Below are 52501 nucleotides of genomic sequence, written 5' to 3' on the forward strand. Positions count from 1 at the left end.
TTCCCCGGTTGAATCCGCAATGGCCACCGAAATTTTTTCTTTGGATACATCTAAACCGACGAATTTTGTGATAGACTGCATAGTATCAGCTCTCCTTTGCTATGTAGCTCTGAAATGGTTGATCTTTCCACTTTCCATTTTAACCTACGAGATGTAGCAATGTGGAGGGCTGTCTGTTTATCGTTCATCATAGCTAGAATTAAACAACAGTCGGTAATATCTAAATCCAATCTTTGCAAGGAATTACATCCTCCAAAACCGAAGTTAACGACGTGGTTACCCAGCGTGACTGCGTGGCCATTCGTAAATACGTAGTATAGGATTCAGAAGTATAGGATGCAGAAATCTGTAAATATTCTGCAGGGTGAAGGACAATATAGACATTATTTTCAGGCCTAGGGCTTTCACTGTAATTTTCGGGCAATTAAATCCCTCCACCCGCATATAGCGGGTCGTTTTTTGTTTCGCGCGTTTCACGCACTCAACTGGCTAAAGCCTAAATAAAAAGCTCGAAGCCCCGATCAAGACTGGGGCTTCGAGTTTACAAACCGATATGGATGATCCGAAGAAGCTGCTACCCGCCGTTTCGTTTGAGCAGCTCAATGAGCTTATAGAGATCATGCGCGCCGCGAAGCTGTTGTTCGATTTGCACATTCATATAGGCCAATGAATCCATGGTGATTCTTCGAACCTCCGACAGGCTTTGCTGATTGATCTTCTCCATGATCCCGCGGACCGTCTCCAGCAAGTAAACCGAGGACTGTACGGTTCTAATAATTAATAACCGGCGGATATCGTCGCGATGATATCGCCGATAACCGCTCTCGGGATCGCGGTCAGGGGCAATCAAGCCCTCCTTCTCCCAGTGCCGTAGCGTTGTAGCAGGCACACCGATTTCCTTCGCGACTTCCCCGATGGTATACCACGGCTTTTTCCGGCTGGCAAGGAAGCTCGCCATTTGATCCGGCTTTAAGATCTCCAATGCCTGCAGGGCTTGCTGTTTCTTCTGATACAGCTCGGCCTGCACCCGGTTGATCTCCCACAACGCTTCCGTATATTTTTTCTGCTGAAGCATCGGCATCACCTTCCGCACCAAGGCCATGCCAAATCCCGGATACATCGCCCGGATACACTTAAAATACGCCTCATGTTCTTCCGTATAAATGCGATAGCCATTGGTCCCCCGCTGAGGAGGCGGAACAATCCCCCAAGCTTCGTAATGCCGCAATGCACTCGTACCGACATCTAATTTCCTGGCAATTTCAATGGGTTTAAGTTTCATACAGTCATCTCCCCATACGGCGAAAGGTTAAATTAAAACATTAGAGTAATGTGACGGCCTATAATCTTGTTGCGACCTTGACTGGTTATTCTACAAAGCATCATAAACCAAAACCTTCACACTTGCACGAATGTTGTAATATCGAGTTAGATTCAACGATTTCACTAGGAGGTTGTTTGAAATGACGGAGCAAATGTCTGGAAAGATCATCCCGATCCTGCCCTGCAGGTCCGTAAATGAACAGCTTGATTTCTACCAATCGTTAGGCTTTGAAATGACGTATAAGCAGGCCAGGCCGAACCAATATGCTTGCGTGCGCCATCCAATAGCAGAATTGCACTTTTTTGTGCTTAAACAATTGGACCCCGCGAAGAATTACAGCATGTGTTACATACATGTGGCTGATGTGGATGCTGTCTACGAAACTTTCTGCGAATCGTTAAAAAGGAACACGAACCGCATTCCGGCTAGAGGTTATCCAAAAATAACGAAGCCGAATAACCTTGCGGAGGATCGCAGGTTTATTCTCGTCGATCCATCGGGAAATCGCTTGCTCATTGGCACAAAGCATGCTGCGCCCCAATCCGTGGCCGGGCCTGACGACACAGTGCAAGCTTCAAAATTTAGAAATGCATTTGAAACGGCGTACAAATTGGCCTATGCCAAGGATGATCCTGCGCATGCTGCCAAGGTTTTGGATTCGGTGCTGCCAGGAATGGAAGAGGTGCCGCTTCCCCTTAGGTACAGAGCCGGAATATTGCGGGCGGATATTGCGCATTTACTGGATGAGAATGAAGCCGCACTGTCACTCATGGATGAAGTTAGCCAAATCAGCCTGTCCCAGTTGAGTCTGTCTGCAGAGGAACATTTTCTGGTGCAGGAGGCGGACAAGCGCTTGGAGGAGCTGAAAGCAGCACTGCTGGCAGATCAAAGGCTGCAGCGACCGGAATAGCTTAAGCGCCATCCCTTCCCAACTGGGGACAGCCTAGCTTCACTTAAAACCTTAAAGTAGCGTGGACAGCTTTTGTTCCTGATTACACCGCTGCATACAGCAGCCGCTTCTTAAACCTTCACACTTGCACGAATGTTGTAGTATCGAAGTAAGTTGAGAAATTTTTCGAGGAGGAGATCGTTTGCGTAACGAGATACTTATTAAGGGTGCGAGGGAGCATAATTTGCGCAATATTTCCTTGTCCATCCCTAAGAGCAAGCTGGTTGTACTGACAGGTCCATCCGGATCGGGCAAATCCACCTTAGCGATCGACACTTTATTCCGGGAATGCCAACGGCAGTATCTGGAATCGATGGGCATGCAGGGGATCAATAAACCGAAGATGGACTCCATCGTCGGCCTATCTCCGGCCATCAGCGTCAGCCAGCATGTGACCAATCGCAATCCGCGTTCCACCGTAGGCACAGTCACCGATATGTACACGAGCTTGCGCATGATTTTTGAGAAGCTGGGGAAGCGGCCTTGTCCGAATTGCCATCAGGAGATTCTGCCAACGCTGAACCAGGAGGACATTGAGAAAGAAGCGGGCAGCTTCAAGGAGTTTATTAAGTGCCCCCATTGTCAGCATCGGATGGAGAAGCTGACGCGCACCCATTTTTCCTACAATACGATAGAAGGCGCATGTCCGACCTGCAAGGGGCTAGGCGAGGTGGTGCAAATTCATGAGGCGTCCGTCTTTCATCCAGAGAATTCGATTGAAGATGGCGCTGTTGATCTCTGGAAGGGGCGGTATGCGGATTATCAGGTGTCGATTGTCAAGACGGCCATGAAGCACTACGGCGTACCGATCGAGGACGGTCTCCTCTTGAAGGACTACAGCCTGGCGCAACAAGCGATCCTGTACTATGGCGTGGAAAGTCAGGAAGTGAAGCAATGGTTTCCTCATATCGCTCCTCCGAAGACGGTAGGCGATGGAAAGTTTGAAGGCGTACTGACGGGCATGTGGCGGCGCTTCTCTGAGAAGTCAGGCGCATCGGCAGAGGCAGAATCGTACTTTTATTCGCAGCAATGCCATGACTGTCAGGGCAGCCGGTTAAATGAAATCAGCAGAACCGTTACGGTTGCGGGTACGACGATCCCCCAGCTTGTCCATCATTCCCTGGAGGAAATGCTGGATTGGGTGAAGCGGGTCGAGTTATCGCTGGATCACGATTCCCTGCTGCAGGTAGAGACGTTCACTCTGGATATGGCCACCAAGCTCAATCGATTGATCCGCACCGGGCTGGGGTATCTGACCTTAGACCGCCAGACGGTCAGCCTCTCCGGCGGCGAAGCCCAGCGCATCCGGCTAGCCTCCATCCTGGATTCGGCCTTGACCGGCGTGCTGTATATTTTGGATGAGCCTACGGCAGGCCTCCATCCGCGAGATACTTTGGGCTTAGTTAGCGTAATGAAGGATTTACGGGATCTGGGGAATACCGTCCTTGTCATCGAGCATGATGTCGATGTGATGAGAGAGGCGGATTATATTATCGATATGGGGCCGGGAGCGGGAACTTATGGCGGAATGGTCATCGGCGAGGGAACGCTGTCCGAGCTCGTCCACCAAGAACAATCCATCACCGGCCAATACTTGCGCTATGAACCTGCAGCAAGAAGAAATGTGCGCCAAGGTACGGGACAAGCGATTGTCGTGCATCGGGCTAGCCTTCATAATTTGCAGGATGTGACGGTGTCCTTTCCGGTCGGCTGTTTAATTGCGGTGACGGGAGTTTCAGGCTCTGGAAAATCCACGCTCGTGTTCGATGTGCTGGCGAAGGGAAATGACAAGATCCATGAAGGCTTTGAGCGGGTGGACGGCTTGGAGTACTTCGGCCAAATGGTGACCGTCGGACAATCGCCACTCAGCAGGATGAAGCGTTCGAATGTCGCAACGTATACAGAGGTATTCACCGAAATCCGCAATGCCTTCGCGCAACGGAAGGAAGCCAAGCAGCGGAAGCTGACGGCCAAGCATTTCTCCTTCAATACGGAGGGCGGACGCTGCGAGAATTGTCAGGGGCTCGGGTATGTCCCGATGAACATGCTGTTTTTCCCGGAATTGGAGGTGACATGTCCGGTCTGCCATGGACAGCGCTTCAAGCAGGAGGTACTGGCCGTTCAATATAACGGGTATTCCATCAATCAAATTCTGGAGAGCTCGGTACAGGATAGCTTGGATATTTTTAAGGAGGAAGGGAAAATCCGTTCAATCCTTGCATTGCTGGTGGAGATTGGCTTGGGCTATTTGAAATTGGGGCAGTCGCTGACCACGCTCTCCGGCGGGGAAGGACAGCGGTTGAAGCTGGCGAAGGAGCTGATGAGGACAACGCAGACCAGCACCCTTTACTTATTAGACGAGCCGACGACAGGGCTGCATCCGAGTGATGTGAAGCAATTATCCAAGCTGCTGGATCGCCTCGTCGATGCAGGAAATACCGTAATTATTGTCGAGCATAACAGCGAGCTGATCAGAACTGCGGACTGGATCGTTGATCTAGGCCCGGAAGGGGGACGGCAGGGCGGTCATGTCATCGCAGAAGGGACACCAGAAGCGGTCATGAAGCATGCGAGCTCGCATACCGGACGGTATTTATGATCATCTAAGGCAAGTTCTCTGCACTGGCAGTTATGAGAAGACGCGGTAGGCCAGCGGATCGGATCGCCCTATGCGCTCGAAGGTTCGCTCCGGCGAGGGGCATCTGGTGCATAGCGGACCGATGTTCGCAAGGATAGAGCATAGCGGGACGCGCTAATCCTCCATTTAGGCCAGGTCGGCACCGGGTGACCGTGCGTGTATGCGGCGAGCAGACTGTGCGGGCCAGAGCTTAAGTGACAAGGGGGTTGAGGTATGCGGCTGGACGGCCGCTTCCTTGCCGTGCAGGCGGTCATTTCTGGCGATGCTGTGATCGTCTGGTATAAGGAGATCTATGAACTGAAAATTTTAGGGTTTAACCTATAAAATGAGCTGTTTCCACAAGGCTATGAATGAAGTAAGATCAAATCAAGCGTTCCTATAGAAGTTTGTTTATGGAAAAATACCTATGAAAAGGTGCTAGTGGAAGGAGAGCGGTCAACGATGAAGCTGCATAGCATGCTCAGCGACGGGATGGTGCTGCAAAGAAACATTCATGCGCCGATCTGGGGAAGGGCTGAGAGCGGCGAGGAGATCAAGATTTCGTTTCTTGGTAAAAAATACAGCACATCGGCGGATGCCGCCGGGCAATGGCGGATCGTGCTGGAGAAGCTGAAACCGGGCGGCCCGCATGAAATGAGGATATCGTCAGGTCAAGAGGAACTGATCATTCGCGACATTCTGATTGGCGATGTTTGGGTGCTTGGCGGACAATCCAATATGGAGCTGCCGGTCCGGCGAACGTTGGATCTGCTCGCGGAGGAAGTGGCAAGCATTAACCTGCCGCTAATCCGCCAGTTTGCGGTGCCGCAAACGTACAATTTCCACGCGCCGCAGCAGGAGCTATCGGGAGGGCGGTGGATCGCGGCAACCCCGGAGGAGGTGCTGAATTTTAGCGCGGCGGGATTTTTTTGTGCCCAGGAATTGTTTGATCAATACCAAGTGCCCATTGGACTCGTGCAAACTGCGGTGGGCGGGACGCCAATCGAGGCCTGGATGAGTGAGGCGACGCTTAGAGATGTCGGCGGGTATGAGGCCGATCTGGAGCAGTGCAAGGATGAGGGCTATATCCAGGAAACGATGCGCAGGGACGAAGAGCGCAACAGTCAATGGTACAGCCAACTGAACGATACGGACCTGGGGCTGCAGGAAGGCTGGTTCCATAACTCATACGACAGTAGCACAGCGGATTGGGGAGAGATCGAGGTTCCGGGCTCCTGGGCGGGGAGCAGGCTGGCGCCTGTGCGCGGCACGGTTTGGCTCCGGAAGGAAATCGATGTACCCGCCTCCATGCTGGAGGGCGAGGTCATGCTGAAGCTGGGGACGATTATTGATGCGGACGATACGTATATTAACGGCATATGCATCGGCAATACCGGTTATATGTATCCGCCGAGACGCTATTCGGTCCCTAAGGGGTTATTGAAGCCAGGCCGCAATACGATTGTCGTTCGCGTGATCAGCAGCCACAATACCGGGAGCTTCGTGCCGGACATGCCGTATAAGCTAATCGGCAGCGGAGAAGAGCTCGATTTGCGCGGTGTTTGGCAGTATCGGATTGGTACGAGCACCGAGGAACTGGCGCCGAGTACTTTTTTTCAGTATAAACCTTCCGGCGTCTTTAACAGCATGATTGCTCCTTTGCGGGAATTTCCTGTTAAGGGCATCCTTTGGTATCAAGGTGAATCCAACAGTGGACGGCCGGCGGGATATCGCGGCTTATTCGCGGCTTTGGTGCGGGATTGGCGGCGGAATTGGGGGGACGGCGACCTTCCGTTTATTTATGTACAGCTTGCCAACTTTGGCGAAGCGGACGACACTCAAGTGAATTGGGCGGAGCTGCGGGAGGAGCAGCGCAGAAGCTTGGAGGTACCCCGTACCGCAATGGCGGTCACCATCGATGTCGGGGAATATAACGATCTGCACCCGCAGGATAAAAAGACGGTGGGTCAGCGGCTGGCGTTATGCGCCAGAAAGCTCGCCTACGGCGAGGAGCAGCTGGTACATAGCGGACCGATGTTCAAAGGGGTGGAGCACCGGGGAAATACGCTGGTTCTCCATTTCGATCATATCGGCAGTGGGCTGGTCGTGCGCGGGGGCGGCGGCAAACTTCACGGATTTGCCGTGTGCGGGCCGGACGGCCGTTTCTGCCCGGCGCAGGCGGTCATTTCCGGTGACACCGTGATCGTCCGGCATGAGGAGATTTCGCAGCCTGTCCATGCGAGGTATGCATGGGCGAACAATCCCGCCGGGGTTAATTTGTACAACCGGGAGGGGCTTCCGGCGTCACCGTTTAGTACGAGCGGGTTGGACCCGAGATAGGCAGCTGGGGAATAGCATGTTGCTGCAGAAATTGCTTTGTTTCTTGCTTGGAAGGCCGAGTGCCCGGTGACTATGTACCCACTGTTACCAGGTACTCGCTCAGCAACATATCAGCAGCATTGGGATGATCCCAGTGACTTATTGATCCTAACGGACATACGGTCCGCTATTTCGCCGAATTCGTGCGGTTTCACAGCCTAACGGACACAGAGGGCGCTATTTGGCCCTAAATGCCCTGATTCAGCCAAATTTCAGTTCCATAGCGGAACCAGGGTCCGTTAGCGCAACAAAATTCGCGTAATTGGGCAAATAGCGGAACGACGGTCCGTTAGCCCTACCAACAGCTGTCGGGCAGAAATCCATCCGCTCTCATGCAGAAGCTCAACAGCTGTCAGGCAGAAATCCATCCGTACTCACCAAGAACTCAGCAGCCTTTCAGAAACTCAACCACATCTCAACAATCATCTCAATAACATCTCAACCACATCACAACCACATCTCAGCCACATCACAACCACATCACAACCACATCCCAACAATCATCCCAACCACATCACGACCGCCTTTCAACATCCTTTCAGCAGCCTCATCCCCGTATGCCAAATTAAGCTTCGCTCATTACATCGTAATAGATTAAAATAGGGACAGGAAACTCTGATACAGTATTTTACGTAGAATGAATATATCGGCATTTAGAAGGAGGACGCTCCATGACGGAAGAGCTGCGCTTGAATGAATATAAAGAGCGGATCAAGGCTGCCATTCGATCCAATTCGGACCGGGGGTTTGTGAATTATAGCGGCTGTATTCGCCTGAGTATGGAAATGATGTCAATAGTTGAACAGGCCGAAGCCGGAGCACAGAGAGACCCTGTACTTGCTTTCGATATTGTGATCATGGTAATCAACGAAGTAATGAAGCTGATTTCCCATACCGACGATTCATCAGGATCGTTGGGGGAGGCGATCAGGGACAGCATGAGGGTCATTGACGAGTTCTGTCAATCGATTGATGAGTCGAATCGCAAATATTTCTTTGACACAATCATCAAGACGGCGAAGCGAAAAGCAATGAAGGAGTGGCCGGATTTTGGCTATGGCCTGCTGCAATCTGTGGTCCATTTAATTCATGAGAAGAAGCAGGTAAGAAAGGTGAGTGAAGTGTTTGAAGCACTCGGCACGCTATACAGCGGTTCAAAATATCCGGAGGAGTATGTGATTACCTATAAAATCACAAATCGGCTGGAAGGTCCTGAAGCGGCTGACCAGTATCTTATGACGCACATCAAAGTGCCCGAACTTAGATGCATTGCCGTAGAGAAGGCACTGGAGGAGAAAAACTATGCCTCGGCGGAGGAACTCTGTATTACAGCGAAGAGTATAGAAGAGCAAGGGTTTAACCGTAATCTGAAGTGGGATCATTACCTGGAGAGAATATACTCGGAAACCTCCAACCAGACGAAGCTGATTGAGGTTGTATACGGCATTTTAGCTCAGGGGGACACGTCTTATTATCCGAAGCTTCAGCAGTTGTATGACGCCGAGGGAACTTGGGAGCAGCAAAAGGAGCCGCTGCTGCAGAAGCTGTCTGTCACGCTGTCTGACCATTACTATGCTTCTGTACTTCATCAGGCAGATGAATTTGAAAAATTGCTTGAACTCCTGAGCCGGGACAACAGTTTAATTATGAGTTATGGCCAGCAGGTGGCGAAGAGGTATCCCGACGAAATGTATCCTATCTACGAAGCCTATATTTTAGATCAGGCGCAGCATGCGACGGATCGAAGAAAGTACAGGGAAACCTGCAGGTTCCTCAAAAAATATTATGATGCGGGCGCGAAACAAGAAAGTGTACAGCTTATCGATCGTTTGAGTGCGATGTATCCACGTCGTTCAGCCATGTTGGACGAGCTAAGCAAGCTTAAAGGGAAGCTGGAGAAGTGAAGATCGGGGGCAACCCCTTCCTCGCCCCTTCCTGTTTACGACCGTCCTTTTTATGACATTTCCCCCAGTTCATTTCTTATTTAAATTATATAATGATTAGTAATGGTTGAGGAAAAAAAGGTATGGGGTTGGGAGGATGGAACGATGACTAAAAAAGTGTTCAGGTACTTTATAAGTTTAGACAAACTGGAAAAATGGCTTAACTCGATGTCCGCGAACGGCTGGAGGCTCATGAAGACGGATTTATTTACCTACACCTTCGAACAAAGCAAGCCTTCAAACTACATATACCGTACCGAGTTTGTCGGGGACAAAACTAAGAAAGAACTGGACGACTACAAACAATTTCTCAGGCAAAATCAAACGGCTTTTTTTACAAAAGGCAGGAATTTAGGCAAGCTGTCTTTCGGGAGCATAAGGTGGCGCCCTTATGGCAGAAAATGGGGAGTTATCGCCACTTCCCCCGGTACGATGAATTCGGAAATTCTGATCATAGAGCAGGAAAATCACGAATCGTAGCGGTGAATCGCCTATTTTCCGCGGCAAGGATCGAGGGCAGGGGGGCACTGGAAAAGTCTATGACGAGAAAAGGCATAATTATATTTTTGTTGGTAATTTTTCTTGTTTGGGGTGCTGGATTTGGGGCTTGCAGCTGGAAAAAAGGTTCATTAGAAAGTGAAGTTAGAAATTATTTATTCAAGCAGGGTTACAAGAATGAGGAAATTCAGAGTATACATACTAGAGTTGGGAAAGCTCCTGTTTTTTCGATAGAAGTTATTTTTGTTGATGAACCTCAGACAGTTTATTACTACAGAAAAAGTGACGGTAAAATAATACAATATGGGGCTCCAACGGATATGGAAGGCAGGAATACTGCCGAAGATGAAATTTTTATACATCGAGAGGATAATTAACTTTTTCTCTCCAATCCATTCAGCTCTTCCAACTCTATTTTTTGTGGGCCAAATTACCATTTCTAACGATATATCGAAACATTTGGTGGAAATTATGCGTTTAACTGGATATGGCTTTCGTGAACCTTTAACTTTCGTGAGCCTTTAAGATGGATGGGGTGGAGCGAGGATGAGGAAGTCGATTTTCATAGCAGCTCTGGCTGCGGTATGCTTATTGTCGGCCTGCCAGAAGGAGAGTAAGGAAGCGGGGGGCTTGAATTCAGCTTCCGGTAATGCCAATAACAGCTCTGCGGTAGATATACAGCAGCAAAATGCGGCGGGGCAGCACAATTCGGAGGAACAGCAAGATTCTGGACAAGAAAATCCAGCAGGGCAGCAAAACTCGGAGCAGCCGAGTCCAAGTGAAAACAGTCCCGCAGCGCAGGCAGAAAGTCTCTTTGAGCTGCAGTCATACGACGGTACAGCCGAGATCACTTTGGAATGGGGAGACCAGCAGTCGCTTGCCCGCTTTAACAAAGACCCGTTAATGCCTTTCGGGCTGTATGTTCCTGAGCAAATGGAGGTTTATGAATTTGAGGACGGGAATAGATGGGGGTATGACGGGGATAAGCATCACATTTCGATTAATAAATATGACGAAATTTTTCTCCCAGATTTAACGTTACAGAACGAGCAGCTGCAGAAGTATGAGGAATATGCAGGTTCGAAGCAAGAAGGTACGGTGATTACGGATAGCTTTGTGATGGAAAAGGATAACAAAAAATACTTCGTTGACTTTGTTTACTTCGAAACTGAACAAGATAAAGCCCTTCCCATGTTCGTGGAAGTAGCGAGGAACATCCGGTATGTATCGAAATAAAGCAGTACAGCAGCAGCCACAATCCCTTGCAGCAAATGCAGCCGTTAAGCGGCAGAGGCGGCAGAGATGAAAAGCAGCCCCCATACCGAAAAGTATGGGGGCTGCCCGCTCTTAACATCGTCTCTTAATCGTTATCAAGATTCGCGCCACAGGATGCAATGACTTTTTTATACCAGTAAAAGCTCTTCTTTGGGGTTCGCTTGAGTGAACCTTTACCTTCGTCGTCCTGATCGACATATATGAATCCATATCGTTTTCTCATCTCGGAGGTAGAGGCGGAGATCAGGTCGATGCAGCCCCAACTTGTATAGCCCCAGAGCTCTACGCCATCCTTGATCGCCTCGCCCATCTGTTCGATATGCCGGGCAAAGTATTCGATCCGGTAGTCGTCCTGGATGCTGCCGTCATCTTCAACACGGTCGATTGCCCCCAGCCCGTTCTCCACGACGAACAATGGGATTTGGTAGCGATCATACATTTCCTTTAGTACGATGCGTAATCCTACAGGGTCAATTTGCCAGCCCCATTCCGAGGACTTGAGATGAGGATTCGCAAGCCCGCCGGACAGGTTGCCGGAAGCTTGCGCAGCTTCAGCGGGATTGGCGCTAGCGGTCACAGACATGTAGTAGCTGAACGCCAAGTAATCGACGAGATTCTCTTTTAGAATGGACTCATCTTCCGGATGCATCTCAATCGTCACGCCGTGCTCCTGCCAGTGCCGCCGGATAAAGGAAGGATAGCTGCCCCGCACTTGCACATCCGTGCAGAACTGGGCCATTTGATTCTCTTCCTGAGCCTGCAGCACATCCAATGGATGGCAGGTATAAGGATAGATCAGTTTTCTTGCCAGCATACAGCCGATTTTTGCATTGCTGTCGATTTGCCGTAATTTTTGGACGGCCAAGGCACTGGCTACAAATTGATGATGCAGCGCCTGGAAGGCGGTCTGTTTAGGGTTAGGCTCTTCCTCTATAATGACTCCGGCTCCGAGAAATGGCGCCTTCAGGGTACAATTGATTTCATTGAAGGTAAGCCAGTACTTGACCTTGCCCTTGTAGCGAGTAAACAAGACTTCAGCATACCGGACAAATAGTTCGATCAGTTCTCTTGACGCCCAGCCGTTATAGCGGCGGACCAATTCGACCGGTATTTCGTAATGAGAGATGGTGACCAGCGGCTCCATGCCATGCTTCAGCAGTTCATCAAATACCCGATCGTAAAATTCAAGCCCCGCTTCGTTGGGAGTGCTGTCATCGCCATTTGGAAAAATACGAGGCCAGGAAATGGACAGCCGGAACACTTTGAAGCCCATTTCTGCAAACAGCGCGATATCCTCCTTATACCGGTGATAGAAATCGATTCCCCGCCGTTTGGGATAATTGCCTTTCGTATCCTTGATGGCTTCCTCCAGCCTGGAGCGTGACATGCCGAGCAATTCATCGAGGCTTCCGCGCTCTGCCGGAGGAACATATCGGACAACATCGGCCGTCGATAGGCCTTTGCCATCGATATTATAAGCGCCTTCGATTTGGTTGGCCGCAACGGCGCCACCCCATAAGAAATCCTTCGGAAATACAGTTTCCATATTGTTGTTCACCGCCTTGAAAGTAGAATTCTAGGCCTGCGCTTGCACCGCCTGCTCCTTCGATTCAACTGCTTGCTCCTCCACCAGCGCTTCGGCATCCGCCTTCTTGAAGAACGGATAATACATAGCGATACTGATGGCAATCAGAAGGATTTGGAAAAGTCCGACACGCCAGCCGCCGGTCATCCAGCCATTGAAGATGATTGGAATACCGAGCGGAACCTGTACGCCGTTAAGCACGGGCAGGATGTCTATAGCAGTCAGTAGAATAGCAAGACCGCTCGTGATGATTGGCGTTACGATAAACGGAATCATCAGGCGCAGGTTCAGAACTAGCGGCAGCCCGAAGATGACAGGCTCATTTACGCCGATAAAGCTTGGAATGATGGCCAGACGGCCTAACGTCTTATAACGCTTGGATTTTGCAAACAGCATGGAGATCACAAGTCCCAGCGTTGCTCCCGCACCACCGACAAGCACATATACCGGGAAGAAGGGTGATCCGACGATGTTGGTGCCTTCAAGGCCCTGCTGGTAGGCTTCGAGATTCTCCAGTCCGAGCGTCACCCAAATCGGGCCAACAACCGAATAGACCACCAGTGTTCCATGCACACCAAAGAACCATAGTAAATGAATAACGAACACGCAGATCAGCATCGCCCACCAGCTTCCACCCAGGCTCGTTAAAGGAGTCTGAATGATATTGAAGACGAACTCGTGCATATTTTCGTATGGCGTCGCCCGGAAAATCGCTGCAATAATAAGCAGCAGAATCGCTATCAGGAAGCCTGGCGTAAGGGCGGCAAAAGATTTTTCCACGGTCGGAGGAACGCCCTTGGGCATTTTGATATACAATTTCTTCTCCAGTACGAAATTGTATACTGTACCGACGATCAGAGCGATAATAATAGCGACGAACAGCCCCTTAGCTCCCAGCCAGGAATATCCAAGCGCGGCTGTAGCGCCGTCCTCCAGCACACCTTTAGGAGTAACGAGAAAGAAGCCCATAAGTGCGAGAATCCCTGCCGAGAAGCCTTGCTGCTTCTTCTGCGTTGCAAAATTATATGCAATGGAGAAGGTAGCATAAATGGCTATCAGGTCGGTCGTCACTGTCATCGGCATGGAAGTAAGCGCCTTCAGTCCAGTGTTGGTTAGAAAATTCTGATAAGCTTCAATTCTGAGTGCATTAATTAAGGAGAAAATTGCGCCTAAAATAAGAATAGGCATCAGGGCCATCAGCCCGTTGGAAATCGAGCTGATGTAAATATTCTTCTGAATTTTATTGCTGAATTTCTGAATCTTTCCTCTCCATTCAGACCCCCCTGCCATTTACTTGACCCCCTTCTCCATAAGTTCAAGAGCTGTCGCCAGCACTTTCTCGCCATCCATCATGCCGTAGTCGGACATATCGATAGTCGTAACAGGAATTTGCGGGTAAGCTTCGGCCAGCTCCGCTTCCGCATGACCCATTTGCGGGCCGAGCATAATGATATTGAACGGCGCCTGAGCAGCAATGTCACTCTCGGCGACGGCGTCGATCACCACTTCGATGCTCTGGGCCCGGGCGGCCTCCTTCATTCGTTCTACCAGCATACTTGTCGAGAATCCGCCAGCACAGGCAAGCAATATTTTCTTCATCTAGTTCACCATTCCTTTCAGTTGTTCTTCCAGCGCAAGCCGCGATTTAGTTTCTTCAATTAATTCTACGATTAGCTCCCGAACCGTCAGGGAGTTCATTAAGTGATCCTGCGCGTGAATCATAAGGATGCTGATTTCGTTCTTTTCCCCGCGTCCTTCGGCTTGAATTAGCTTCGTTTGAACTTTATGGGCCTCCTTCAGCTTCTCCTTGGCTTGTTTGAGCAGCTCTTCGGCTTCCTGCAGCTTGCCTTCGCGAGCAATCCGGGCTGCCTTAAGACTCTGACTTCTCGCTTCCCCGCTGCTCGCGATGATTTGCATAATGAATTGTTCGTAGTCCATATGAATCTTCCACTCCTATAATAAATTTTCTATTTGGGTGATGAATTGCTCGTAGCTGGTTACATGAAGCAGCTTATCGCGGATATCTTCCTTCTCCATAATCAGCAGCAGCAGCTTGCTGATTTCCCGGTGGAGGAACAGTTGCCCGGGTCGGAGGTTAATAAGGAAGATGATCTGCACCTGCTTGTCTTCGTAAATAATGGGCTTCTCCAGCAAGGTAACGTTAATGCAGTCCTTCACGGCGCTCATTCGCATTGGATGCGGCCCTGCTACACCGTTTTTATAGATGGTTGTGAATTTATGCTCTCTGGACAGCACCTGCTCGGTGAAATCGGAGGACGCAAACTTCGCGGAGACCACCTCATCGCAGCGCTGAGCAAGCAGCTGTAAATAATCGTCTGGACCGGACAAATGGAACAGCCCTTTGTGAAACAGATCTTTGAAGTCCCTTAGCTTATACGAGGAGTGCACAGGTTGAATTTGCAAGGATATCGTTTCCTTGATCCGCTGTATTTCCTGATCGTCCAGCCACTGCTTGATATGAATGATCGGCTTCTGATAGACCTCCTCATTCTCGAACGGGATCGTGCTCAGGATCAGATCCAGCGGCTGATTCTGAAGCTCGTCCAGCTCTGTGATGGAGGCAGTGATGACGGATGCCTTGGGGAAGATCGACTCCAGCTTTAACCGGATCAGATGGGCGCTTCCTCCGCCCGAAGAGCAAATGACGGCGATCCGTCGGAACTGCTCCAATCTATGCTGCTTCATTCGCTCCAGGTGAGTGGCAAAATGGAGGGCGACGTAGCCCGCCTCGTCCCGGGACATTTTAAAACCATATTGCTCCTCGATGATCTCCGCAAACCGAAAGGAAATGACGAAGACATTGGCATATTCGCTATACACGTCCTCCACCAAAGGATTCTTAAGCTGGAGATTATAGTACAATCGGTTCAGGAGCGGGAACATGTGCATCAACAAGGCTTCGCGAAGCTCATCATCCTGATTGAAACCCGTTAGAAATTCTTTATCCAGTGTTTGGAGAATACGGCTGATGCCGATTCGGAGCTTCGCTTTTTCTTCATCTCCGATATGCTGGGTGATCGTCTTGCCTGACAGGTGAAGAGCTAAATATTCGATCTCATTCTCCGGAAGGCTTATGCCGTATTCTTCATGGATCCAGTCGGCTACGTCCCTGGCGATCGTCTGGTACAGCGGCTCGGGATTTCGCGGCAACAGTTGGTCGGCAATGATCAGGTTATTGCGGGAAACCCGGTATAACAGAATAAATAAGTGGGTCACGATGTTGTTCAGGTAGACATCGGAGATGTCTAGCCCGTTATCCTTTAACAGCTTCAACAGGTGGGCTTTGAGCTTCTTGGCATCGAAGCCCCGGCGAAATTGCTGGAAATCCTCGGACTGCTTCACGGTTTGCCGATTATTTAATATGAAGTGCGAAAAGGCTTTGCGAAAGTTTTGCTCGTCCCCTTCAATTTTCATACCGTAATGGGCTTTGCGGCTTAGCTTCAGGTCAAACGGCTCCAACAGCTGCTCCACTTCCTTCAGATCAGAAATAATGGTGGAACGGCTGATGCCGATTTCATCGGCTAATCGCTCCGTGGATACGAAGGAATCGGTTTGAAACAAATATAAGAGCAGAAAATGCTGCCGCGCCGCTTTATTGTTCAGATCGACCTGATTCCGCTGCTCCTGCAGATCAAGCCTGTAAAATTCAAAACTCGCTTCATCTGTAATTTCTAACTGGTACCCCTGATTGCGGATCATCCGAATGCGAAACCCGTGCTTCTCCCCAAGCTTGTTCAGACTGCGGATCAGCTCTCGGATCGTTCTCTCCGCAAGCGTAAGCTGGCGGGTCAACTCGTTCATCTTAACCGGGAGTGGGCTGCCGGTAAGAAGGTCTATGATCTTTCGCTCCCTCATGGTTAATCCCTCATTTACGATACTAGTATCATGTAAAGCAACTCAGCTGATTTTAGTAGCTCTGTTTATAGGGTAGGTCATATTCATGTATAAGAACAGTTTGGATTATGCAATTTGGATTGGCAGGAATCATCGGATATAATATCTTGCCCAGATTATTCCTACCTATGAAAACTTGCCCAAGGTCAGACGCCACGTTAGCTTTCGTGAGCCTTTAAGATAGATGGGGGAGCGAGGAGGAGGAAGCCGATTTTCATAGCAGCTCTGGCCACGGTATGCTTATTGTCGGCTTGCCAGAAGGAGAGTAAGGAAGCAGAGGGCTAGAATTCAGCTGCCGGTAAAGCCACCATTGATCCACACTATGATCCAACCCGTCATTCGAACCATTGGATGAAAACAGCTCGACATGGTTCTGTCAGGCTGCCCGAATATGAGTTATACTTAAGAAAATAAAATATTTGGAGGTATATTCATGAACCCATTTGATAAGTGGCTAAACGAAGCTCCGCTCAATGAAACGAATAACCTGATTCAAATTACCGCACCAGGCCGTACGGATTATTTCATCAACCCGGAAAGCGGAGATGTAAAGAGCAATGCGCCATTTTTATACGCGGATATCCAAGGTGATTTTGTGCTCCGCGCCAAAGTAAGGCATGATTTCATATCTAAGTTTGATGGGGCAGCGCTTTTTATAATGGATGGGGATGATCGCTGGGCGAAGCTGTGCTATGAGTATACGGATTTAGATACATATGCTGTAGTTAGTGTCGTCACGAACGGCGTTTCGGATGATGCCAACGGCCAGAATTTGACGGATAAGAGCGTTTGGCTGCAGATTGGAAGAAAAGGCGACGCCTTTGCGATGCATTACTCCACAGACGGGTCTTATTATCAGATGGTCCGGGTATTCCAATTAAAGGCTTCCGATACGCTGAAGGTCGGAATCGTTTCTCAATCGCCAACCGGCGAAGGGCTGGTTAGTGATTTCTCGGACATTCAGCTGGAACGTGTCACAATGCACAATATTAGAGCTGGAAAATAGGGAAATAAACGTGGATCACAGCTAAAAGCTTTAATTTTATCATCTAAAAAAAGACATAGGGAGAGAAAAAAAGTGACGACGAGCAAACAGGGAATTCCATTGGAAGGCTTTGCCGAATTTAGCAGGAAAGTAGCTGCAGAAGGTGCTGTGCTGTTGAAAAATGACGGACAAGCTCTTCCGCTGCAAAACAATGAAAAAGTGTCGATTTTCGGCCGGATCCAGGTCGATTACTATCGCAGCGGGACGGGCTCGGGCGGCAGTGTGAATGTCGCTTATACGACGAATCTGCTGGACGGTCTTCGCAGCAAGAAGAACATCGCTGTGAACGAGGATCTGGCGGCCGTCTACGAGGAGTGGATCGCGCAGAACCCGTTCGATAACGGGGGCGGCGGCTGGGCAGCAGAGCCTTGGCACCAGAAGGAGATGCCCCTAACCGATGAACTGGTGCGCAAGGCGAGAGGTGAATCCGATAAAGCCATCGTCGTTATCGGGCGTACGGCGGGTGAAGATAAGGATAATGCCGATGAACCGGGCAGCTATCAATTGACCGCAGAGGAGAAGGTCATGCTGAAGCAGGTCACTGCCCATTTCGAGCGGACGATCGTTGTGCTGAACGTATCCAATATTATCGACATGAGCTGGGTTAATGATGCGGCTTTTTCGAAACCGATTTCGTCGATCATTTACGCCTGGCAGGGCGGCATGGAAGGCGGCAATGCCATCGCTGACGTATTGGCTGGGGACGTGACACCAAGCGGCAAATTAACCGATACCATCGCTTATTCCATCGCCGACTATCCGTCGACCCGAAACTACGGTAACGAATTCAAGAACATATATCAGGAAGACATTTATGTCGGGTATCGTTATTTCGAGACGTTCTGCCCGGATAAAGTGCAGTTCGAATTTGGATACGGCTTGTCTTACACGGAATTCCGTATTGAGCCGGAGGAAGCGAAGATCGCTGTCCGCGAAGGGAAATCTTATGCGGAAATCGGCGTAACCGTAACGAATATGGGGGGCGTCTACGCAGGCAAAGAGGTCGTCCAGGTCTATTATGAAGCTCCGCAAGGCAAGCTGGGCCAGCCGGCCAGAGCGCTGGCTGCATTCGGCAAGACGAAGGAGCTCCAGCCGGGTGAATCGCAGCGTCTGACGCTGAGCTTTCCTATCCATGACATGGCTTCCTATGATGACGGCGGCGTGACCGGCGCTCCTTCCGCTTATGTGCTGGAAGCCGGAGTGTACCGTTTCTATGTAGGAAACAGCGTAAAAAATGCAGCGCTAGTAGCGGTTGAGGGACGGGACGGCTATGAAGTGGAGGCTCTCCAAGTGGTGGAGCAGCTGGAGGAGGCACTCGCCCCGACGGAGGATTTCACCCGTATGAAACCAAGCACCCGGAAGGAAGACGGCACCTACGAGCTTGCCTTCGTAGCTGCGCCGACGCAGAAGGTTTCCCTGGCGGAGCGGATCGAGAACAATTTGCCGCAGCAACTGGAGCAAACAGGGGATCAAGGATATAAGCTGAGAGACGTCCATGACGGCAAAGTGAGCATGGAGGCCTTCATTGCCCAGCTTAGCGACGAGGACTTGGCGACGATTGTCCGTGGCGAGGGCATGGTCAGCCCGCTAGTGACGCCGGGTACGGCTTCGGCCTTCGGCGGCGTCAGCGATCGCCTGCTTAGCTACGGCATCCCGGTCGGCTGTACTGCGGACGGTCCTTCCGGCATCCGGATGGACAGCGGGGATAAAGCGACCCAGGTCTCCATCGGCACGCTGCTGGCCGCGACCTGGAACGTGGAGCTGGTTGAAGAGCTCTATGTCTTGGAAGGGCAGGAGCTGCTAAGAAACAACGTGGATTCGCTGCTAGGGCCGGGGCTTAACATTCGGCGAAGCCCGCTGAACGGGCGCAACTTCGAGTATTTCTCCGAGGACCCGCTCATTTCTGGGGCGTTCGCCGCAGCTTGTACCCGCGGGATTATCCAAGGCGGATCCTACGCGACGCTGAAGCATTTTGCCTGCAACAACCAGGAGAAGCATCGCAGCAAGGTAGATGCGGTCGTATCCGAGCGCGCTCTGCGGGAAATTTACCTGAAGGGCTTTGAAATTGCCGTGAAGGAGGGCGGTGCGAATTCGATCATGACTTCGTACAACCCGGTCAACGGGCATTGGGCCGCCTCCAACTACGATTTGAACACGACGATTCTCCGCGGGGAATGGGGCTTCAAAGGCATCGTCATGACCGACTGGTGGGCGGTTATGAACGACGTTGTCCATGGAGGCTCAGCGGATCGCAAGTATACGAATTGGATGGTTCGCGCGCAGAACGACCTTTATATGGTCGTTACCAACTACGGCGCCGAGGTCAATGCGTATGATGACAATACGCTAGAATCGCTGGACAACGGGACGTTGACCCGCGGAGAGCTGCAGCGCTGCGCGATGAATATTTGCGCCTTCCTTATGCAGGCGCCGGTATTTTCCCGGAAGCAGGAAATCGTCGAAACGGTGCATGCCTTTAAAGCGAATCACGCATTAACGCCAGAGCAGGGACAGGTGCAGGAGCTGTCCAGCGATGCGCAGATTAAGCCTGTCGCGGCAGGATCAACCTATATGAAGGTAGATCAGGCCGGACAATACCGGATCATCGTCAACATCATGTCTCCAGAGCCGGAGCTGGCACAAAGTGTGTGCAACGTTATGCTGAACGGCCAGCCGATGGTTACGATCCAGACGAATGGTACGGAGGGCAAATGGATCCGCCTGAAGCTGGCGAAGGTGGAGCTCGAAGCGGGAATGTACGAATTGACGCTCGACTTTCTTAAGCCGGGCTTGCAGATCGGCTGGATCGAATTTAACCAAGTGTAAGCAACAGCAACACGGTGTAAACGACAGTAATGTGCAAATATTCATAAATCCAGTTAAAGCCAGAAAAGAACAGCAAAGAAAAGCAAAGAAAAGCAAAGAACGGACGCCAAAGGTGTCCGTTCTTTGCTTTAAGCTTATTTCTAATTATTGTTGATTTAGCTACACGATACTTGGGTAATTATCGTAGCGTTATTGAATACGATTCACAGTCAGTTGAATAAATTTGAAGGAATTTCACCATTAGAGTAATAACGAATTACTTTTCCCTTTTCTTTGGCATATTCTATTTCTCTTTTTGTGCTGCTTCCAATGTAACGATTCACATCAATCACGAATATTTCATCTGAAAGATCAATTTTTTTGAAATGAAGATTTCCAAGTAGTTCAGCTTGTTCTTCAGTTATTTCAAACCCTTCACTCTGCTCAAAGAAGGCGAGACTGATTACAATATTTCCTTGAAGTGTAAGAAATGCATTTGCCTGTTCGAATTGATCTTTGAATTTTGTAGAGCCACATAAAGTTATTATTTTCATAAGCATTCCCCTTACATAATTTCCTCATTAATATATTCTTTCCCTAATTTTAATAACCTTCAAAACAGGAATCTTTTAGAAAAGCGTTGCTTTAAAACAATTCGATTGAAGTCATTTACTGTCACACAGCGTGAATCAACAGGTTTTTTTCGTGCTATTAATTGGATGTTTATGCTAAAATGTGTGAGGGGATTGCTAGTCGGGCTAGTAAAGAGAGGATGGTATGATGAAAAACGATTTGCTGAAGCTTGGCCCTGTCACCATTTACGGATATGGATTGATGATTGCTATCGGTATTGTCGTGGCTTATATGGTTGTTAATTATAGAGCGAAAAACAGACAGCTGGCGCAATCGCACGTTTCATCCTTAACGATTTGGGGCTTATTAGGCGGGTTTTTTGGCGCGAAGCTTTTATATTGGATAACCCAGTACAAGAATATATGGGATCATCCCGAAATACTATGGGATTTAACCGCAGGGTATGTCGTTTTTGGGGGCATCATTGGCGGAATATTAGCTGGATATTTGTATTGCAGGAAGAACAAATTAAACTTTTTACAGTGTCTGGATCTGTTTGCGCCTTCTATTGCCTTGGCTCAGGGCTTTGGCAGAATTGGCTGCCTGCTGGCCGGCTGCTGCTATGGAGAAGAGACGGACAGCTGGTTTGGAATTACATTTCATGAATCTCACTTTGCTCCTAACGGGGTTAAACTGATCCCGACACAAATATTCGAAAGTGTGTTTAATTTCGCCGTATTTTTTATTCTGATATGGATAGCTAGAAGGGTGAAGCTGGATGGATTTATAGCCGGTTTATATTTAATCTTTTATAGTCTCGGTAGATTTGTGATTGAATTTTATAGAGGGGATATCATTCGCGGCAGTGTGGGCATGTTTTCTACTTCGCAATGGATATCGATCGGCGTTTTGCTGGTCACCTGCACTATTTATATTTCGATGTTATTCCGATCCAATCAAGTGGCTGCTGATGAATAAACTAAAGCAAGTCAATGCATATACAAATTAGCAGGGCAAGGCCAATACAAATATAATTATGGTGCAAAAAAGCCGGGATGAACTAGTTTTCAATCCGGCTTTTTGCTATTCATGCAAATTTTCTTGATGTTCGGTCTTACATGGATGCGGGGGTGCTCTCCCCAATTTCTTGTGTAGAAGGTTCCCGGTTTGTAAGCATCAATAAGAAGGCCGCGGCGGCCATGACCGCGCAAACGATAAAAACAGCCCGGAATCCAAACCATTCCGCAACACTGCCGGCGATGATTCCTCCCAGCATATTTCCGATCACCGAAGTGTTTGAATATAGCGTCGTAGCGGTGCCGGGCTCATGGGGAAGCAAGTCTTGGAAATAGCTGATTCCCAGCCCCATAACAATGGACACGGTAACTGCGCTTAGAAACTGCATTGGAACGATGGCCCATACGATAGGGGTAAATCCTACCAGAATATAATAGGCAATAGCAAAAAGCGCCCCGACCCGAATCAGATAAGACTTGCGGTATTTAGCTGCCAATATGCCTACCCCGATAAGCAGGGGAATTTCCACAGCAGCAGCCACGCTGAATAGCAGGCCGACATCGGATTGGCTGCCCTGCAGTGTCCTGGTCACATATAGCGGAAGGTTCACCATACACATTGTCGAGGCCACGCTAAGCAGTATAAACGAGCCTAATGCCCCGGCAATACGGGGTTTCATAAGGAATTTTCTAAGCTGAATAGGAGGCTCATTCGTAGGGGCGGTCATCTTGCGGTCAGAGCTCTTCAGGAAGATCAGGACAAAGAAGAGGACGATGCCATAGGTCACGGCTGCAGCTAGAAACAATCCCTTAAAGCCTGCAGAGGCAAGCAGTACGGCAGCAATAGCCGGCCCTATCACCCAGGCTAGGGAGAAGAATATTCTTAAAGTATTTATGGCCATATCGGCTTGTTTCGCACGGACGCGGTTCATTTCTTCACGTGCATAAGCAAACATTTGGGGGAACGCCGAGGATGCGGTGCCTAGACACAGAAAGGCAATGATAAGTAGAGTGTAGTAGTTTCGTACCTGGGTGAATAGAATGTAACCGATAATAGCTGCACTAACCGATACAATAATTACCCACTTTCTTCCCCAGTATTTATCGGATAGTCTGCCGAGTACCGTGCTGATCAGGACGCTGGATGCAGCGGTCACCGTCATGAACAAGCCCAGATAAGAAGGGGACATACCAACTTCATCTACGCCGAATAAGGATAGAAAGGGGTAGGTAAAGGAGATGCAGATGCCAAGCAGCAGGATCGAGATCATAAGAATACCGTAATTAGGGATTGAAAAAAAAGATAACGTTTGTTTTAATCTGTTCAAAAGCGTCCTCCTACTCGCTTTGATGCGATATGTATTTTTTTCATCGGGTTTTATATGTATGCCAAATATATGAAAATAGATTATCACAATTCGGAATAATTGTTAATCAATTATATTTTTTACCTTTATATAGGTGGCGCGTTCTGTAATTATGTATGCTGGATGGTGGTTTTTGAATTTCTAATGCTACTTTCTCTTAGGCTTTCCATTAGCCTATCCCTTGGCCTCCTCTATAAATGAAACCTTTTGGCTGAAATTCATGTATTATAGTTAAATGCAAACTTTCGAGGGGGGAGCTCTATATGGGAATCTTATCGAGGTTTCGGGATATTATGAGAGCCAATGTGAACTCGTTCAAGGATCGGGCAGAAGAGGATCCGGCGAAGGCGATGAATGATTATATGCAGGGCTTGCGCAGCGATCTGGGACAGGTCAAAGCGGAAACGGCTTCGGTACTCGCAGAGGAGCGAAGGGCGAAGGCAGCATTGGATGAGTGCCAGGCGGAGATTCGGAAGCTGCAGCGTTATGCCGAGAAGGCCGTAGAAGTGGGCGATGAGGACAAGGCAATATCATTTCTCGAGCGGAAGGCGCAGCAGGCCGACAGGCTAAGCGGGCTGCAGAAGGTTCACGAGTTGGCTGCCGCGAAGGCATCCAGCCTGAGGCAGCTGCAGGAGAAGCTGTTGTCCGATATTGGACAGATGGAGGCGCGGCATTCTGAGCTGCAGGAGAAGCTCGCGGCCTCTAAGCTGCAGCAAGGCTTCAGCGCAGGCAGTGCAGCATCAGGCTCATTCGATGAGCTGGAGGAGAAAGCGTATCTTGCCGCAGAAGAAGCGATAGCTCTGGCCGAGCTCAGGTCTGGAGAGAAGCCGGACAATGCGGCTGATCCGACCGTATATATGGAGCAGGAAGCGGGCGCAAATTTGAGTGTGAATTCTGGCACGAGTTCGGGCACGGGCTCTGGTGGGAACTCAAGCACGAACGATAGCATGGACTCAAGTACACACTCAAGTACGAACGATAGCACACACATTGCCGCTAGCGCACCTCCAAGCGTGGAAGAGGAGTTAGCTGCAATCAAAGCGAGAATGAACAAGAAGGAATTATGATTCAAGCACTTTTGTTACCTGAGGTGAGTAAATGCCGATAATCGACTACAAATGTCCCAGCTGCGGCAGCGGCATGGTCTTTAACGGAAGGACCGGAGCATTGACCTGCCAAGGCTGCGGGCGGCAAGACAACATTGAAGAGCTTCTTGACCCGCTGAAGGAGCAGGTGTTTTCCGAGGATCGGGGGAGCGTGTATCACTGCAACAGCTGCGGGGCTGATGTTATGGCTGAGGCGGAGACGACCGCGACGGTATGCAGCTTCTGCGGTTCAGCCGCCGTTCTTGGCGACCGCCTGACCGGGAAGCTGGCCCCGGCGAAGGTGCTCCCATTTTTGATCAGCAAGGATGAGGCGATGGCGGCTTTCCGGAAATGGTGCCGGAACGGACTGCTTACCCCCGCTGGCTTCATGACTGCGGATCGCATTAAGGGGATGACCGGAATTTATGTCCCCTTCTGGCTTTATGAGCTGCATAATCAGGTGGAGGTTCAGGGCCACGCTACCAAAGTAAGAACTTATACGCGGGGCGATTATCAGTATACGGAAACCCAGCATTTTGCGGTATACCGCAAGCTCCGCCTGAATTACGTCAATTTGCCGATCGACGCGTCGCATAAGATGGATGACGCGCTGATGGATAAGCTGGAGCCATTCCCCTACGAGCGGCTGAAGGGCTTTAAGAGCCCCTACCTTGCCGGTTATATTGCGGACAAATACAGCTATGACGATCGGGAGCTGCTTCCACGGGCTAAGGAGAAAATCAGCAGCTATATCGAAGCCTCCATTTCAGCCGCAGTGACCGGGTATACGTCGGTCAGCTTCACGAACAAGCAGATTGATACGACCTTAAAGCAGGCGGATTATTGCTTGATTCCCGTATGGATGGTGAAGTACGACTACAATCGAAAAGAGTACATCTTTGCGATGAACGGCCAGACGGGCAAAGTGGTCGGCAAGCCGCCGCTCAGCAAAGGGAAGATTTCCGCCTGGTTTGCAGGCGTAGCGGGCGCCACCTTCCTGTCCTTGAAGCTGATTTCCTGGATGATGGGAGGCGGTTTTCTGTGAGAAGGCATTATTCACTTTTAAGCGTTCTAATCTTCCTTGCTGTGTATCTCGCCGTCCCCGGCGGCATAGCAGCGGCAGCGGAAACGAAAACATTGATCTACGACGAAGCGAACCTGCTCAGCCCGGGGGAATATGATGAGCTGAATGCGATGGCAAACGAGTACGGGGCGAAACGGGAAACGGATATTATAATTATTACTTCAAACAATCCAGAAAATATCGATGTCGTGAAGATGACCGAGGATTTTTACGATGATCGTGCGCCGGGCTATGACAAGCCTCATGGCAATGCGGTCATTCTCACGCTGGATATGAACAACCGGGACGTATATTTGGCCGGATTTTACAAAGCGGAGCAGTACCTGGATGATGGCAGGCTCGCTCAGATCCGCAACAAAATTACGCCGAATGTATCAAGCGGAGACTATAAGCTGGCTTTTGAAAAATATATTAAAACCGCCCACAAATATATGGGCTTCAAGCCGGGGGTGAACCCGGACAACCCGCTGTTCAACATTGGCTTCCAGCTGATTGCGGCTTTAGTCGTCGGAGGAATCGTCGTGGGAATTATGGCTTACCGCTCCGGCGGCCGTATCACGGTCAACCGGCGCACCTATGAGGATGCCAGCACTTCAGGTATAGTGGGCCGCCAGGATCAGTACCTGCGGACGACGACTACGAAGCGGAAGATCGAACGGAACACGGGTGGAGGCTCGGGCGGCAGAGGCGGGGGCGGCATTACGAGCGGCGGCCATTCGCATAGCGGCAGCAGAGGGAAATTCTAATCGAAGGGATGGGAGAGCACGATGAGTTTTTTTAGAAATCAATTCGCAAACGTTGTAGAATGGGAAGAGTTCCGGGATGATATGATTTTCTGGAAATGGAATAACCGGGAGATCAAGAAAGGCAGTAAACTGATTATCCGTGCCGGCCAGGATGCGATTTTCGTAAACAATGGGAAGATCGAGGGGATTTTTGAGGATGAAGGCTCTTATAACATTGAATCGGAGATCATCCCGTTCTTGTCCACGCTAAAAGGTTTTAAATTCGGCTTCAACAGCGGCATGCGTGTAGAGGTCCTATTCGTCAATACGAAGGAGTTTACCGTCAGATGGGGAACGCAAAATCCTATTCTGATTCCGACGCCTCAGCTGCCGGGCGGCATGCCGATTCGGGCAAACGGAACATTCAACTTTAAAGTCAATGACTATATGACACTGATCGATAAAATTGCCGGAATGAAGGACAGTTATCTCGTCGAGGATGTCAAGATCCGCATCACTTCCGTGCTGGATCAGCTGCTTATGAAGTGGATCGCCAAAGAAGGCAAGGACATGTTCAATCTCCAAATCAATGCTGCCGAAATTGCTAAAGGCATTCGGGAGGATCTGGACATGGAGGTGCTGAATAACGGGATAGCGATTACTGGCTTCCAGGTGATGAGCTTTAACTATCCTCAGGAAATCCAGGATATGATCACGAAGACAGCGTCCCATGAAATGATCGGCAACCTGCAGAAATATCAGCAGGTCAGCATGACGGACGGCATCGCTTCCGGCAAAGTGCAGGGCGGTGGTACGGCCTCGGATATGGCAGGCATGATGATGGGCATGACTATGGCGAACGAAATGATGAAGAACATGAACTTGAATCTGGGCCAAAATCAAGGTCAGAACTCGAGTCAGAACCAGAACCAGCATCAGAACCACAGCCCAGGCCAAAACCAGCACAACAATCCGAACCAGCAGCCGCAGGGTGCTCCTGCTGCATCTGACGGCGGCAAGCGGCCGAATTTCTGCCCGAACTGCGGCACCAAAAACGAAGGGGCGAACTTCTGCCCGAATTGCGGCCAGAAGCTGAACTGATTTTTATTCAGATCTTGAAGCACCGTCTCCTGCTCAACCAGGAGACGGTGTTTTTTTCTTAAGATGTCAGGAAAATTCGCAGCTATATAAGATGAACTAAAAATGGGATGCAGGCAAGGAAGAAAAATGATTCCGAAGAAATTGAAAGCTTTCTGGAAGAAAGCTGCTTCGAAAGCATAAGCTTGTGGTCGCCTTTGTGAGCGGATTTCTACCTCTTATGAATCTATATCATCCAAGAAATCTGGGAGCAACAGCGATCGTAGGAACATTTTACGGACTTGCCCCACATCCATTTCCATTGTTCAACTTATATAGAGCTTCCTGATGTTGCAAGAAAACTGCCGCTAACCGAGGTCTGAAATGGAAAACCCCCTATAATCGCATCGGCTTCCCCCGAAGGGCCTTCCAATGTTCATTATAAGGGGGCGTGTAAATCCCTAATTCCCTTTTATTAGCCGTAGCCGTGCGTGAAACCTAAAATTTGCAGAACGTTTTGAATCTGAATAAGAGCGGGAATGGCTACTAGCACGCTAGATGCCAAATAAAGAAGCGGTTTTTTTCTTTTCATCTTCGTACACCCCATTTACCAAGTTTTGATAAGCAGTTTTTGTTTCAGAAGATGCCTGATCTCTATTGTGTTCAAACAAGCCTACAGACTTTATTATACTACTTTTATTATTGATTTTTGAAGATAATTCCAAACAATTCAATAAATATTTAAATCCATCCGAATACATGCGCCGGTGAAAATAATAAAAGGCTAACTCATGCAGAAACTCGGTAAAAGCATTCGCCATCAGCTGATCAGCATATCTGCTGTCGGCTTGCACCTGAATGTACTCCGTAATATGTGATTCAAACCTCTGGAGTATTTCGTCCACATCCATATCCAATCGGTTGGCCGCCTCAATAATATTGAACAGTCCAGGCAGAATTTCCTCTTTGTTACGTTCAATGTGCTGGACATATTCTGGCAGAATACGTGTGTCTCCAGATAACAGCTTATAAGCGTAAGTGTTAGCCTGTGCCCACGCTTTAAATAAACCGATCCAATGACGCGTGTCCGGGTCCGTTTCTTTGACCCAGCTCAAGTCGGCATACGCACAGGTAAACCGCAGAGCTTGCGTATAATTTCTTTGTGCCTCATACACACAGGCGCGAAGCAAATACGCATAGGCTACATAAAAGAAGAGGGGCCGGGTAGGCATCTTTTGCATGTTCATTTCTTTTTTTCTTTCGGAGTGATGCGTCCACTGATAATACGCTTTCCCGCTGGCTTCTAAGCTTTTCGCCAGTGCTTCCACCTTGTCCCACTGATGCAGTGCCCGGCAGGCATTTGCTAAATCCTTCAAGGCGTCCAGTTGGTCAATTTCATCAAGCCGGTCTAAGAAAGGCTCGAATTGGATAACGGCTTGATAATTTTGCACCAGGTCGCTGCCTAACCTCAGTAAGAACAAACGATACTGGCAAAAGGCCAGCCGTTCAGAATGCTGCTGTCTCTCACTTAATGCTACGCTTTCAAATAATAAAGCCGCCGCTCCCCGCTTCCCGTTTTGATAAAAGTCCTCCGCAACCTCAAACAGCAAAGGGGAATACATCAGGTTATCCATCAACAAATTAATAATTTTTGGAATGCAATCGAGCTTGTTCAAGTCTGCACAACGGTATAAAAATGGCCGGATTCTGCGCCAATTCGGTGTTGTATTGTTCAAAAACTCCTCAATGTATTGATCGTAGAAATGGCCTTCAGGCAAATTCATTACTGAAGTTAGACGATCTAAATGATCGACCGTGAGCACTTTTTGTTTGTTCAGAAGTGAACTTAGCGTACCTGCATTCAAATTAGCCAAGCTGGCCAATTTTCTTAATTTTAAATCTTCCTGCTTAAGAAAGTTATCTAGTTGTTGAAGAATCGTGGCTGTATTATTCATACAAATCACCCTATCCAAAACTATTAAATTTGCACCAGCAGCTACTATTTCAAAATATGTTAATATATTGAAAATATATACTACTATTTAATAAGTGGTCAATTCTTTTTTATACTTTCGCAAATATGTCATAAAGAAGGGCTGCAAAAAAATCGTTAAAACCCCAGGCCGTATGCGTTGAGGCCAGGGGTTTTATTTTTGATATTATCAAATTTCGGATGAGGTTCATTCGTAAGTTTCTGTTAGTTCATAACTGGATAGTCCGTTTTACAATTCAGTCCAGGTGACATTTAATTCAATGACTCCTTCGCTTGAGGACAATAGCCCCCCGATCATGGACCAGCTTTCCTTTTTTTCGGGATTATCGCCTCGAATGATAATGTTTTTGTCATCGATGGTCTGAGCGGAATCATCTAAATTTTGCTTATTGAAATAATCCTTGTACAACTTGGTGATCGTCTCCATGTCTTCCTCGGTAGAAAAAATAAGTAATGCCGATTTCTTGCCGTCGGTAATGTCAGATTGGGAGGTGCTGATCTTCGCATCGTCTGGAATAGGAAAATCCGCCGGTAAATATTCGGGTCTTTTCTCATCGGCCTTCTCATTGGAATTTTCTTCGGTCTGCACTTCGGCTGTAGCGTTCTGCCCTGCTTCCGCCGTATTTAATGGTTGTTGCGCTGGCTCGCTTTTCACAGATTGGCAGGCGCTTAAAGCTGCGATGATAAGAATCGATAACCATAAAGATGTCCAGGCTTTCTTTTGCATGATGTTATTTACCCCTTTTTTAGTGTTTTGATTAGGTTCGATTGTGATTGATCACGTTTTATCCTGCTGTATCCCGCTGTATTCCTACGTTATTCTCCAAATGACGGATCAAGTACTAATCATAATACGATTTCCTAATTTTTCCCTCATGCTGCAGTCCCATTTTATGGGTCTGATTGAAATAGCCGGATGTGCCCTGGTCCTAATTGTTTAAGCCTATAGGAGGAGTATGAAAATGAACGAAAAAAGAAGATAGTCAAAGGCTCGTGGCGATGTAAGCGCAGTCTTGAAACGGAAATATGTGTTTTTCGGCTTATTTTCGTATGCACATTTCTTTACAGTCATTTTGTTTAGGAGTATGATTTCATTCATGACGAACTGATTGCTGAAATAAATAATCCTTTATCGCTGAATTCTATAGTCAGAAACGGGGGAACCAATAGGGATGGCCTTATCGTCCCAGGGGTGAATCGCTTGATCTGAGTCCGATGAATGTCAAGTGTAGGGCTACTTTCGGTCCGAATCCGTCAGCTAACCTCGTAAGCGTTACGAAAGAGGAATTTGTCGCGTGCCAGCGCTTTTTTAAAGCAGCCGCGGGAAAGGCCAACTTTCCTGCGGCTTTTTTGTGCGAACGAAGCCATAGGAAAGGCCGATTTGAACGGATAATGGATGAACCAAGAGGGTACGATACAAAATGTCCCATATCTCAAACTGGTGGTGGAAGCTGGATGACAATCAAAAGGCTGTTGATTGGGCGGCCGTTAAAATCGACCGAATTAGGGGAGCAGAAGCTGAATAAGAAGAAGGCACTGGCCATTCTTTCTTCCGATGCTTTATCGTCGGTAGCCTACGGGCCGGAGCAGATTTTGCTCGTGCTGGTGACGGTTAGTACGGCAGCGTTCTGGTATTCGATACCGATCGGAATCGGCGTACTGGTATTATTGACCGCTCTTATTTTATCCTACCGGCAGATTATATTTGCTTACCCGCATGGCGGGGGAGCGTACGTAGTATCCAAGCAAAATTTGGGGATTTTCCCCGGGCTAATTGCCGGCGGCTCTTTGCTGGTCGATTATATATTGACCGTTGCCGTCAGCGTGTCCGCGGGTACGGATGCGATCACATCGGCTTTTCCAGGCTTGCATGAGCATAAAGTTATCATTGCCGTTATATTCGTCATTCTCCTGACCATATTGAATTTGCGGGGGGTTACCGAATCCGCGACGATCTTAGCCTATCCTGTTTATTTGTTCGTGCTGGCATTATTTATACTAATCGCCGTAGGACTTTATAATATTGCGGTGGGCCATGTCTCGCCGAATTTGCATGTGCCGCTAGGCACCCCGGTGGCAGGCATGACATTGTTTTTGGTGCTGCGGGCCTTTGCCTCGGGAAGCTCAGCCTTGACGGGAGTGGAGGCGATCTCCAACGCCATCCCGAACTTCAAGGATCCCGCGCCGAACAATGCGGCCAAGACGCTGCTGGCGATGGGGACCCTGCTCGCCATCCTCTTCTCGGGCATCGTGTTCCTCGCTTATTACTACGGGATTGTACCTTCCCCGGAGAAGACGGTAGTATCGCAAATTGCCGAGCATACCTTCGGCAGAAATGCGGTATACTACTTCATTCAAGGGACGACGGCTTTGATTCTGGTGCTGGCTGCTAATACGGGGTATTCGGCGTTCCCGCTGCTGGCCGTGAACCTGGCCAATGACCGGTTCATCCCGAGGATGTTCAAGGTGCGCGGCGACCGGCTGGGCTACTCTAACGGCATCATCAGTCTGGGCCTATTATCCATCCTTTTGATTGTCGCCTTTCAAGGGCAGACAGAACAGCTGATTCCGCTGTACGCGGTCGGTGTATTCATCCCGTTTACGCTATCACAGACCGGGATTATGATGAAGTGGCTCCGCGAGAAGCCGCCGGGCTGGCTGGCCAAGCTGATCGTTAACTCCATCGGCGCCCTGATATCCTTAACGGTTACGCTCGTGTTCTTTTTGACGAAATTTACCCGGGTATGGCCGGTGTTGATCTTTCTGCCGCTGATCGTTTACTTCTTCTACCGGATTAAGAAGCATTATGAAGCGGTGGGCGAACAGCTGCGGCTCACAACCTGCGAGCCTGCTGTGCCGATTACGGGGAATGTCATTATTTTACCTGTATCGGGCATTACGCACGTTGTGGACCATTCCTTGAATTACGCCAAATCATTGTCGGCGGATCAAATCATCGCCGTGTATATCCCGTTTGAGAGAGAGGAAATTGCCCGCTTTGAGGAGAAATGGAGCCGCTGGCGGCCGGACATCAGGCTGGTGACTTTGTATTCCCCTTATCGCAGCATCATCACTCCGCTTGGCAAATTCATCGATACAGTGCACCGGAAAGCAAGCGAGAACAATTACCAGGTGACGGTCATCATTCCCCAATTTATTCCGAAGAAGGGCTGGCATAACTTCCTGCATAACCAAACCAGCCTGATGATTCGTACCTATCTGCTCTACCGCAAGGATGTCATTATTACAACCGTTCCTTATCATTTGAAAAAATAAAGGACAATAGTGGCTTGAAAACCCGCTCGAGGAGCGGGTTTTTGCTTGCCTGTCCACTATCCTTTCACGGATCCGACAATCAGGCTCTTTTGGACCTGATCACTTAGCAGCACATAAATGAGCAGCGTCGGAATCGTGGCGATGACGAGACCAGCACCGATTGGCCCCCAGTCTGTCGTATGCTGCCCGGCGAGCGACATAATACCTACCGTTAAGGTTTTCAGCTTCTCGCTGTTAATAAACGTATTTGCAAACATGAGCTCGTTCCAAGTGTTCATGTAAGTGAAGATCGCCACGGTAGCCAGCGCAGGTCTTAGCAGTGGAATGATGATTTTGCCGAATATTTTGTAAATACTGCATCCATCGATACAAGCTGCTTCCTCCAGTTCGCGGGGAATGCTGTTCAAAAATCCGGTCAGAATAAATATCCCCATCGGCAGTGCAAACGCCACATATGGAATAATGAGCGACCAATACGTATTCAGCATATGCATATTTCTCAAGATGACGAACAACGGCAGCAAAGTAGCATGAATAGGCACCATGAGACCGATCAGAAAATAAGTCAAAAACAAATTGTTCAGCTTCCAGTACATGCGGACAATAGCGTAAGAAGTCGCCGCCAGCATGACACTGGATAAAAGGATCGTCACCGCTGTTACGATGATGCTGTTGATGAAGTAGATTCCTACATCCCCGGTCGTCAGAGCGGAGGTGTAGTTGGACCATCTCCAGATCTCGGGAAGCCCCAGCACATTGCCGCCGAATATTTCATTGTTATCTTTAAATGAGAATAGCAGCAGCCAGAACAGCGGATACACCTGAATGATCGCGTATGCCGCCAGAGCCAGGGAAAGAAGCACCTTGCCCGCTTTCTTGAGGTTGAATTTGGATTTTGGATTCATTTGGGGAACTGTCATAACGTTGCTTTCCATGGTTCACACCACCTTTTCTCTCTAGTTAACAGGATCTTTGCCAAACATTCTTTGAATGATTACTGTTGCAACCAGACACTCGACGATGATGAAGATGGCCATCGCACTTCCGTATCCATATTGGTATTTGGCAAAAATCGATGTATACATAATCGTCGTTGGCACCTCTGTAGCATGCAATGGTCCGCCGTTCGTCAGTACATATATCAAATCAAAGGCTTTAAACGAACCGATGACGGAAAAAACGACGCAAACGCGCAGAATGGGCTTCATGAGTGGAATCGTGATTTTTAGGGCCAGTGTAGGCTCATTGGCTCCATCGATTTTGGCCGCTTCATAAATTTCGGTGGAAATCGATTTGGCCGAAGCGTACATGAGCAGCATATGATAACCGACATATTGCCACAGCAGCGCTACAAAGACAGCACCAAGCGCTGTTTGCGTATTGCCCAGCCATTCGTTCGCAAGGAATCCCAAACCTATTTTATTGAGAATGATATTAAGCATACCGTAGTTGGGATGATAAATTTTCATCCATAATTGGCCGATCACAACGGTGGAGATGATTACCGGAATAAAGTAGACGGTTCTGTACAGCTTTTCGAACTTTACACCCCTTGCCAAAATTAACGCAAGCAATAGTGAAAGAGGGAGCTGGATGCCGACGGAGACGATCGCCAAAACAATTGAGTTTTTGACCCCTTTCGTAAATCCGTCCGTGTTGTTCACGAATAAATCCACATAATTTCCAAACCCGATAAATTTACCATTGGAAAAGCCATCCCATTCCAGCAAGCTGTAATAGCCGGAGAAAAAAATCGGAAGGATGATGATGATCGTGAAGACTAGAAATGTCGGGAAGACGAACAGAAAAATCGCCTTTTTATCGCCCAGCAATTTTTGCATACGAAGTGATACCTCCTTGATGAACAGGCTCAGCAAATTTCATTGGCCTGTAATAAATTTTCCCTGCCAATGAGATGAATCGATTAGCAGGGAAAATATTTGCTTAACGGATTAATTACCGTTGACTTTGTCTTGCATCTGAGCTCCGAATTGTTCAGGAGTAATTTGATTGGCAAACACTTCAGCAACCAAATCTTGATGCGTTTTTGCATCGGCGCCGTTCAGGTAAATATCCCAAACCGGCACACTGCCTACTGCTCCCGTGATGATATTATCCATGATTTCTTTGGCTAATGGGTTAATTTGGGATTGATCCAGGCTGTCATATTTCCAGGTCGGCAAATTGATTCCCGACAGGTAACCTTGCTCTGCTTGGGCTTTAGCCAGGTAAGTGGCCGCTTTGACAGCTTGCTCCTTGTATTTCGTGTCTGCGCTTACAAGCATAGCGTCGCTGCCGCCGCCGACATATTCGGTTGGATCGCCTTTGCCGTCTTCGCTCGCCGGGAATCTGACCGCTTTGATTTTCCCTTTGACCATGGAGGAATCCGATTCCATTTTGGACGCCATCCAGTTGCCGCCAAACAACATGGCGACTTTACCTTGGTTGAACTCCGCTTCCGCTTCATCCTGCGTCATACCCAAAATGCCGTTGCCAAATGCCCCTGCATTAACCAGCTGCTGTATTTTGTCCGCCGCATTCACAAATGCCGGATCGGTGAAAGAGGCTTTGCCATTCAATGCATCCAGCGACAATTGGGAACCGCTTTCACGAAGGGCGATCATATCGTAAATCCACATTCCCGGCCACAAATCCTTCATGCCGGTAATCATCGGCTTAACTCCGTTCTGATTAAACGTATCTACAGCCGTCATCAACTCGCTAAACGTCGTGGGGATTTTGACTTGATACTGATCGAACAGCTCGGTGTTGACGTATAAGGCACCGGCCATTTGACCGTAAGTGATACCGTACACCTTTCCGTCATAAGTAATGTTGTCCAGCGCGCCTGGCAGCATTTGATCTTTCGTTTCATCCGTCAAATACTCGTCAAGATTTAGAATTTTACCGGCTTCCACGAACGGTTGAGCAAAACCGCCAGTCCAGGAATACATAATATCCGGGGCTTCGCCCGCGGCGATAGCCGTTTTGATTTTCGTTTTATAAGCGTTGTTTTCTGTACCGCTGTATTCGATTTGAATGTTCGGATTGTTATCGTTCCATTCTTTAATGATTTTCTCCATTTCAGATTTTTCCGGCTCTGCGGTGCTTATTCCCCAGAAGGAAAGCGTGATCTTTTCCTCCTTAGGCGCCGTATTGTTATTCTTACCGCCGCTGCTGCTATTCGTTCCAGACGAATTGCCGCATGCTGACAGGCCTACAGCCAGTGATGCCGCTAATAAAGTAGAAACTATCATTTTCGTAACTCGTTTCATATGAATCCTCCCTTTTCGAATGTCATAGCTTTTTTGATACGCTTTCATCATAATGAAAATGAAATTGAACTTGAATCTAATATATTGACTTGTACCTTTGATATTTTTACTTAAGCTGTAATCCATATATAATTCACCCAAAAATCATAGTAGAATGTGGTTGTCCTTAAACCCGGCCGATAGGGAGTTGTGCACATGAGAAGACTGAAGAAATGGTTTATGGACTTGAAGATTACGCCAAAGATTATCGTTTATTATTCGATCATGATCATTATTTTCATGGTATTGAGCGTCGTTGTTTACAAGCAGCTCAATTATAGTACGGTCACCAAAAAGGTGGGCCAAATGCTGATGGAAACGGTAAAGACGGTTGATGCTAATTTAAACTTCTTAATTGAAACAACCAGCAACCAAGAGAAGGTCCTGCTGTCGAGCAAAACCCTGCAGTCGGCTCTAAGTCAAAATAATAAAGGAAATGATCCATTGATTCAGCGGCAGGTGGAAAACTATCTCGAGGAGTCGATGAATTTTAATGAAGTCATTTCTTCTATTTATGTCTTTGACAACGAGGGCCACAAATATTACGCCGACAATGCCTCGTTTAAAGCGGTAAGCTTGACGAAAATCAAAGAAGCGCCTTGGTACGATGAACTGGTTCGCTTAAACGGCAGTTACTTGCTCAAAATGAATGGCGGCGGGACTTTCGACAATCAGGATATGAACTACATTTCAATGATTCGCATTATTAACAACATTGATACTCAAAAGCCGATCGGCTACTTGATGGTCAACATTTCTGCCGATACCATCAACAAATATTTGAATAAAGATGGCAACACCTATAATACCCAATACATTTTGAAGGATGAAAACAACAACGATTTCCTTCATTCCAGCCTTGCCGAGGAACAGGGGTTTGCGGTCATTATTGATGACGTCCTGGACAAAGAAGATCAATCCGAGATTAAAAAGGTGGGCAATAAGCAATACATCGTGTCCAATTTGCGCACTGAATTCGATTGGAAGCTTATCGCGATTACCCCGTTTAACGAGCTTAGCACACAGGACCAGACTTACACGATTATTTTTATTATCACCCTGCTTGTTAACGGCGTCTTATTAATGTGCGGCATTATATTTACTTCGGTCCTCATTTCCAAGCCCATTCAAAAGCTGGTCAATGCGATGAAAACGGTAGAAAGAGGCGTATTCCAAGAGGTGTCGATCAAAACGGGCAATGATGAAATCGGCAGATTGAAAAATGTATATAACATGATGATTCGTGAAATTCAGCTGTTGTTTGACAATGTTGTCCAGGAACAGGCGGCCAAACGGAAAATGGAACTGGAGGCATTGCAGAACCAGGTCAAGCCGCATTTTCTTTACAATACATTTGACGCGATTAGCTCACTGGCTGTATCGGGAAATCATGAGGATGTATACACGATTGTCAAAGCCTTGGGCAAATTTTATAGATCGTCCTTAAATCAAGGCAATGAAGAAATCACCATCAGACAGGAGCTGGATATTGTCCAGCAGTACTTGACGATTCTGAAATACAGGTATGGCGATAAATTTACCGTAACTACCCGCTTTGACGAGCGGACGCTCGATTGCACCATTCCGCGTCTCGTTTTGCAACCCTTGGTTGAGAACGCTATCAATCACGGGGTTCGAGCCAAAGACGGGCCTGGCCTGATCACGGTTCAATCTTTATTTTGCGGGGATTCGATCCAGCTGATCGTGGAAGATGACGGAGCAGGCATGAATAAAGAGAGACTGATACAGATCCAACGAGGTTTGACGGATGGCGTCGGGCTAAAAGCTACGATTGAAAGACTTGGCATCTATTATAATGCCAGGGCCGACTTTCAAATCGAGAGCCGGATCGGATATGGCACTAAAATTACGCTTACGATTCCAGTCCAAAAAGGATAAGGCAAACTGGAGTGAAACACTTCACTTCAACTTTAACCAGGTGTTAGGCGCGTGTTGCGGAGAGGGGGAGTCCGGATCATTGGTTCAACACGTGTTATATATATATCAATTTTAAGGAGTGAACCAAATGGGCATTATCGATCCACATCAAATTTGTCAAATTGCCTTGGTCGTCAAAGATATTGAAGCAGCAGCCAAAAATTATGCTGAAATCTTTGGTGTTGAAGTTCCTGAAATATGGCTGCTCGCACCGGAAGAGGAGAGCCATACCAAATACAGAGGCTTGCCAACCGGTACCCGCTCAAAATTATGCGTGTTTGAACTAGGGTCTATCATCCTGGAGCTTACAGAACCCGATGAGCATCCAAGCTCTTGGAAAGAGTTCCTGGAGGAGAAAGGCGAAGGCGTTCATCATATCGGCTTTATGGTTAAGGATCGTGAGGAAGCATTATCAGCGCTGGAGAAGCGAAGCATTCCGGTACGTCATACCGGTGAATATCCTGGCGGCAGCTACACATTTGTCGACAGTGAGGCCCAGCTCGGCGTATTGCTGAATCTGAAATACGAGTCAAAAAATTAAAGATCAACCCCAAAATTAAAGAATGGATGGTGTTTATCAATGGAAAAAGGCATTCTGGGTACAAAAGTGGTTGCACAAGTCGGTCTCATTGTGAAGGATATCGAGGTGACTGGCAAGAAGTACGCAGACTTCCTCGGTGTAGAAGTTCCGCCAATCGAACTGACAGATGAGTTTGAAAAATCGCAGATTCATTACAGAAACAATCCTACGACGGCTAGAGCCAAGCTGATGTTCTTCCGTACTCCCGGTTCGGTGGAAATCGAGCTGATTGAACCGGATCACAATCCTTCGACCTGGCGGGAATTCCTCGACACACATGGTGAAGGGGTGCATCATCTTGCATTCTATATTGAAGATTCGAAGGGCAAAATTGCCAAATTGCAGGAGCTTGGTATGAATCTCGTCCAAACCGGCGAATATACCGGCGGCAGATACTCTTATATCGACAGCTCAGACGATCTTAAAGTGATGCTGGAATTGCTGGAAAACGATTGATATCCCACATAATTGGAGGTCCATTCGCATGAATATTGTCGTAATCGGTGCCAACCGAGGGCTGGGTTATTACCTGGCCAAGGTTTTTGCTGAACATAATCACCATGTCATTGCTGGCGTATTTAGCAAAGACAGTTCGCCGGAAATTAATGATCTGAAAAATTCTTACCCGCAAAATGTTCATCTGATATCGATGGACGTATCCAGTGAGGAATCGATCCAGGCTGCGGCCCAAGCCGCCCAGCAGTTGTTTGGTCAAGTCGACGTGTTGATTAACGTTGCGGGTGTCCTATTGCCGGGTGACCGGGAAGGGACGATTGTGGATACCGACTTGAGAGAATTGCGGCTATCGCTGGAAGTGAATACGGTGGGCACCGTCATCGTTATGCAGCAATTTTTGCCGGTTATGCGCGGCGGCGGAGAAGGCATGATGATCATGGTTACCTCCGAGGCAGGGAGTGTCACGAATAACGGGAGCGTGTACCCCTACTACTCAGTCTCCAAAGCCGCTGCAAACAAGGCGGTGTTCGTCTTCCGGGCAACGGTTGGGGAGCAATGCGCCATTTACGCCATGCATCCGGGCCGGATGAATACGGAAATGGGCCGTACTTACGCGCAAATCGAGCCGGATGAATCGGCAGAAAGCATTTACCGTATCGCCATCGGCGAGAAGCCGATTCAGGATAACGGTACCGGGTTCATCAATTACAAGGGAGAACCTATGGAACTGTAAGGAATCAGGCATGGAAATACTGGAGGGGTAAATATGAAAAAAAGAATCTTTGCGCTTCTGGGAGATTATTATCATGATCATGACCTCATCCTGGACTCCTTAAAAGCAGCCATCGCGCCAATGGGAGATCAAGTTGAGTTACAGGATATCGTTGTTGGAGATTTAGCTTCTGCACTTTTGGAGAAGCCCGACCTGTTTATTCTCAATAAGGAAAATCGCCTTAATCCCACTGATGAACAAATCCAATGCTGGATGACGCCAGAACTGGAGACGCAAATATCAGATTATGTGCAGCAGGGCGGAAGCTGGCTGGCCTGGCATGCCGGGCTCGCGTCTTACCCGGAAGAAGGACCTTATGGTCTCATGCTGAAAGGGATGTTCAAGTTTCACCCCCGGGTGAATAAACCCGTTAAGTATCAGCCCCGGGGAGAGGCGAATTTCCTGGGCACGCCAACGCGTTTTGAAGTCATGGACGAGCATTACTTTGTAGAATGCGACCAGGCGAATACACATGTGTTCCTTGAAGCGGAATCGCTGGACGGGGTATCTGTTGCCGGCTGGGCGCACCAATTCGGCAAGGGGCGCGTGTGCTGCATTACACCGACCCATCGTGCAGAGGGTTTGACCCATCCAGAGCTGCATCGATTGGTCAGAGAATCTATACAATGGCTGCTGTAATAGGACATCACAATAGAACCTCCTTCCCCATGCAAGACGGGTGGGAGGTTCTTCATCTAATTATGATTGCAGCATTATGATTTTAGCGTTCTTCTATAATCGCTTACGGAAATGCCGGTGTATTTCTTAAAGCAGGTGCTGAAATAGTTGGAATCGGATATCCCTACCGCTTTAGCTATTTCAAACGCTTTCATATCTTGTTCCTTCAGCAGGGCAATCGCATTTTCGACACGAATTGTCGTTAAATACTCTATAAAATTCGTACCGGTCTCTTTCTTAAAGGTACGGCTTAAGTAGCTTGGATTCAGGAAAAAGACTTTGGCAAGCTCGGTCAGGGACAGGTTCGAGTCGGCGTAATGCTCCTGGATGTACTTTTTAATATCATCAATTGAATTTCCGGTTTTATGCACTTGATGCTGGTTAATGATGCGGACCGTCTTTTCCGTCACTTCAACGAGATGCTGCTTGATGTCGGGAATTGTATCCAGTACAACATAGTTGTATAGCTCCGCTTCAATCTTTTGCACATCATCCGGGTTTAGACCGAATTCGGTTAATTTCCTGACACAGATCATATGGATATTCATGGCGATTTTGCGGATGTCGTTAATGATGGTTGTATCCTTCAAGTCAATATTTTCATATATTTCATCAATGGTCTCCATCAATTTGTCCTTTAGACCCGCTTTGATGTAAAAACCCAGCTTGTTATATACATTGTTGAGATCGTAGGAATGATGCTTGCTGTACAGGTCGATATGGTTATATAAAATGATCATGTTATTGCCAACGACAACGCGGTAATTGATCGCTTCCAGAGCTTCTTTATAGGATGTGCATATTTCGTTAACGTCTCTTTTTACATCACCAAGCCCGATGCAGATGGAACAAGAGGCCTCCTGAAGGATGGTATCCTTCAGCCATTCGCATTGCTCATACAAGTCGGAATGTTCGTCATTATTCAAGATAATGACCCGATTCATCGCATCAAAGAAAGCAAAGGTGTATGGGTTCCGCTCATAATACTTTCGAACAATACCGAGAATCGTTTCGCTATTGGCTAACCGGGACTTTTCATCTAACGGCTTGTTATCTGCCATGCTGATATCGATCACGGCAATTTGGAAGCTGTCATATTTGAAATGTACGCCGAGAAACGACATTTTTTCCGTCGTCACTTTTTTATCCGACACTTCCTCAAGCAGTTCATTAAAGAAGCGGTCTTTCAAATAAGGCAAATTATCATATAGACGGCGTCTTAGTTTTGAATTTTCGCTGTTGTTCTTTCTTTCCTGCTCGATGATTGCTTTCAAGTTGGTGACGGTTTTCAGCACCTCATCATCATCGATTGGCTTCAGCAAATAGTCCGATACTCCGGCGCGTATGCTGCGTTGTGCGTATTGAAAATCATCATAGCCGGAAAGGATCGCGATTTTGAGGTGGGGATATTTTTGCAGGGCCATTTCACTAAATGTAATTCCATCGATAATCGGCATATAAATATCTGTAATGACCAAATCCGGCAAATGCATTTCCAGGAGATCAAAAGCTTCGTTGGCGTCGGCGGCTTCTGCTACAATCTCCATATTAAGATAGTCCCAATTAATACAATTTTTAAGCAGGTTTCTTACTAAATATTCATCATCGACAATCAATACTTTAATTTTTGCAGTATCCATAGCTCATCACCTGACTGTACTGGATTGAAAAAATATGCCCTGCGATATCCTTTGTCTCTATATATAATTATACACTGTAAACGCTTTATTTTCCCTTTAGATTTATGACCTTAGATTTAAATATTCGCTTTGTTATTCTAATTTTTAATAATTTTAACTAAAGGATGTGTCTATGTTGAAAAATGATCAATTGTTATTAGATATCTTGCTTCAGGATGAGGAGGATTTGCAATTTTCCCAATTTACTCATAATACGGCCGTGCTCATCGGCACGAAAATCGTAGAGAAGGCGCTCAAGGACAACAGTCCGATGGTGATCAGCATTCAAAAAAACGGGCAGCAGCTGTTTTACAGTAAACTGGACGGAGCCACGATGGACAATGATTTGTGGATCAAGCGTAAAAACAAAGTGGTCGAGCATTTCAACCACAGCTCGTACTACATGAACGTATTGTTCAAGACGACCCAAACTACGATTGAATCCTACTTCCTTGATCGCAAGGATTTTGGGGTCGAGCCAGGGGCATTTCCGATTATTGTGAGAGACGTCGGGATTATAGGGACGATTACGGTGTCCGGGGTGCCCGGGGAAGGAGAAGACCATAAAATCATTACTTCGGTATTGAAAGAGATGCTTCAATAATCTTATCGTGCTCCACGATAGGAGGAATACGTGCCATCTAAAGTAATACGAGGATTTCGCAATGCTCATGGCAGCTCGCAAAAATAAAAATGGCGCTTACCTAACAAGGTTAGTGCCATTTTTATTATGTCTAAACTACTATTCCTTGAAATACGCAAAATCCTTGTTGGCGGATTAGATCATCTCCGCATCATTACTCCGCTCTTCGTGAGAAAATTGTCGAAAAATGAAAACGATTCATTGACAAACGCTATTTTGTTCGTTTATACTGTGGGTGAAAAGCGATTAAAAGGCCTTTTTAAAGCTTTTCTGAAACGTTTCAGTTCCGTGGCTACATATTTTTTTTACGCATTACTGAAACGTTTCAGAACATGGGAGCAATCAGTTTTTTACAACGTGAACGAGGTGATAGGAATGAGTAACAGGGAAGTCGCAGCGGAGGTTATTAGGCGAATCGGGGGAAACAGCAACATATCCAGCTTGACCCACTGTGTTACGCGTTTGCGGTTTGAATTGAAGGACAAATCCGTCGTCGACCTTGAAGGGATTAAAGCGATTCCGAAAGTACTTGGCGTTGTCGACGCTCAAGGCACGCTGCAGGTTGTGATAGGTCCTGCTGTGGAAGAGGTATATCTCGAAATTATGAATCTGACGGGCAGGGGCGAGGTGGAAGAGGAGTCGGCAACGGCAAGTGGCCCGGACAAGCCAGCAGGCGCCCAGGGTAAGCCTAGCGGCGGTGTGAAGAAAAACTCACGGTTCGACCAGCTATTGGCTACGATCTCTGCCATTTTTACGCCGTATATTCCGATATTGGCAACCTCCGGGATTATCAAAGGGCTAATCGACATTTTGGCAAAATTCGACATTCTCCCGGCAACGAGCAATACTTATTTGATTTTGGCGGGTGCTGGAAACGCTCTGATCTTTTTCTTCCCGATACTGCTTGCTTTTACGGCCGCTCAAAGGTTCGGGGCCAACCCTTACATCGGGGCAGCCATCGGGGCGGCATTGATGGAGCCTAACATTACAGGCATAGCAACGACAGGGGAAGTCATCGACTTTTTAGGCATTAAATTTACCGCTATGAATTTTTCGAGTACGGTCATCCCGATTATTTTGGCGATGTGGGCTTACTCGGTACTGGATCGATACTTAAAGAAATTTTTGCCGAAACCTACGCAATTTATCTTTGTGCCGCTTTTGTCCATGCTGATTATGGTTCCTTTAACATTAATGGTGTTCGGCCCCGTGGGCGGATTGCTGGCAAACGGCATTGCGAGCGGATACGAAGTGCTGCTGAATTCCAATCATATTATTTTTAATGCTATATTTGGCGCCTTGTTCATTTACGTCATTATGCTTGGTGTCCACTGGGTTATTCTGCCGTTGCAGTTATCCTATCTTGCGGAGCATGGCATGGAATACTCGCTCGGTTCCGGGGGACTTGGGAACTACGCTTTGCTGGGAGTCTGTCTGGCGGTGCTATTTATCTCCAAGAGCAAGGAAGAGAAGACGATTGCCAGTTCGGCCGCTTTCGTCAACTTTTTATCCGGGGTTACCGAGCCCGGCTTGTACGGCGTCATCATGAAGAACAAGAAGTATTTCATCTCGCTGACATTGGGGGGACTCGTTGGGGGTATTATTTTCGGCGCAACCCATAGTTACATTACGAATTTCGCGTTTACGGGGTTATTCGGTCTTCCGGCCTTCCTGTCATCGCCTACAGCAGCCACTTATATGCTTAGCGTAATTGTGACGATTACCCTTTCATTTGTGCTGACCATACTGCTTAGCAAACGGGAGTTTTCTTTTAAGCGAAAATAGAGTTGGCACTTGCGTGAATAGACATAGAGCCGCAGCTGAAACTGCAATTGATAAGATTTGGACGTATTCGGAAGGTAGCCGTCCTTATCCTTGTACAGCATTAGCTATATGCCCTAAATCGTACTATGATAATTAAAAAGCGGATAAATGATACGAGGTGTAGACAAGCATGGCTACGATTAAAGATATTGCTAAATTGTTGGATATTTCAGTTTCAGCTGTTTCCATGGCTTTGAACGATAGTCCGGAAATCGGTGTCAAAACAAAGGAAAAGGTCAGGGAGGCTGCCAGGCAGCTGAACTATGTGAAAAATGGCATCGCGATCGATTTACAGCGGCAGAAGACGAATATTGTCCTGCTGATTGCAGATAATCCGACACGTCCTTACTTCACGGACTCTTTGCAAGCTATTCAACATGAGCTGACGAAGAAAAATATCGATCTGGTCATTGTGACCGCCAATAACAGTCATAAAATTACGGCCGAACGGTTTATTTCGGAGAACAGGGCGGACGCGGTCATTTGCATGTCCCGGTTTATTTCAGATGAATTTGTCAACACATATGCCAATAAAAATATGCCGATTTTTGTCCTGGGAAGATCGCCGGACTTAATTACGAACGACAATGTGGTTAACGTTGCTATCGACTACGAGCGGGTCGGTGAGGATATTACGGAATACTTAATCCAGGCCGGACACCGGAACATCGCCTTTGTTAAAGGCAGCAAAGCTTCGGTCGGGGCCAACTATCGTTATGAAGGATATGTAAGAACCTTAAGAAGATTTAATCTGGAAATCGACAAAAACCTCATTTTTGAGGCGAACGGCAACGACTACGACCACGGCTATAAAATTACGGAGAAAATTATCGATACTATGGCTGAACATACGATTGACGCCATTTTCTATGTGACTGACGATCTGGCGGTTGGAGGACTGCAGAAGCTGCTCGAAAAGGGCATCTCTGTCCCGGATGACGTCTCGATTGTAGGTTATAACAATTATCCGATCTCCAAGATGGTGACACCGTCCATTACGACTGTGGATTTGCACCAGCAAAAAATAATGCACAGAGTAGCAAAAGCTTTGATCGGCATGATGACAGAAAACAAAACCAAAGCCGATGTAATGAAAAAATTACAGAAAGATACGATTTTCTATTCCGAGATTATAGAGAGAAACTCGGTTAAAAAAAGATGATAAGGAGAGATCCACATGTCAACTCAGAGGCTGCCGGATCATTTCATGTGGGGAGGAGCCGTATCGGCAAACCAATGCGAAGGTGCATGGAATGTAGGCGGGAAAGGGATAAGCACCGCTGATGTAGCTGCCGCTGGCCAGCACGGCCAGGGGAGAACATATACCGAAACTGTACTGGAAAATACGTATTATCCGAATCACGGGGCTATCGATTTTTATCACCGCTACAAGGAAGACATCGCGCTGTTCGCTGAAATGGGGTTTAAATGCTTCAGGACGAGCATTCACTGGACTAGAATATTTCCCCAAGGTGATGAAAGTGAACCAAATGAGGAAGGGCTGGCCTTCTATGACCGTTTGTTCGACGAATGTCTCAAATATGGGATCGAACCGGTTGTCACCATATCTCATTACGAAACCCCGCTTCACCTGGTAAAGCAATACGGCTCCTGGACGAACCGGAAGTTGATCGATTTCTACTTGAATTTGTGCAGAGTGCTGTTTGAAAGATATAAGACCAAAGTGAAATACTGGATGACCTTTAATGAAATTAATGTTATTACGTTAAACCCGCTCATTGCGGCCGGAATACGAGTGGAGGAATATGCCGATAAAGAGCAGATCCTGTATCAAGCCGCTCATTATCAATTTGTGGCCAGCGCAAAGGCGGTTAAACTGGGCCGTGAAATCAACCCGGATTTCCAAATAGGCATGATGATGCTGTATCCCCTGTCCTATGCGGAGTCCTGCTCCCCGGAAGATAATCTGGAAAATATGCATAACATGGATCTTCACTACTACTTTTCTGATATACAGGTAAGAGGATACTATTCCCCTAAAGCACAAAAATTTCTCGAGCGTAAAGGGATTACGCTGGACATCACTGACGAGGATGTGCGGGATTTGCGTGCCGGAACTGTCGATTATATCGGGATCAGCTATTATATGTCTCTCGTAACAAGCTCCAACCCCAACCGGAAAATCGTAGTAAAGGGCAATATGCTGGAAGGCATCGCCAATCCATATCTCGAGAAAAGCGACTGGGAATGGCAAATAGATGCCGTTGGCTTGCGAATTTCTTTAAATCATCTGTATGACCGTTACCAGCTTCCGATCTTTGTAGTGGAGAATGGATTGGGCGCCGTAGACGAGAAGATCGAAGGCCAAATGATTCAGGACGACTACCGGATCGATTATTTGCGCAAGCATATTGCCCAGATGAAAGAGGCGGTTCTTCAGGACGGAGTGGACGTGATGGGCTACACCGTTTGGGGCTGCATCGATCTGGTGAGCGCTTCTACAGGCGAAATGAAGAAAAGATACGGTCTCATTTATGTCGACCGGGATGATCGTGGAGAAGGAACATTGAACAGAGAAAAGAAGAAATCTTTTAATTGGTATAAAGAGGTAATTTTATCGAATGGTGATTCTCTGGATTAAGGGATGTTCGTAGTTGATAAACTGAAGGTTTGTATACTTCCTAACTTAAGTCAGAGGAGTGTTTTAAATGAAGTTTCCTAATTTATTTAAGCCTATGCGCATAAAAAATGTCATGTTCAATAACAGGATTATCGCAACTCCGGCTGGTCCCTATGATGACAAAGCGATTGGCGGCGCGGGCGTCATCATTACGGGAAGCGTAAATGTCAGCCGGAAACGGGCAAGCTATTCACGGCCGGACGAGCCTTACGCTTTTGATAAATATGAAATTGAAGCGACGAGAAAACGGGTCATTGTCGCTCATCAGGCAGGAGCAAAAGCTTCCTTGGAGCTGATTCACTCGGGTCAGTACGCCCGTGTCGACGACTATGCCATCGGGCCGATCGACATGGTCCGGCAAGACGGGACGATCGTTAAAGCGATGGACGAGCAAATGATGGACGAGGTGGCCGGAGATTGGGCAGAAACCGCCAAACGGGCCAAAGAAACCGGCTTTGATCTGGTCATGCTTCACTTTGCTCACGGCTGGCTGCCGGCCGAATTTTTGTCTCCCTTATTCAATAAGCGTACGGACGAATACGGGGGTTCTTTCGAGAACCGAATCAAATTCCCTAAAATGATCGTTGATCGTGTTCGCGAAGCGGTCGGCCCTGACTTTATCGTAGATATGCGGATCAGCGCTCACGAATGTGTGGACGGCTCCATCGATTTTAAGGATGTTCTGGAGTTTATTAAAATAATTGAAGATAAAATCGATATGGTGCATATTTCTGCGGGCCTGGACATCAATTATGAAGGAAATGTCCACATGGCTCCGACGATTTTTAAAGAGCATATGCCTAATGTGGACTGGGCTGCGGAAGTGAAAAGGAACGTCAGCATTCCGGTTACCGTCGTGGGCGCGATCATGAGCCCCGTCGAGGCGGAAGCGATTATCGCAGAGGGGAAGGCCGATTTTATTGCCCTTGGCCGCCCGCTCATTGCCGATCCTTTCTGGCCGAATAAAGCAAAGGAAGGCAGGGATGAGGACATTGTGCCATGTCTGCGCTGCCAATACTGCTACCATATTTCCACCGAAAGGAAAAATGTCGGCTGCTCCGTCAATCCCCGGTATACAAGGCCTGATCTTGTGCCATTGGAGCTGCCGAAGGCTAAGCAGCGAAAAAGAGTCGTCATAATCGGCGGGGGGCCGGCCGGCATGAAAGCGGCTTTAGTCGCGGATGAAAGAGGCCATGAAGTCATCCTGCTGGAAAAGGAAAGTTCACTTGGCGGTGCTCTGCGTTACGCCGAATATGAAGAATTGAAAATTGATTTGTACAATTATATGAGCTACCTCATTCGGCAAATTGAGAAATCCAAGGTCAAAGTTCAATTGGAGGCAGAGGCGACAACAGAGCTGGTCAAACAGCTATCGCCAGATGCCATCATTATCGCCATCGGCTCCGTCCCTTTCACGCCGCCGATCAAGGGCGTTGCTCAAGACCACGTGTATGGCGCTTTAGACGTATATACGCGGATGGATGAAGTAGGGCAGGATGTCGTCCTCATAGGCGGCGGCTCCACCGGATGTGAGCTTGGGATTGAACTGGCGCGGCAGGGCAAGAATGTGACGATTATGGAAGCGGGAGATACGCTGGCGAAGAACGGCAACATTCTTTACCGGGTCGCATTAAGGCAAACGATGGATAAAGAAGCGACTTTGCATTCGAAGCTGAATGTGAAGGTCGAGGAAATCGCTGAAAATGGCTTGTACTATCAAGAGGGGGGCGAACGGAAGTTTCAATCCGCTTCAACTATCATTCTCTCTACAGGCATGCGAACCAACCCGCAGCTGATCGACTCCTTCTACGGTATTGTCCCGGATACGTTCATTATTGGCGATGCGAATAGACCGAGAAACGTGATGGAAGCGACACGGGAAGCTTACATGATTGCCAAAAACCTGTAACTGTAGGAACAACTCTCTGTACTTATTTTTTAGCACTATAAACTGCATAGCATTACGAAATAAATCAAGCGGTCCTGACGGGGATCGCTTGATTTATTTTGCGTGGACATCGCTGAAGCTGTAGAAACCAAGGAAATCGTTGTACTCCTGGACATCGTGAATATAGTGAATATCGTTGATTCCTTGGCACCGTTGTAATCGTGGACGTCGTTGTATTCGAGGGCACTGTCCTAAGCGTTGCCAATCATGACACCGTTGTATGCGTGGACACGGTTGTATCTTTGACATTGTTGATATCGTGGACATTTGTATGGATGTTGTGCGGAAAGCGAATTTGTTACTTCCCCGCCGCAAGGTAAGGAGCCAGGCCTCTAGCGATCACTTGGTGTCCCTGATCATTGGGATGGATGGGCAGATGGCCGCCTAAGGCATCCTCCACTTTCCCATGGCGGTACCCGTAGATGAGTCCGCCTTGCTTGCCTTCAAACCATTTATGAACGGGAGCGACTTTCGCATGGCAGCTTTGCGCGACCTCTCTTGTGGCCAAATTTAGGCCGGTGATCGCTTCGGCGGCAAGCGGGGTGTTCGGAAAAGGATTATATTGCGTGCAGCAGATGATCCGAGCAGGGCTATTACTTTTAATCTGAGTCAAAATAGCATGTAAATTCCGCCGATAGCGATTTAAAATTTGCTTAGCGTCCAAGCGCTGTCTGCTGCCCAGGGATGACAAGGCGGAGGCGGCTAAATCGATGCCTCCAATCCAGACCGAGACGACGGAGGAGCGGCTGATCAAGGAGGAGCCCTGCCATATCGCTGCATCCAATAAATCATGGGTGTTCCAGCCGGGGCGGGCCAGGATATACCCTCTCACCTTGCAAGAGCCAGAAGCATTTACCAGGGATGCCGCAACTCGGGGATAAGCCCTCGCGTAGGAAGAGGCATTTTCCCCAAATGTAATAGAGTCTCCAAGGGCGGTATAGATCATCTGAAGATCCCTCACTTATTCATCATCACACATCTTAAAGCTATAATATGGCGTTTCCACACGGATTGTGTGGACGCGGGCGGGCAGCTCATACTAAACTCTTTCCGGCTTAAATAGGAAACTGGCTTGAAAAATAAGCTCGCTTGAGTATGTGTGGCTTGAATAGGAGATTAACATTTTTTAAACCTGCTGATAGGTTTGTGCTTTTCGATTCGTATTACATAATAGGTTCGAACCAGTAAGGGTAACAAGTGAAGGCAATCAGTGAGTGTGGATAAGCAGTGAAGTTAGCGAGTGAAGGTACCCAAGAGGATAACCAGTGAAGGTAAGCATTGAGGGTAACCAGTGAGGGTAACTAGTGCGGGTAACGATTAAAGGGGACGAGGGAGGGCAGCGTTGGTGAAAATAACAGAGGACAATGTTGTACAACAAATTAGGAGCCGCAACGAGCAGGCTATTACATTTCTTATTCAAACATACGGGGGCTTGCTTAAAGGGATCATTAAACGGCATGTGCACTACAACCAGCAAGAATATGAAGAATGCTTAGATGATGTGCTGCTGGCCATCTGGCAACATATCGAGGCGTACGATGAAACGAAAAATACATTCAAGCAGTGGATTGCCGCGATCGCCAAGCATCGTGCTATTGACTATCAGCGCAGGCTCATCAAAAACCAGCAGCGATTTATCAGTGCGGAAATTGCCGGTGATCTAGGCGGCTGGCAGCCTGACCCTCCAAAACCAGATGTAGAGGACGTGCTGACTCATTTATCTGCTGCAGAACGGGCCATTTTTGAAAAATACTATTTAGATGGGATGTCATCCCGCGAAGTAGCCCGGCAAATGAACGTAAAGGAATCCTGGATCCATAACAAGCTTTCCCGCGGCCGCAAAAAGCTAAAGCGGATTTTCATTTCAAAAAACGAGGTGTGAATCGATGTCCATTTATAACGAGCTGAACGATATACAGTTAGATCTGGCAAGTTATGAGGAAGAGCCTTTAACAGAACTGGAGCAAAAACGATGGGAGAAACGTGTGCTAAAAAAACTTCATCCTCGCCGAAGAAGCACCTCAATAAAATGGATCGGAACAGCCATTGCCGCCGTTCTCCTTCTAGGTGTAACCCTTCCTTTCGACAAGGTTTCACTTGCACAAATGCCATTCGTGTCCGGACTCCTTGAACGTTTTATTAACGCCGAGAAGCCTGTCGATTATTCAACCTATAAAACAGCTATCGGTGAAACGGCTGAAAATGCCTATGGCAAGCTGACATTAAATGAAGTGCTGGTCGATGCAGACCGGCTGCTTATCAGCTCCACATTCGAGCCGGCCAAAGGCGTCAAATTTAACTATCAAACTCAACTCCCGCCTCATGTTCTTGTTAACGGGGAAGATCTTCAAGAAACAAGGGGGTCCCAATCCGTTAAAGTATCCGATGGCATATATACGATCTATGGGGATATAAAATTGCGTGAATTGCCGCTGGAAGGCCTGCTGCATGTAAAAATTACTTATAATACGTTCAGTACGCGCCAAAGGCAGGCGATTGAAGAGCCATGGGTATTTGAAATAGAAGTATCCGCCGGCCAAATCGGCCGGGAGATGAGAACCTTTAACCTAGACAAGACGATCACACTCTATAATGGGGAACAAGTAACACTTAAAAAAGTACTCATCTCGCCTGTATCAACACTAGTTTACTATGAATTAAGCAAGGCATCGGAATCGATTGGCTTTAAGCTCATTTCGGCTAGCGGCAAGGAAATTCCTCAAAGGGAAGGCTATAGATCCAATGATATTGGAGATACTTCTTATATCCGTTTTGAAGCGGTTGAACCGTTTGATATCGATGCGGAAACGTATTCGCTCGTTCCAGTTACCATGGAAAAGAACGAAGAAGCAGGGCCTCCAATTCAAATCAATGAATGATGACGGAAAACCACTAGACTGATGTTTAGTGGTTTTTTTAATGTCCAACTAGAAACTGACCTTCTCGATCCTCCCTTGAGCTTCAGAGGATGGGCTGGAGATTAGTAGAACTGATGAGAATGGTGAGACTGATGGGAATGATGGGAATGATGAGACGAGAATAATGATGAGACTGAGCGCATGATGAGACTGATGAGAATGAAGGGAATGATGAGACCGATGGGAATTATGAGAATGTGAGAATGGTGAGAAGAGAATAATGATGAGAATGTGAGACTGAGCGCATGATGAGACTGATGAGACCGATGGGAGTAGTGAAAATGATGAAAGTGACGTGTGCGATGAGTGTGATGAAAATGTGCGAATGATGGGAGTGACGAGTGTGAGGGAATCGGTTGAGTTCGCAGGTCTGTTCACGTGATAGCGGACAGGAGGTCCGCTATTTGTTGAAATAGGTCTCTTTTGCTATGCGTACGGACACTGGTTCCGTTATTCGACCAAATGGACTGCAATAAACAGGTTATTGGGAGCAATAGCGGAACGTAGGTCCGTTAGCTCTCCAAATTCCTCGTTATTTCACAAATAGTTATAATGAACGAAACCGACGTCCTCTTTTGC

At 47.8% G+C, this 52501-nt stretch carries 42 protein-coding genes and 1 riboswitch; of the genes, 27 read left to right on the forward strand and 15 right to left on the reverse strand.

The window, feature by feature from the left end; genetic code table 11:
• Window positions 1–574: 574 nt before the first annotated feature.
• Window positions 575–1282: a MerR family transcriptional regulator gene (locus G358_RS0126360; protein ID WP_019640263.1), complete on the reverse strand. Its 708-nt coding sequence runs from the start codon at window positions 1280–1282 to the stop codon at window positions 575–577.
• Window positions 1283–1463: 181 nt separating this feature from the next.
• Between G358_RS0126360 and G358_RS0126365 the strand changes: the two genes are divergently transcribed.
• The 7 genes from G358_RS0126365 (at window position 1464) to G358_RS0126400 (ending at window position 10946) form a co-directional block, all read left to right on the forward strand.
• Window positions 1464–2234: a bleomycin resistance protein gene (locus G358_RS0126365; RefSeq protein WP_019640264.1), complete on the forward strand. Its 771-nt coding sequence runs from the start codon at window positions 1464–1466 to the stop codon at window positions 2232–2234.
• Between the two features lie 181 nt (window positions 2235–2415).
• Complete coding sequence (locus G358_RS0126370) at window positions 2416–4872, forward strand: ATP-binding cassette domain-containing protein (RefSeq protein ID WP_019640265.1); 2457 nt, start codon at window positions 2416–2418, stop codon at window positions 4870–4872.
• A gap of 480 nt (window positions 4873–5352) precedes the next feature.
• On the forward strand, window positions 5353–7230 hold the full coding sequence (locus G358_RS0126380) for a sialate O-acetylesterase (protein WP_019640267.1): 1878 nt from the start codon (window positions 5353–5355) through the stop codon (window positions 7228–7230).
• Between the two features lie 710 nt (window positions 7231–7940).
• Window positions 7941–9173, forward strand: a complete 1233-nt coding sequence (locus G358_RS0126385) for a hypothetical protein (RefSeq protein ID WP_019640268.1) — start codon at window positions 7941–7943, stop codon at window positions 9171–9173.
• 144 nt (window positions 9174–9317) lie between these two features.
• A complete protein-coding gene (locus G358_RS30935; protein ID WP_019640269.1) occupies window positions 9318–9692 on the forward strand; it encodes a DUF2812 domain-containing protein in 375 nt (124 codons plus the stop codon).
• A 59-nt stretch (window positions 9693–9751) separates the two neighbouring features.
• Window positions 9752–10087 carry a DUF3139 domain-containing protein gene (locus G358_RS0126395; RefSeq protein WP_019640270.1) on the forward strand — a complete coding sequence of 112 codons (336 nt, stop codon included), beginning with the start codon at window positions 9752–9754 and terminating at the stop codon, window positions 10085–10087.
• A gap of 169 nt (window positions 10088–10256) precedes the next feature.
• Window positions 10257–10946, forward strand: coding sequence for a hypothetical protein (locus G358_RS0126400; RefSeq protein WP_019640271.1), 690 nt, complete (start codon window positions 10257–10259; stop codon window positions 10944–10946).
• A 124-nt stretch (window positions 10947–11070) separates the two neighbouring features.
• Here G358_RS0126400 and G358_RS0126405 read toward each other — a convergent pair whose 3' ends face one another.
• The 5 genes from G358_RS0126405 to G358_RS0126425 are packed head-to-tail and all read right to left on the reverse strand — an operon-like array spanning window position 11071 to window position 16446.
• A complete protein-coding gene (locus G358_RS0126405; RefSeq protein WP_019640272.1) occupies window positions 11071–12531 on the reverse strand; it encodes a glycoside hydrolase family 1 protein in 1461 nt (486 codons plus the stop codon).
• Window positions 12532–12561: 30 nt separating this feature from the next.
• Window positions 12562–13860 carry a PTS sugar transporter subunit IIC gene (locus G358_RS0126410; RefSeq protein WP_019640273.1) on the reverse strand — a complete coding sequence of 433 codons (1299 nt, stop codon included), beginning with the start codon at window positions 13858–13860 and terminating at the stop codon, window positions 12562–12564.
• Window positions 13861–14169, reverse strand: coding sequence for a PTS sugar transporter subunit IIB (locus G358_RS0126415; RefSeq protein ID WP_019640274.1), 309 nt, complete (start codon window positions 14167–14169; stop codon window positions 13861–13863).
• The gene (locus tag G358_RS0126420) at window positions 14170–14508 is read right to left on the reverse strand and encodes a PTS lactose/cellobiose transporter subunit IIA (protein WP_019640275.1); all 339 of its coding nucleotides are present in this window, start codon (window positions 14506–14508) and stop codon (window positions 14170–14172) included.
• A gap of 15 nt (window positions 14509–14523) precedes the next feature.
• On the reverse strand, window positions 14524–16446 hold the full coding sequence (locus G358_RS0126425) for a BglG family transcription antiterminator (RefSeq protein WP_019640276.1): 1923 nt from the start codon (window positions 16444–16446) through the stop codon (window positions 14524–14526).
• A gap of 472 nt (window positions 16447–16918) precedes the next feature.
• Here G358_RS0126425 and G358_RS0126430 point away from each other — a divergent pair, with 472 nt between their 5' ends.
• Together G358_RS0126430 and G358_RS0126435 are read left to right on the forward strand one after the other, a co-directional pair.
• Entirely contained in the window at window positions 16919–17491 is a 573-nt protein-coding gene (locus G358_RS0126430; protein WP_019640277.1) for a DUF1349 domain-containing protein, read from the forward strand.
• Window positions 17492–17563: 72 nt separating this feature from the next.
• Window positions 17564–20356: a glycoside hydrolase family 3 C-terminal domain-containing protein gene (locus G358_RS0126435; protein WP_019640278.1), complete on the forward strand. Its 2793-nt coding sequence runs from the start codon at window positions 17564–17566 to the stop codon at window positions 20354–20356.
• Window positions 20357–20565: 209 nt separating this feature from the next.
• Here the strand turns inward: G358_RS0126435 and G358_RS0126440 are convergent, their stop codons facing one another.
• Entirely contained in the window at window positions 20566–20889 is a 324-nt protein-coding gene (locus tag G358_RS0126440) for a hypothetical protein (protein WP_019640279.1), read from the reverse strand.
• A 223-nt stretch (window positions 20890–21112) separates the two neighbouring features.
• On the opposite strand from G358_RS0126440, the gene G358_RS0126445 reads away from it, so the two are divergent.
• Entirely contained in the window at window positions 21113–21886 is a 774-nt protein-coding gene (locus G358_RS0126445; RefSeq protein ID WP_019640280.1) for a prolipoprotein diacylglyceryl transferase, read from the forward strand.
• 136 nt (window positions 21887–22022) lie between these two features.
• Here the strand turns inward: G358_RS0126445 and G358_RS0126450 are convergent, their stop codons facing one another.
• A complete protein-coding gene (locus tag G358_RS0126450; protein WP_019640281.1) occupies window positions 22023–23252 on the reverse strand; it encodes a sugar efflux transporter in 1230 nt (409 codons plus the stop codon).
• Between the two features lie 302 nt (window positions 23253–23554).
• Between G358_RS0126450 and G358_RS30940 the strand changes: the two genes are divergently transcribed.
• From G358_RS30940 to G358_RS0126470, 4 genes are read left to right on the forward strand one after another with little or no spacing between them, the layout of a single operon-like run.
• Window positions 23555–24358, forward strand: coding sequence for a PspA/IM30 family protein (locus G358_RS30940; protein WP_019640282.1), 804 nt, complete (start codon window positions 23555–23557; stop codon window positions 24356–24358).
• Between the two features lie 31 nt (window positions 24359–24389).
• Window positions 24390–25421 carry a TFIIB-type zinc ribbon-containing protein gene (locus tag G358_RS0126460; protein ID WP_019640283.1) on the forward strand — a complete coding sequence of 344 codons (1032 nt, stop codon included), beginning with the start codon at window positions 24390–24392 and terminating at the stop codon, window positions 25419–25421.
• Window positions 25418–26206, forward strand: a complete 789-nt coding sequence (locus tag G358_RS0126465; protein ID WP_019640284.1) for a TPM domain-containing protein — start codon at window positions 25418–25420, stop codon at window positions 26204–26206. Before G358_RS0126460 ends, G358_RS0126465 begins: the two co-directional genes overlap by 4 nt.
• 21 nt (window positions 26207–26227) lie before the next feature.
• Entirely contained in the window at window positions 26228–27286 is a 1059-nt protein-coding gene (locus G358_RS0126470; protein ID WP_019640285.1) for an SPFH domain-containing protein, read from the forward strand.
• 530 nt (window positions 27287–27816) lie between these two features.
• Here G358_RS0126470 and G358_RS0126475 read toward each other — a convergent pair.
• Window positions 27817–29217 carry a hypothetical protein gene (locus tag G358_RS0126475; RefSeq protein ID WP_019640286.1) on the reverse strand — a complete coding sequence of 467 codons (1401 nt, stop codon included), beginning with the start codon at window positions 29215–29217 and terminating at the stop codon, window positions 27817–27819.
• 267 nt (window positions 29218–29484) lie between these two features.
• Window positions 29485–29982 (reverse strand): hypothetical protein, encoded by a 498-nt coding sequence (locus G358_RS0126480; RefSeq protein WP_019640287.1) that lies wholly within the window; start codon window positions 29980–29982, stop codon window positions 29485–29487.
• Between the two features lie 396 nt (window positions 29983–30378).
• Window positions 30379–30544, forward strand: a riboswitch (cyclic di-AMP (ydaO/yuaA leader).
• Window positions 30545–30710: 166 nt separating this feature from the next.
• Here G358_RS0126480 and G358_RS0126485 point away from each other — a divergent pair.
• Window positions 30711–32531, forward strand: a complete 1821-nt coding sequence (locus G358_RS0126485; RefSeq protein WP_019640288.1) for an APC family permease — start codon at window positions 30711–30713, stop codon at window positions 32529–32531.
• A 56-nt stretch (window positions 32532–32587) separates the two neighbouring features.
• Here the strand turns inward: G358_RS0126485 and G358_RS0126490 are convergent, their stop codons facing one another.
• From G358_RS0126490 to G358_RS0126500, 3 genes are all read right to left on the reverse strand, one after another.
• Window positions 32588–33466: a carbohydrate ABC transporter permease gene (locus tag G358_RS0126490; protein WP_019640289.1), complete on the reverse strand. Its 879-nt coding sequence runs from the start codon at window positions 33464–33466 to the stop codon at window positions 32588–32590.
• A gap of 21 nt (window positions 33467–33487) precedes the next feature.
• Window positions 33488–34372 carry a carbohydrate ABC transporter permease gene (locus tag G358_RS0126495; RefSeq protein WP_019640290.1) on the reverse strand — a complete coding sequence of 295 codons (885 nt, stop codon included), beginning with the start codon at window positions 34370–34372 and terminating at the stop codon, window positions 33488–33490.
• Window positions 34373–34483: 111 nt separating this feature from the next.
• A complete protein-coding gene (locus G358_RS0126500; RefSeq protein WP_026342486.1) occupies window positions 34484–35806 on the reverse strand; it encodes an extracellular solute-binding protein in 1323 nt (440 codons plus the stop codon).
• A gap of 195 nt (window positions 35807–36001) precedes the next feature.
• On the opposite strand from G358_RS0126500, the gene G358_RS0126505 reads away from it, so the two are divergent.
• The 5 genes from G358_RS0126505 to G358_RS0126525 all read left to right on the forward strand — a co-directional run bounded on the left by G358_RS0126505 (window position 36002) and on the right by G358_RS0126525 (window position 40230).
• Window positions 36002–37744, forward strand: a complete 1743-nt coding sequence (locus G358_RS0126505) for a sensor histidine kinase (RefSeq protein ID WP_019640292.1) — start codon at window positions 36002–36004, stop codon at window positions 37742–37744.
• Between the two features lie 127 nt (window positions 37745–37871).
• Window positions 37872–38324: a VOC family protein gene (locus G358_RS0126510; RefSeq protein WP_019640293.1), complete on the forward strand. Its 453-nt coding sequence runs from the start codon at window positions 37872–37874 to the stop codon at window positions 38322–38324.
• A 39-nt stretch (window positions 38325–38363) separates the two neighbouring features.
• Complete coding sequence (locus G358_RS0126515; protein WP_019640294.1) at window positions 38364–38819, forward strand: VOC family protein; 456 nt, start codon at window positions 38364–38366, stop codon at window positions 38817–38819.
• A gap of 28 nt (window positions 38820–38847) precedes the next feature.
• Window positions 38848–39552: an SDR family NAD(P)-dependent oxidoreductase gene (locus G358_RS0126520; RefSeq protein ID WP_019640295.1), complete on the forward strand. Its 705-nt coding sequence runs from the start codon at window positions 38848–38850 to the stop codon at window positions 39550–39552.
• Window positions 39553–39585: 33 nt separating this feature from the next.
• A complete protein-coding gene (locus G358_RS0126525; protein ID WP_019640296.1) occupies window positions 39586–40230 on the forward strand; it encodes a ThuA domain-containing protein in 645 nt (214 codons plus the stop codon).
• A 74-nt stretch (window positions 40231–40304) separates the two neighbouring features.
• Here the strand turns inward: G358_RS0126525 and G358_RS0126530 are convergent, their stop codons facing one another.
• Window positions 40305–41909 (reverse strand): response regulator, encoded by a 1605-nt coding sequence (locus G358_RS0126530; protein WP_019640297.1) that lies wholly within the window; start codon window positions 41907–41909, stop codon window positions 40305–40307.
• Window positions 41910–42081: 172 nt separating this feature from the next.
• Between G358_RS0126530 and G358_RS0126535 the strand changes: the two genes are divergently transcribed.
• The 5 genes from G358_RS0126535 (at window position 42082) to G358_RS0126555 (ending at window position 48965) form a co-directional block, all read left to right on the forward strand.
• A complete protein-coding gene (locus G358_RS0126535) occupies window positions 42082–42552 on the forward strand; it encodes a heme-degrading domain-containing protein (RefSeq protein WP_019640298.1) in 471 nt (156 codons plus the stop codon).
• Between the two features lie 414 nt (window positions 42553–42966).
• Window positions 42967–44376: a PTS transporter subunit EIIC gene (locus G358_RS0126540; protein ID WP_026342489.1), complete on the forward strand. Its 1410-nt coding sequence runs from the start codon at window positions 42967–42969 to the stop codon at window positions 44374–44376.
• Between the two features lie 169 nt (window positions 44377–44545).
• On the forward strand, window positions 44546–45577 hold the full coding sequence (locus G358_RS0126545; protein WP_019640300.1) for a LacI family DNA-binding transcriptional regulator: 1032 nt from the start codon (window positions 44546–44548) through the stop codon (window positions 45575–45577).
• 15 nt (window positions 45578–45592) lie between these two features.
• The gene (locus G358_RS0126550; RefSeq protein ID WP_019640301.1) at window positions 45593–47017 is read left to right on the forward strand and encodes a 6-phospho-beta-glucosidase; all 1425 of its coding nucleotides are present in this window, start codon (window positions 45593–45595) and stop codon (window positions 47015–47017) included.
• Between the two features lie 67 nt (window positions 47018–47084).
• Window positions 47085–48965: an oxidoreductase gene (locus tag G358_RS0126555; protein ID WP_019640302.1), complete on the forward strand. Its 1881-nt coding sequence runs from the start codon at window positions 47085–47087 to the stop codon at window positions 48963–48965.
• Between the two features lie 337 nt (window positions 48966–49302).
• Here the strand turns inward: G358_RS0126555 and G358_RS0126560 are convergent, their stop codons facing one another.
• The gene (locus tag G358_RS0126560) at window positions 49303–49950 is read right to left on the reverse strand and encodes an SGNH/GDSL hydrolase family protein (protein ID WP_019640303.1); all 648 of its coding nucleotides are present in this window, start codon (window positions 49948–49950) and stop codon (window positions 49303–49305) included.
• Between the two features lie 399 nt (window positions 49951–50349).
• On the opposite strand from G358_RS0126560, the gene G358_RS0126565 reads away from it, so the two are divergent.
• A complete protein-coding gene (locus tag G358_RS0126565) occupies window positions 50350–50886 on the forward strand; it encodes a sigma-70 family RNA polymerase sigma factor (protein ID WP_026342490.1) in 537 nt (178 codons plus the stop codon).
• A 4-nt stretch (window positions 50887–50890) separates the two neighbouring features.
• Window positions 50891–51883: a DUF4179 domain-containing protein gene (locus G358_RS0126570; RefSeq protein WP_019640305.1), complete on the forward strand. Its 993-nt coding sequence runs from the start codon at window positions 50891–50893 to the stop codon at window positions 51881–51883.
• Window positions 51884–52501: the final 618 nt, after the last annotated feature.

Source organism: Paenibacillus fonticola DSM 21315 (genome assembly GCF_000381905.1).
Classification (GTDB): domain Bacteria; phylum Bacillota; class Bacilli; order Paenibacillales; family Paenibacillaceae; genus Fontibacillus; species Fontibacillus fonticola.

Bases quoted from the DNA above. Each gene is read 5' to 3' on its own strand.
- G358_RS0126385 (WP_019640268.1), top strand. From the start codon at position 7,941: ATGACGGAAGAGCTGCGCTTGAATGAATATAAAGAGCGGATCAAGGCT.
- G358_RS0126515 (WP_019640294.1), top strand. From the start codon at position 38,364: ATGGAAAAAGGCATTCTGGGTACAAAAGTGGTTGCACAAGTCGGTCTC.
- G358_RS0126440 (WP_019640279.1), bottom strand. From the start codon at position 20,889: ATGAAAATAATAACTTTATGTGGCTCTACAAAATTCAAAGATCAATTC.
- G358_RS0126535 (WP_019640298.1), top strand. From the start codon at position 42,082: ATGTTGAAAAATGATCAATTGTTATTAGATATCTTGCTTCAGGATGAG.
- G358_RS0126415 (WP_019640274.1), bottom strand. From the start codon at position 14,169: ATGAAGAAAATATTGCTTGCCTGTGCTGGCGGATTCTCGACAAGTATG.
- G358_RS0126555 (WP_019640302.1), top strand. From the start codon at position 47,085: ATGAAGTTTCCTAATTTATTTAAGCCTATGCGCATAAAAAATGTCATG.
- G358_RS0126520 (WP_019640295.1), top strand. From the start codon at position 38,848: ATGAATATTGTCGTAATCGGTGCCAACCGAGGGCTGGGTTATTACCTG.
- G358_RS0126525 (WP_019640296.1), top strand. From the start codon at position 39,586: ATGAAAAAAAGAATCTTTGCGCTTCTGGGAGATTATTATCATGATCAT.
- G358_RS0126475 (WP_019640286.1), bottom strand. From the start codon at position 29,217: ATGAATAATACAGCCACGATTCTTCAACAACTAGATAACTTTCTTAAG.
- G358_RS0126505 (WP_019640292.1), top strand. From the start codon at position 36,002: ATGAGAAGACTGAAGAAATGGTTTATGGACTTGAAGATTACGCCAAAG.
- G358_RS0126380 (WP_019640267.1), top strand. From the start codon at position 5,353: ATGAAGCTGCATAGCATGCTCAGCGACGGGATGGTGCTGCAAAGAAAC.
- G358_RS0126570 (WP_019640305.1), top strand. From the start codon at position 50,891: ATGTCCATTTATAACGAGCTGAACGATATACAGTTAGATCTGGCAAGT.
- G358_RS0126550 (WP_019640301.1), top strand. From the start codon at position 45,593: ATGTCAACTCAGAGGCTGCCGGATCATTTCATGTGGGGAGGAGCCGTA.
- G358_RS0126430 (WP_019640277.1), top strand. From the start codon at position 16,919: ATGAACCCATTTGATAAGTGGCTAAACGAAGCTCCGCTCAATGAAACG.
- G358_RS0126490 (WP_019640289.1), bottom strand. From the start codon at position 33,466: ATGGAAAGCAACGTTATGACAGTTCCCCAAATGAATCCAAAATCCAAA.
- G358_RS0126510 (WP_019640293.1), top strand. From the start codon at position 37,872: ATGGGCATTATCGATCCACATCAAATTTGTCAAATTGCCTTGGTCGTC.
- G358_RS30940 (WP_019640282.1), top strand. From the start codon at position 23,555: ATGGGAATCTTATCGAGGTTTCGGGATATTATGAGAGCCAATGTGAAC.
- G358_RS0126500 (WP_026342486.1), bottom strand. From the start codon at position 35,806: ATGAAACGAGTTACGAAAATGATAGTTTCTACTTTATTAGCGGCATCA.
- G358_RS0126365 (WP_019640264.1), top strand. From the start codon at position 1,464: ATGACGGAGCAAATGTCTGGAAAGATCATCCCGATCCTGCCCTGCAGG.
- G358_RS0126425 (WP_019640276.1), bottom strand. From the start codon at position 16,446: ATGAGGGAGCGAAAGATCATAGACCTTCTTACCGGCAGCCCACTCCCG.
- G358_RS0126360 (WP_019640263.1), bottom strand. From the start codon at position 1,282: ATGAAACTTAAACCCATTGAAATTGCCAGGAAATTAGATGTCGGTACG.
- G358_RS0126495 (WP_019640290.1), bottom strand. From the start codon at position 34,372: ATGCAAAAATTGCTGGGCGATAAAAAGGCGATTTTTCTGTTCGTCTTC.
- G358_RS0126400 (WP_019640271.1), top strand. From the start codon at position 10,257: ATGAGGAAGTCGATTTTCATAGCAGCTCTGGCTGCGGTATGCTTATTG.
- G358_RS0126545 (WP_019640300.1), top strand. From the start codon at position 44,546: ATGGCTACGATTAAAGATATTGCTAAATTGTTGGATATTTCAGTTTCA.
- G358_RS0126530 (WP_019640297.1), bottom strand. From the start codon at position 41,909: ATGGATACTGCAAAAATTAAAGTATTGATTGTCGATGATGAATATTTA.
- G358_RS0126480 (WP_019640287.1), bottom strand. From the start codon at position 29,982: ATGCAAAAGAAAGCCTGGACATCTTTATGGTTATCGATTCTTATCATC.
- G358_RS0126470 (WP_019640285.1), top strand. From the start codon at position 26,228: ATGAGTTTTTTTAGAAATCAATTCGCAAACGTTGTAGAATGGGAAGAG.
- G358_RS0126405 (WP_019640272.1), bottom strand. From the start codon at position 12,531: ATGGAAACTGTATTTCCGAAGGATTTCTTATGGGGTGGCGCCGTTGCG.
- G358_RS0126560 (WP_019640303.1), bottom strand. From the start codon at position 49,950: ATGATCTATACCGCCCTTGGAGACTCTATTACATTTGGGGAAAATGCC.
- G358_RS0126395 (WP_019640270.1), top strand. From the start codon at position 9,752: ATGACGAGAAAAGGCATAATTATATTTTTGTTGGTAATTTTTCTTGTT.
- G358_RS0126540 (WP_026342489.1), top strand. From the start codon at position 42,967: ATGAGTAACAGGGAAGTCGCAGCGGAGGTTATTAGGCGAATCGGGGGA.
- G358_RS30935 (WP_019640269.1), top strand. From the start codon at position 9,318: ATGACTAAAAAAGTGTTCAGGTACTTTATAAGTTTAGACAAACTGGAA.
- G358_RS0126420 (WP_019640275.1), bottom strand. From the start codon at position 14,508: ATGGACTACGAACAATTCATTATGCAAATCATCGCGAGCAGCGGGGAA.
- G358_RS0126460 (WP_019640283.1), top strand. From the start codon at position 24,390: ATGCCGATAATCGACTACAAATGTCCCAGCTGCGGCAGCGGCATGGTC.
- G358_RS0126485 (WP_019640288.1), top strand. From the start codon at position 30,711: ATGACAATCAAAAGGCTGTTGATTGGGCGGCCGTTAAAATCGACCGAA.
- G358_RS0126445 (WP_019640280.1), top strand. From the start codon at position 21,113: ATGATGAAAAACGATTTGCTGAAGCTTGGCCCTGTCACCATTTACGGA.
- G358_RS0126410 (WP_019640273.1), bottom strand. From the start codon at position 13,860: ATGGCAGGGGGGTCTGAATGGAGAGGAAAGATTCAGAAATTCAGCAAT.